Source organism: [Chlorobium] sp. 445, assembly GCA_002763895.1.
Lineage (GTDB): Bacteria > Bacteroidota > Chlorobiia > Chlorobiales > Thermochlorobacteraceae > Thermochlorobacter.
In genome coordinates, this window is sequence record NSLH01000023.1 from 1 (window position 1) to 42,637 (window position 42,637).

At 47.2% G+C, this 42,637-nt stretch carries 35 protein-coding genes and 3 pseudogenes; 20 read left to right on the forward strand and 18 right to left on the reverse strand.

Annotated elements, in window-relative coordinates; genetic code table 11:
- The 6 genes from CMR00_09385 to CMR00_09410 form a co-directional block, all read right to left on the reverse strand.
- Positions 1 to 1,053 (reverse strand): efflux transporter periplasmic adaptor subunit (locus tag CMR00_09385; GenBank protein PIO47582.1); only part of this gene is annotated, 1,053 nt, incomplete at its 3' end.
- A gap of 72 nt (positions 1,054 to 1,125) precedes the next feature.
- The gene (locus tag CMR00_09390) at positions 1,126 to 1,827 is read right to left on the reverse strand and encodes a hypothetical protein (protein PIO47583.1); all 702 of its coding nucleotides are present in this window, start codon (positions 1,825 to 1,827) and stop codon (positions 1,126 to 1,128) included.
- Between the two features lie 330 nt (positions 1,828 to 2,157).
- On the reverse strand, positions 2,158 to 3,117 hold the full coding sequence (locus CMR00_09395; protein PIO47584.1) for a cation transporter: 960 nt from the start codon (positions 3,115 to 3,117) through the stop codon (positions 2,158 to 2,160).
- A 62-nt stretch (positions 3,118 to 3,179) separates the two neighbouring features.
- Positions 3,180 to 4,145 (reverse strand): L-asparaginase 1, encoded by a 966-nt coding sequence (locus tag CMR00_09400; protein PIO47614.1) that lies wholly within the window; start codon positions 4,143 to 4,145, stop codon positions 3,180 to 3,182.
- 90 nt (positions 4,146 to 4,235) lie between these two features.
- Positions 4,236 to 5,438 carry an amidohydrolase gene (locus CMR00_09405; GenBank protein PIO47585.1) on the reverse strand — a complete coding sequence of 401 codons (1,203 nt, stop codon included), beginning with the start codon at positions 5,436 to 5,438 and terminating at the stop codon, positions 4,236 to 4,238.
- A complete protein-coding gene (locus CMR00_09410) occupies positions 5,435 to 6,769 on the reverse strand; it encodes an amidohydrolase (protein PIO47586.1) in 1,335 nt (444 codons plus the stop codon). The genes CMR00_09405 and CMR00_09410 overlap by 4 nt, the downstream gene beginning before the upstream one ends.
- A 187-nt stretch (positions 6,770 to 6,956) precedes the next feature.
- Between CMR00_09410 and iscX the strand changes: the two genes are divergently transcribed.
- A complete protein-coding gene (gene iscX / locus CMR00_09415; protein ID PIO47587.1) occupies positions 6,957 to 7,166 on the forward strand; it encodes a Fe-S assembly protein IscX in 210 nt (69 codons plus the stop codon).
- A 45-nt stretch (positions 7,167 to 7,211) separates the two neighbouring features.
- Here iscX and CMR00_09420 read toward each other — a convergent pair whose 3' ends face one another.
- Genes CMR00_09420 through CMR00_09430 form a run of 3 tightly spaced genes read right to left on the reverse strand, consistent with a single transcriptional unit; the run spans position 7,212 to position 8,234 of the window.
- Entirely contained in the window at positions 7,212 to 7,406 is a 195-nt protein-coding gene (locus CMR00_09420; protein ID PIO47588.1) for a hypothetical protein, read from the reverse strand.
- Positions 7,382 to 7,675, reverse strand: a complete 294-nt coding sequence (locus CMR00_09425) for a hypothetical protein (protein ID PIO47589.1) — start codon at positions 7,673 to 7,675, stop codon at positions 7,382 to 7,384. The genes CMR00_09420 and CMR00_09425 overlap by 25 nt, the downstream gene beginning before the upstream one ends.
- A gap of 49 nt (positions 7,676 to 7,724) precedes the next feature.
- The gene (locus CMR00_09430; protein PIO47590.1) at positions 7,725 to 8,234 is read right to left on the reverse strand and encodes a hypothetical protein; all 510 of its coding nucleotides are present in this window, start codon (positions 8,232 to 8,234) and stop codon (positions 7,725 to 7,727) included.
- Positions 8,235 to 8,297: 63 nt separating this feature from the next.
- Here CMR00_09430 and CMR00_09435 point away from each other — a divergent pair, with 63 nt between their 5' ends.
- The 11 genes from CMR00_09435 to pstA all read left to right on the forward strand — a co-directional run bounded on the left by CMR00_09435 (position 8,298) and on the right by pstA (position 17,137).
- Positions 8,298 to 8,780, forward strand: a complete 483-nt coding sequence (locus CMR00_09435; GenBank protein PIO47591.1) for a bacterioferritin — start codon at positions 8,298 to 8,300, stop codon at positions 8,778 to 8,780.
- Between the two features lie 167 nt (positions 8,781 to 8,947).
- A complete protein-coding gene (locus CMR00_09440; protein ID PIO47592.1) occupies positions 8,948 to 10,114 on the forward strand; it encodes a hypothetical protein in 1,167 nt (388 codons plus the stop codon).
- An 11-nt stretch (positions 10,115 to 10,125) separates the two neighbouring features.
- Positions 10,126 to 11,061 (forward strand): hypothetical protein, encoded by a 936-nt coding sequence (locus CMR00_09445; GenBank protein ID PIO47593.1) that lies wholly within the window; start codon positions 10,126 to 10,128, stop codon positions 11,059 to 11,061.
- A gap of 20 nt (positions 11,062 to 11,081) precedes the next feature.
- Entirely contained in the window at positions 11,082 to 11,429 is a 348-nt protein-coding gene (locus CMR00_09450; protein ID PIO47594.1) for a hypothetical protein, read from the forward strand.
- Positions 11,430 to 11,503: 74 nt separating this feature from the next.
- Entirely contained in the window at positions 11,504 to 12,007 is a 504-nt protein-coding gene (locus tag CMR00_09455) for a hypothetical protein (GenBank protein ID PIO47595.1), read from the forward strand.
- A 191-nt stretch (positions 12,008 to 12,198) separates the two neighbouring features.
- Positions 12,199 to 12,849, forward strand: coding sequence for an ATP-dependent protease (locus CMR00_09460; GenBank protein PIO47596.1), 651 nt, complete (start codon positions 12,199 to 12,201; stop codon positions 12,847 to 12,849).
- A 21-nt stretch (positions 12,850 to 12,870) separates the two neighbouring features.
- Positions 12,871 to 13,776: a nicotinate-nucleotide diphosphorylase (carboxylating) gene (gene nadC, locus CMR00_09465; protein PIO47615.1), complete on the forward strand. Its 906-nt coding sequence runs from the start codon at positions 12,871 to 12,873 to the stop codon at positions 13,774 to 13,776.
- Positions 13,776 to 14,294 carry a hypothetical protein gene (locus CMR00_09470; GenBank protein ID PIO47597.1) on the forward strand — a complete coding sequence of 173 codons (519 nt, stop codon included), beginning with the start codon at positions 13,776 to 13,778 and terminating at the stop codon, positions 14,292 to 14,294. Before nadC ends, CMR00_09470 begins: the two co-directional genes overlap by 1 nt.
- Before the next feature lie 86 nt (positions 14,295 to 14,380).
- Positions 14,381 to 15,247: a phosphate-binding protein gene (locus tag CMR00_09475; GenBank protein ID PIO47598.1), complete on the forward strand. Its 867-nt coding sequence runs from the start codon at positions 14,381 to 14,383 to the stop codon at positions 15,245 to 15,247.
- Complete coding sequence (pstC, locus tag CMR00_09480) at positions 15,247 to 16,179, forward strand: phosphate ABC transporter permease subunit PstC (protein PIO47599.1); 933 nt, start codon at positions 15,247 to 15,249, stop codon at positions 16,177 to 16,179. The genes CMR00_09475 and pstC overlap by 1 nt, the downstream gene beginning before the upstream one ends.
- 58 nt (positions 16,180 to 16,237) lie before the next feature.
- Entirely contained in the window at positions 16,238 to 17,137 is a 900-nt protein-coding gene (gene pstA / locus CMR00_09485; GenBank protein ID PIO47600.1) for a phosphate ABC transporter, permease protein PstA, read from the forward strand.
- 87 nt (positions 17,138 to 17,224) lie between these two features.
- Here pstA and CMR00_09490 read toward each other — a convergent pair whose 3' ends face one another.
- Positions 17,225 to 18,934: a hypothetical protein gene (locus CMR00_09490; protein ID PIO47601.1), complete on the reverse strand. Its 1,710-nt coding sequence runs from the start codon at positions 18,932 to 18,934 to the stop codon at positions 17,225 to 17,227.
- A gap of 241 nt (positions 18,935 to 19,175) precedes the next feature.
- On the opposite strand from CMR00_09490, the gene CMR00_09495 reads away from it, so the two are divergent.
- The 5 genes from CMR00_09495 to CMR00_09515 all read left to right on the forward strand — a co-directional run bounded on the left by CMR00_09495 (position 19,176) and on the right by CMR00_09515 (position 23,870).
- Positions 19,176 to 20,246 carry a ferredoxin--NADP(+) reductase gene (locus CMR00_09495; GenBank protein PIO47602.1) on the forward strand — a complete coding sequence of 357 codons (1,071 nt, stop codon included), beginning with the start codon at positions 19,176 to 19,178 and terminating at the stop codon, positions 20,244 to 20,246.
- A 40-nt stretch (positions 20,247 to 20,286) separates the two neighbouring features.
- Positions 20,287 to 21,345, forward strand: coding sequence for a hypothetical protein (locus CMR00_09500; GenBank protein PIO47603.1), 1,059 nt, complete (start codon positions 20,287 to 20,289; stop codon positions 21,343 to 21,345).
- Between the two features lie 7 nt (positions 21,346 to 21,352).
- Positions 21,353 to 22,237 (forward strand): exopolyphosphatase, encoded by an 885-nt coding sequence (locus CMR00_09505; protein ID PIO47604.1) that lies wholly within the window; start codon positions 21,353 to 21,355, stop codon positions 22,235 to 22,237.
- 21 nt (positions 22,238 to 22,258) lie between these two features.
- Positions 22,259 to 22,936: a methyltransferase type 12 gene (locus CMR00_09510; GenBank protein ID PIO47605.1), complete on the forward strand. Its 678-nt coding sequence runs from the start codon at positions 22,259 to 22,261 to the stop codon at positions 22,934 to 22,936.
- 85 nt (positions 22,937 to 23,021) lie between these two features.
- The gene (locus CMR00_09515) at positions 23,022 to 23,870 is read left to right on the forward strand and encodes a hypothetical protein (protein ID PIO47606.1); all 849 of its coding nucleotides are present in this window, start codon (positions 23,022 to 23,024) and stop codon (positions 23,868 to 23,870) included.
- A 2-nt stretch (positions 23,871 to 23,872) separates the two neighbouring features.
- On the opposite strand, the pseudogene pyk reads toward CMR00_09515, so the two are convergent.
- From pyk to CMR00_09545, 6 genes and pseudogenes are all read right to left on the reverse strand, one after another.
- Positions 23,873 to 25,308 (reverse strand): annotated as a pseudogene (pyk, locus tag CMR00_09520) (pyruvate kinase).
- Between the two features lie 81 nt (positions 25,309 to 25,389).
- On the reverse strand, positions 25,390 to 27,534 hold the full coding sequence (locus CMR00_09525; protein PIO47607.1) for a peptidase S46: 2,145 nt from the start codon (positions 27,532 to 27,534) through the stop codon (positions 25,390 to 25,392).
- A gap of 93 nt (positions 27,535 to 27,627) precedes the next feature.
- A complete protein-coding gene (locus tag CMR00_09530; GenBank protein ID PIO47608.1) occupies positions 27,628 to 29,004 on the reverse strand; it encodes a hypothetical protein in 1,377 nt (458 codons plus the stop codon).
- On the reverse strand, positions 29,004 to 29,858 hold the full coding sequence (locus tag CMR00_09535; GenBank protein ID PIO47616.1) for a pantoate--beta-alanine ligase: 855 nt from the start codon (positions 29,856 to 29,858) through the stop codon (positions 29,004 to 29,006). Before CMR00_09535 ends, CMR00_09530 begins: the two co-directional genes overlap by 1 nt.
- Positions 29,859 to 29,873: 15 nt before the next feature.
- A pseudogene (rsmI, locus tag CMR00_09540) lies at positions 29,874 to 30,586 on the reverse strand (16S rRNA (cytidine(1402)-2'-O)-methyltransferase).
- A gap of 98 nt (positions 30,587 to 30,684) precedes the next feature.
- Positions 30,685 to 33,153 (reverse strand): DNA gyrase subunit A, encoded by a 2,469-nt coding sequence (locus CMR00_09545; protein ID PIO47609.1) that lies wholly within the window; start codon positions 33,151 to 33,153, stop codon positions 30,685 to 30,687.
- A 105-nt stretch (positions 33,154 to 33,258) separates the two neighbouring features.
- Here CMR00_09545 and CMR00_09550 point away from each other — a divergent pair, with 105 nt between their 5' ends.
- Together CMR00_09550 and CMR00_09555 are read left to right on the forward strand one after the other, a co-directional pair.
- Positions 33,259 to 34,764, forward strand: a complete 1,506-nt coding sequence (locus CMR00_09550; GenBank protein ID PIO47610.1) for a hypothetical protein — start codon at positions 33,259 to 33,261, stop codon at positions 34,762 to 34,764.
- A gap of 9 nt (positions 34,765 to 34,773) precedes the next feature.
- Entirely contained in the window at positions 34,774 to 35,682 is a 909-nt protein-coding gene (locus CMR00_09555; GenBank protein ID PIO47611.1) for a shikimate dehydrogenase, read from the forward strand.
- Between the two features lie 12 nt (positions 35,683 to 35,694).
- On the opposite strand, the pseudogene CMR00_09560 reads toward CMR00_09555, so the two are convergent.
- A pseudogene (locus tag CMR00_09560) lies at positions 35,695 to 37,182 on the reverse strand (tRNA nucleotidyltransferase).
- Positions 37,183 to 37,398: 216 nt separating this feature from the next.
- Between CMR00_09560 and CMR00_09565 the strand changes: the two are divergent.
- A complete protein-coding gene (locus CMR00_09565; protein PIO47612.1) occupies positions 37,399 to 40,227 on the forward strand; it encodes an excinuclease ABC subunit A in 2,829 nt (942 codons plus the stop codon).
- Between the two features lie 83 nt (positions 40,228 to 40,310).
- On the opposite strand, the gene CMR00_09570 is transcribed toward CMR00_09565, so the two are convergent.
- On the reverse strand, positions 40,311 to 42,637 hold a 2,327-nt coding region (locus CMR00_09570; GenBank protein ID PIO47613.1), incomplete at its 5' end, for a hypothetical protein.

Here is a 42,637-nt window from a genome sequence, read left to right on the forward strand (position 1 = left end):
GTTAATCATATTGATTGCGTAGCCATCACGCAAGTTGTTCTGACCGCTCACAATGACACGCTCACCTTCTTTCAAGCCATCTATGACTTCCAGCATTTTTCCTGCTTCCCTGCCAACCGTGATAGCTCTGAGTTTTGCTACACCATTTTCTGCCACGAATACTTCTGGCGCCCTGACGCTCCCAATCAGCGCTTCGCGTGGAATCGTTAGTGCTTCACGCTCACCCAGCAAGGTAAAATTCACGCGCCCAAACATTCCGGCTTTGAGCGGATGCTCTTTGCTGTTGCTAAGCATAATTTCAACAGGATAGGTATGCGCTTCATCGCCTTTTGCGCTAATTGTGGCAATCGTACCTTTGAATTTTATGCCAGGATAAACATCGGTGGTTACCTCAACTTCATCGCCCACCTTGAGCTTGAAGACATCTTGCTCTGCCACATTAACTTTGACTTTGAGCTTAGCAATATCAACGACATTTGCTACCGTCATGCCTGCGCTGACCATAGCGCCGATATCGACCTTGCGTTCCGTTACAATTCCTGAGATTGGTGTCGTGATACGTGTATCGCGCAACTGACGACGCGCCACAATGTATTGCGCTTCAGCAGATTTGAAATTGAGCCGCGCCGACTCGACTTGCGCATCAGAAATACCGCCTTCCTTGAGCAGGGCTTCGTAGCGCTCAAGGTCCTTTTTGGCTTTCTCGTAGGCTATTTCAGCAGATTTGAAATTGGCAAGTTTGAGTTCATCGTCGACTTGTGCAATCAAAGCACCAGCTGGCTTGTAATCACCAACTTTTGCCCCAACTGCCACAACCCGTCCCGAAGTCTCGGAGACAATTGCCACGTCATTATTTGCCGTAATTGTTCCAATCAGCGAGAGCGTCTCACTCAGTTTGGTTTTACTTACGCTGATTGTGGAGACAGATACGGCTTTTTCAGTTTCCAGACTTTTCGCGGCTTTTGCATCCGATTTGGCCTTGTTGTTTAGCAAGATTGCTATGATGCCAGCTAGCACCGCAAGAACAATTACAGTGTTTCTCAGAATTTTCATTTTGCTTGCTCGTTAGTTTGATTTTCGTTGATAGTTAAACTCATTCATAAACTCTTTGCGTGCATATCTAAGTCATGTTAGCAAGGCTACTTTTTTGGCTCTCGCTCTCGATGACAGCCGTTTTGGGCTTTCTACTTGCTTGGCTTTGATATACTCCAGAAACACACGCGCGATGTTCATCACGAACACTTTGCGATCTACCCCATCAAACATTGCTGTATGATTGCAACGCTCCGACGACATCATAATTGCGCCCGCAATGGACGACCAGACCATCAACACGATTTCTCTCGGATTGATATCCTTGCGAAAAATGCCTTGCGCTATACCTTCTTTGATTAAATCTTCGGCTTGCTTAAAGCGCCGCCACTTTGCGTTTTGCAGTTGGGCTAAGCGCTCTGGCTCCACTTTACCATGCAGTGCCCCTGCATGAATAGCCATAAAAATTCTCATGTAGTCTTGATGTTTCTGTGAAAAGTTGTAGTAGGCTTCGGTATGTGCAAGTAGTTTTTCCTCAATCGTCTTTGCAGTGCGCATTGCATCATCAATCATCTCATCAATAGCAGCTAAGCCTTCTTCCGCCAGCGATACATACAGCTCTTCCTTGCTTTTGAAGTAAAGGTACAGCGTGCCTTTGGCAAGCTCGGACTCGGCAGCCACCATATCCATCGATGCTTGCTCAAAGCCATGCTTAAAAAAAACTTCTTTGGCTGCCTTGAGAATCGCCTGACGGCGCTCCGCTTTTTCACGCTCTTTGCGTTCGAGAATACTCATTGAGAAATGTTAGTTTTATAGAATGTTGTTATACTGCCAAATAGTTGCTTTGCCCACTGCTTTGACGCCAAGTCAATAAATGACCGAAAGTCATTTACGAAGATGGTAACGAAAGTTTCAGACTTTAAAGTTTCAGATGTAAAATTTTTTTGTAGAGCAAGGTGAGATATTGTGAGCGCATGCGCTGGCAGTTCGGACTAAAGAGAAAAGGACCTGATGGAAGTAACCTTCACTTAAGGTTTCGTTGTTGACTTTCGGCGAGGTGATTGCCTTGCTTTTGCAGCTTTGCTTAGATGGCTGCCTGTGCCCAGCACGCTCGTCTCATTGAGTTCAGTGATTGTGATTACAAGTTCTGAGCTCTCTTTTCTCTGCAGTTTCAGCTAGTGAGGCGTGCTTAATTTCTGCTTTGACTTTGTAGGTTTCTAACTGAATTGTGACATGCTCAATGCCAAAACGCTCCTTGAGCATCCTGTTGATGCAGAGAATCAGTTGCTCGCTGCAGTCATATTCATCGACGACGACATGGCAACTGAGCGCATTTACCCCTGATGTAATTGCCCAGACGTGCAAATCATGCAAATCACATACATGCGTCATTTGGCGCAGTGCTTGCTCAAGCTCCTGAATGTTCAAATCCTTTGGCACAGATTCCAGCAGCACATCCACGGCTTCTGTGATCACACCCCACGAGCTTCTTACAATGAGCGCCGCAATTGCCATGCTGATAAGAGAGTCTACAAAGAGCCAGTTTGTAAAGTAAATAATGCTGGCGCCGATTACGACCCCAACGGAACCCAGTAAATCGCCAATCACGTGCAGATATGCGGCTCGCACATTAACACTCGTTTTACTTGTTTTGTGCAGCAGCAAGGCAGACACCACATTTGCTAGCAGCCCTATTGTACCAAATCCGAACATTTCCTCAATGTAGATGTGTTTGGGTTCATTTAGCCGCATAAGTGCTTCATAACAGATGAGCAGCGACAGCGCACACAGTACAACCCCATTTGCCAGAGCCGCTAAAATTTCTACACGATAGTACCCGTAAGTACGCTCTGCAGTTGCTGGTTTTTTTGCAAACCAGACTGCTACCCACCCCAAGCCCAACGCCATCACATCGGTTGCCATATGTCCTGCATCAGCAAGCAACGCCAGACTGCCGCTGATGAGCCCGCCAATTAACTCCACCAGGAAAATTGCCGTCGTAATGAGGCTAGCCAGTGCCAAGCTCTGCTGCGCTGACTTACCAAGTTCTAACCGTTCGAGGTAGATAGAATGATTGTGTTCCACGGCAGTTACTTTTGTTTGCGCTTGTGTGTCTTCTCTCTCGTTACTTTCTTACTCTTCGCTTCCTATCTTGTGAGCTCGCCACGCAAGTTTTGCTCAATTTGGCGCCTGATGCGCTGTAAGGTCAGCGATGAATTGCCCAAAAGATAAAAAAGTTTTGCCAGCGTTGCTTCTGTCGTCATATCGTATCCAGAGAGCACTCCTGCCTCTTTGAGCCGATAGCCTCCAACATAACTTTGCATGTCGACTCGCCCCTCAAGACACTGCGAGACATTGACGATATAGACGCCACGTTGTGTGGCTTCCCGAAAGACTTCAATCAAATCTGGATTGTCTGGAGCATTGCCCACGCCAAAGGTTTTTAGCACGAGCCCCTCAATCGGAGCACGCAAGAAGTTTTGCACCACTTCTGGCGAGATACCCGGAAAGAGTGTCATCACGCCAATGCGCACCTGCTCTAACGACTTAACTTTGAACTTATTTTTTGGCTTAGGCAAAATGTTTTTCCAGTTGAGCCTAATGCTAACACCAGCAGTTGCCAGCGGTGGGTAGTTTGGTGATTCAAACGCACTAAACCCGCTGGCGCTTACCTTCACTGCGCGATTACCTCGCAAGAGCTTACCATTGAAATACAAACCTACTTCTGGAATCTGAAAGTTTGCTGCAAGGAACAACGCACCGATAAGATTTTCGCGTCCATCAGAACGCAGCTCCATAAGTGGTAATTGTGCTCCTGTCAAAATGACGCTTTTGCTGAGGTTTTCGAGCATAAAGGAGAGTGCAGATGCTGTGTAAGCCATCGTGTCTGTACCATGCAGAATAATGAATCCATCATAATCGTCGTAATGCGCCTCAATATCTCGTGCAATTGCTACCCACTGGTGCGGTGTCATATTAGCTGAATCTAAGAGCGGCTCATATTCATGGATTGTTACTTCAGGCAGTTCTGGTCGTGCAAACAGCGAGAGCGCTCGAAGTTGCTCTTCTAAGAAACCTTTTTCAGGTGCATAGCCCTTCTGCGTTTGTTTCATGCCAATTGTGCCACCTGTGTAGGCGACATAGATGCGCTTTCTTGACTTATGTCGCACTTGCTTCGTTCGTATTCTGCAGTTTGTGAAGGCTCAATTGCACTGTTCTTTGACGATTTTGCCATTGATTATCACCGTGCACACATGCGAGGTATATTCAAATGGATCGCCGTCGTAGAGCACAAGGTCAGCATCCTTGCCTTTTTCAAGTGAGCCCACGCGCTTTGCAATCCCTAAAATTTCTGCGGCATCAATTGTGATTGTACGCAAAGCCTCTTCAAAACTTAGTCCATTTGCGGCAGCTACTGCTGCTTCGAAGAGCACGACACGCGTCTTTGGAACATAGGCTTCATAGCCGGACTGCAGCGCAACTTTAATTCCAGCTTTGCGCAATTTTGCGGCTGTCTCAAATGAGGCGTTTTCACCATCGCCGACATTGCGCATCATGGGTGGATGCACAATCACTGGTACACCTGCTTTTTTGATGTCATCAATGACAAGGTAGGCTTCTGCAGCACCATCGAGCACAAGTTTGAAGCCAAACTCTTTTTGCAAGCGCAGTGCTGCAAGAATGTCCGTCGCTCGATGCGCCGTAAAGAGCGCCGGCAGCTTGCCCGATAGCACATCGTTTAGAACTTCAAGGCGCAAATCGCGCGCAGGTCGTTTGCTTGGGTCTTTGGCTTGCATGCGCTTGGCATAATCCTGTGCTTTGAGAAATTCTTCACGCAACATGGCTACACCTTTAGCTCGCGTACCCGGCTTTTTGTAATTCTGACTAACCGATGAGCCGAGTGTAAAGGCAACCATAGCAGGCGTTTGCACAATAGCTTCGGATACCGTGTTCGCATCCGTTTTAACAATCATGGTCTGTCCACTTGAGAGTGCACCCGGTCCATGTCCTGTATGCACGGTTGTTACGCCAAAGTCGCGCAGCCACTTCACAAGCCGCTCTTCAGCGTTGTAAGCATCCTCAGCACGCAGCTCTGGCTGAATGGCTTCAGAGAGTTCGAGTTGGTCTTGGTCGTGATTGTAGTTCAAAATACCTGCCAGACCGACGACCGAATGTGCGTCAATGAGTCCGGGCGTAACCACTTTGGCTCTGAGCATGCGATAGCCACTTGGAATCGGGAGATTGACGCCCACAGCTTCGATTTTGCCATTTTTAATGAGCACCACACCATTTTTCAGCGGCGCTCCTGCCATAGTGTAGACAGCTTCGCCTTGCACGGCAATCTGCGCTGTGGCTTCTGCAAGCAGTGCCAGCCAAAGTCCGAGAGTGAAAATCCTTGTTTTCATCTTTCTCCTCCCATTTCCGATTGACCGTTATCGTCCAAGGCATCTGCACCGCGATAGACGCTATGCCCACCGACGGCATACTTGTAGTCGTCAGGATTTGAGCGGTCGTAGACTTTTTGTCCTTCCACCCAAGTCTGCAGCACGTGTGTATAGACACTGAAGGGGTCACCAGAGAGAATGATAAAATCAGCATCCTTACCTTTTTCAAGTGAGCCAATGCGATCTTGCAAATCCAGCATGCGTGCGCCTGCAAGGGTCAAGGCTTCTAAGGCTTTTTTGCGTGACATACCTGCGCGCACGGCTAAACCTGCTGAACGCAAAAAGAGTCGTGAATCGGTAATGCTATCATCGGTATGAAACGCGACATCTACACCGGCTTCTTCCAACACACGACCATTTTCAAAGCGAATATCGACCGCCTCTAACTTTCCGCCTGGGGAATCCAGCACAATGATTGAGCAAGGGGCTTTTGCAGCGGCAATTTCTTTGGCGACTTTCCAGGCTTCGCTGACATGATGCAAGACCACACGAAAACCAAATTCTTTGGCAAGACGCAACACTGTAAGAATATCATCATGCCGGTGCGTGTGATGATGCACGATGCGCTTGCCCTCCAGCACTTGCAGCAGACACTCCATATCAAGGTCGCGCTTCGGCAATTTTTCTTTGTCATTTCCAGCCGCTTTGATTTTCTCACGATAATCTTGGGCTTTGAGATAGATGATGCGCACGACGGATGCCGACTTGCCACGTGTGCCTGTAAAGGGCGCTGGACGTAGTGGATTAGTGCCATTTGCCATTTTGAGTCCACCTGCAATCTCATTCGTTGCATCTTTGACGAAGAGCATGTCTTCGATCGAGTTTGCGTCTTTGCGCAGTTTGAGATAGACAGTCTGTCCGCTCATCAAGTGTCCAGAGCCCGGCATGATGTTGACGGTTGTAATGCCCCCGACCAAGGCTTTTTTGAAGTTTGTTGCTCTTGGGTCAATCGCGTCTAAAATGCGCACACTGGGATGCAAGGTGCTCGAGGCATCGCCGCCATCACCACGCCCAATGTGCGAATGTGTATCGACTAAGCCGGGCATAATCACTTTGCCCTCAACATTGTGTTCCACAGCACCCGATGGCACTGGCACTTCACCGGATTTGCCGACCGCCACAATTTTCCCACCTTGCACCACTAACACCCCATTTTCAATCGGCTCACCGACAATTGGGTAAATCAATGCTCCACGAAAAACCTGCGCCGTCTCTTGCGCACGCAGAGGAACTGCGAAGAAAAGTATCAGACATAACACGAGGGAGAAGCGACAAGTTGTGTTGTTTATCATTGATGTCTGTCTGCTTTTTCTGCTGTTACAACCTGCGTAAAGATAAAACTTTATCAACTGCTCTGAAGCACAGTGTTCGTTTTGCAGGAGAAATTTTGTACTCCTCAAACATGTCGTTGTATAAAAAATCTTTCGCACGCGCTAACTTTGCAGCAACACATTACAATTAACTCAAACTTTTATCGTTATGAAACTGACTTGGAATGACGCTGAAGACATTGGCATTTTGCTTCAAGAAAAATATCCTGATATTGATCCGCTCACGGTACGTTTTACTGACTTGCATCGCTATGTCACCGAGTTACCTGATTTTGTCGACGATCCGAAAGCCTCCAATGAAGGCAAATTAGAAGCCATTCAAATGGCATGGTATGAAGAGTGGAAAAGCGCAAAGTAGCATGCGCTTGCCACCTTAAGAGCCTGACAGAGTAGAGCTTAATGTTTAAGCTGAACTTTTTTCCAGCAATGCCGTGGCTTTGCGGTAGATTTCATCAGCGAACTCTACAGGTGCTTGCGGGTTATTTTTTTCAACTAGCCCGAAGAGTTTTTCAGCAATAACCTTGTGATTGAGCAAGCGCAAACTTAGTTGCGGTCGATAGAGAAACTGCGCTGTTACTTCTGGTCCACCAAAGACCATAAAGAACGCCACGAGTTTGTTCTTGCTTTTTCGAGCAAATTGCTCTGATTGAGTGCGCCAATAAAATTAGGAGACATGGCAAGGTTGTAAATTGGTGTGCCAAGAATCACCACATCGAACTCCTCGAGGAAGCTGTAATCGGCACGAGGTGGTGTTTTTGCTTTTTCCACATAAAACCCGCGCTCGACGAGTGTTTGTCCGATGGTGTCAATAATACGGTCAGTTGAGCCGCCTGTGGTGAGGGCGTCATAAAGAATGATGGCTTTCATTTGTCGTGATTATTTAAGAGTTAATTGTCGACACAAACCTGCGAAAATATCATTCTACGATTTCGACAGGTGTATGGATGCTTACTAACGTTTTCAGTTCTTCCAGATCTTTGTTTTTCATCCGAATGCAGCCTTCAGTTGCACATGTGCCAATAGAACTCTCGTCATGCGTACCGTGAATACCGATGCCTTTCCATTCCTTGCCCGACTTTGTGCGCTCTTTACTTGTATGCAATCTTAGAAACCACGGTCCATAGGCACCAGCAATTTCACCTTTACCATCTTTGAAATCATGTGTCCAATTGCGCGCATCTTGAATTTGCGAGATATAGAATTTACCTTCTGGTGTGCGCATATCGCCAACGGCTTGCTTATCGCCTGCGTTTTTTCCGACGGCAATTGGGTACGAGGCTTCAAGTGTCCTGCCATTGTAGAGGTAGAGCCTAAACTCACTTTTTTTGATGAGAATATGCCGTGTTCGCTTTTCTTGCAATGTATCGACGAGTAGATTCGGTCTAAATTCGCTGAATAGCAAAAGCGCAAGAAAAATCAGCAGCATTGTTAGTTTCTTTCAGATTTTCTCAAAATAATTTTCTCTAACGCTTTAACCAACAACAGTCCTATGTCGTCTATCACCGTTCTTGAAGAAAAAATTGATAAGAAAGCTGTTGCGGCAGTGCTCAACAAAATTTTGGAAACCGAACTTGCTGGTGTAGTGCGCTATACGCATTACTCGCTAATGATCTACGGTTACAACCGCATTCCGATTGTCTCATGGCTGCGCGATCAAGCCAATGAATCATTGGCACACGCACAACAAGCCGGTGAGCTCATCACGGGTTTGGGTGAGCATCCTTCGCTTGCAATTGGACCACTTTTGGAGACAGAAAACCATGACATTGGCGATATTTTACGCGAGTCGTTGGAGCACGAAATGGCTGGTCTTTCTGCTTATCGTGAACTGCTTGCGTTAGTAGAAGGCAAATCGGTCGTACTTGAAGAGTATGCGCGTCAGATGATTCACGATGAAGAGTTGCACATTATGGAGGTAAACAAAATGTTGCGCAAGCCGGGCGAAATTGCCGCCTTCCAAAATGGTAAATAAGCCAAATGGCGCCATATTTACCACATGGTAGAGCACTCACTGACATTTGATGGCGGGTTATTCCCGCCTTTTTAATTTGCCGTTTTTTTGTTTTGCCAATCCGACTTACGTTTAGCGTGTATAGCACTTTTGCGCTTAAAAAACTTCGTAACCAAACCTTTTGCTGTATGAGAGGCTCTCGTTCTTCTATGACCCAAATCATTGCACAAAAACCTGCTCTTTGGCTACTGCTGTTTGCATTTGCTGTATCGGCATGCGCAAAACCTGAGTATGGCGTAAAACTTTCTGCTTTGCCTGCTGGCGTGCAAATCCCTGAGAACTTGAAAGAAAAACTGCGCTATGATGCCGCTACACAAACACTCTTTGTTAAAGATCACTTAACTGCCACTGAAAAGGAAGAATTGCTCAAACTCTCGGAGGATAAAAGCTATCGCCGTGCGGTTCAAGGTCTTTACGAATACAATCAGCCTGAAGAAACAACTCAGGTCGGGGAAATGACCATCGGTGTAGAACCTGCTTTGATGCCGATTGCGCAAATTCTTGCCAAGGCTTTTAATGAAAAGCGTCCGAATGCAAAGATTTTGCTTGAGCCGATGTCCACCAATGAAGCCATGACAGAGCTTGCAAATGGTCGGCTACGTTTTGCGCTGACAATTCGCGATAGTTCGACGGCGGAAGGCAGTTTATTTCGTGCTAACAAAATTCCTGTGCTGCGTCGCATCTCTGCACTAGATGCTTTTTGTTTTATTGTCAATCCTCAAAATCCGACTACAGAGCTTGGCTTGCAGCAGCTCAAATTCTTACTCAGCGGCACAGCAAAGGATTGGTCGGAAGTTGATAAAAGTCGCAAACCTACGCCCGTGAGTGTTTTCATCAGTAATGATGGACGTGCTGACTATTTGCGTGATAGTGTTTTGGCAGGAAAATTCTCAGACAGTGTTGTCGTATGCACGTCCAAAGAGGACATGATTGAGGCTGTAAGACGCACGCCCGGCGCACTCGGCTATCTGACAATGCTCGATATCAAAGATGTTATTGGCGTCAAGCAAGAGGGCGAAAAGTTTGTGGTTGACTTAAAAGACACGACACGGTTTAAGGTGATGGCAATTAAAGGCGCAGAATTTGAGTCGCCAACCGCCTTACCTTTGCAAGGCTATGTTGCTAACGGTCAATATCCGTTGAGTTACAGGATATACTACTTTCAGCGCACACAAGGTCAGTTACCTGCAGGATTTTCTGGCTTTCTGCAATTTGGCACGTCCGGTGAAGGTCAAGAAGTCTTTTTCAAGAATGGGCTTGTGCCTTTCACTCAAATCATTGTTGTCAAGCAATAAGAATTTTCCTTATGTCGCCATACGTTCTGCGCTGGTTGCTTTTTTGTTTAGGCGTATTGCTCTTTCATCTCTTGTGTCAAGGCTGTTCTGGCTCTGACGGCAACAAGCGCGAGTCTACAACCGAAGGCGTACTTGAGTATGTCGTTGATGAATCACTTGCCCCTGCACTGCTACCTCAGCAGCAAGAGTTCATGCGCATCTGGAAGACGGCATCGCTTAGCAGTACCGCTCTTGAGACGCGTGTCGCTATACAACAGTTGCTTGAGCGCAAGGCACGGCTGATTATCATCAATCGTAACTTCAAGCCCGATGAACTCGAAGCTATCGAAAAAGTTGGTTTGAAGCTCGAAAAAAAGCCCTGTGGGGTCGATGGGGTATGTTTTCTTGTTCATCCTGAAAATCCTGTTCGAGCTTTGCGCCTTGAGCAGTTGCGCGATGTGCTCTCTGGCAAAATCACAAACTGGTCGGCGCTCGGTGGCAAAGATGCACCGATTCAACTTTTCATTACAACGCCTAACGATGGAATGCGCGACCTTTTGCAAGATTCCCTGCTCAAATCGGTTGAGTTTTCAAAGTCGGCTTACCCATGCACCTCGTTTGCCCAGATGCGTGCAGCGATGACACGCACCAAACATTTTTTGGCATACACAGGCACAGCGCATGCACGCCCTGCACTTGATACCAAACACATGGATACCACAGCATTCAAAGTGCTGGCGCTTGCCGCAGATTCGGCAAATGCAGAATTTGTCATGCCATATCAAGCCAATGTCTATGAAGGTAAGTATCCTTTCGCGCACTTTGTCTATGTCGTCTATCCTCTGGGCGAAAAACTGCCGCTGGGCTTTGCTTCTTTTCTCTTGCGCGAAGGTCAGCAAATCTTTGTTCGCAATGGCTACGCGCCGTATAAGTTACCGGTGAGAATTGTCAATTTCCGAGAAGATTAATCATCTCAATTTTGATGTCTATGTCAAACTATATCGCCCTGTTTATCACCGATCTTGTCTTTCAAAGTCAGGTTCGTGTTGCAATGCAAGGTGCGGCGCCTGAGCTTCGCTTTGTCTTTTCGCCGCAGATGCTCCCAGCTGATGAGCCGCCTGCGCTTGCCGTCTTTGATTTAAGCTCGGGCGATTTAGAAGCGCTTCGGCTCTTTCGCGAGAAATTCCCTGAGGTTGCGACGCTTGCCTTTTTACCACATGTAGAGACCACACTGCGCCAGCACGCTGTTGCATTAGGCTGCTTGCGTGTTGTCTCTCGCTTTGAATTTTCCAACAACATTCGCAAACTTCTCACCGAGCCCTATGCGAACGTTTAGCACATACTTTGGCTTACTATTTGCTGCTCATTCTGGATGCAGCATCTCAAAACCTAAACTTTGCTTTGTAACACATGTTTGAGCTCACTGAACTGTCAACACTGACGAAAACCGAGTTTTACAAAGCCCTCACGGGTCAGCTTTACGCACTTTTAGGCGATGAGGAGGATTTTATCGCCAACGCTGCCAACTTCTCTTCACTTCTCTTTCATACGATGCCCGACCTTAATTGGGTAGGCTTGTATCTCTACAAGCAAGGCGAGCTTGTCTTAGGACCGTTTCAAGGTAAGCCTGCTTGCACGCGCATTGCTGTGGGCAAAGGCGTTTGTGGTACAGCTGCGGAACGACGTAAGACCATCATCGTCGCTAATGTGCATGAATTTCCAGGTCATATTGCTTGCGACCAAGCCTCGAACTCTGAAATTGTTGTGCCCATGATAAAAGGAGGTCAACTTATCGGAGTCTTGGATTTGGATAGCCCAACGCTGGCACGCTTTGACCAAGAAGACAAAGCGGGTCTGGAAAACTTGGTTGAGGTCTTTCTTTCCAAAACTGAAGTGCATTTTTTGGTATGCTAACATGACCAGATACTGCGCTTGACAGCGTGGTCGTTTTGAGCGTACCTTGCAACATTCGTTGTGAATTCTTTCTGCAGTGCACTATTGCTATTCAACCCATCATCTTGTGCTTCGTGCTGGATACCGCACACCAATAGCGTTTGACATTACAAGCGTTCTTGGTTAGTTTTGTAATTCTTTTTCAACGATTGATGAAGACGAAAATGGCTGAGAAAAGTATTATACCGATATTTCCATTACCGCTTGTTGTTTGTCCCGAAGAGACTCTACCGCTTCACATTTTTGAGGAACGCTATAAAGCGATGATTGCTTACTGCCGCAGTGAAAATAAGCCTTTTGGAGTCTCGCTGGCTTACAACAACAAACTCTATCCGATTGGCTGTGCTGTAGAACTCGAGGAAATCGTTAACGAATATCCCGATGGTCGCTTGGATATTATCACGGTTGGCGTGATGCGCTACAAGATGCTTGAGATCTATAAGGATAAGCCTTATATGCGCGCCTCTGTAGAGTTTTTCGACGATGATGGTGAGCCAGCCGAACCGTCTTTGCGCCAGCGCGTGATCACGCTGCACCTTAAATTCATCGAACTCTTGCAAGGCGAGACCACTGTCGAGGATTACGATTTTAATGAGCGCGTCTCGTTTCGTGTAGCGCATTCAGCTGGATTTGATGTGTTGCAAAAGCAAAAGGTGCTTGAGATGACAAATGAAAACAAGCGCCTTGAATTGCTCATTGAACACTTTGAGAAAATCATTCCCGATATTGAGCGTACTGAAGAAATCAAGCGTCGTGTGCGCTCCAACGGACATTTCAAGAATCTGCGCTCGTTTGATTTGTAAGCCTTGCTTGTTTGCCTGCCAATGAAGCGCCGTACGCCAACTTCTTCCTTCGCTGAGTTTCATGCACACTGCGAAACAGAAGCAATTGAGCTAGCTATGCTGGAAGACCTCTACGAAGGCGATATTACGACTGAAGCTATCATTCCCAAGACACACCGCAGCAAGGGCGTGATTCGTGCTAAGTCCGATGGCGTGATTGCCGGCGTGCGTGTTATGGAGCGCATTTTTTCAATGTCCAAAAACAAAATGTCCGTCCATGTGCACAAGCGTGATGGTGAGCCTGTCAAGTCAGGTGATATCATTGCGGAAGTTATTGGCAGCACGCAAACACTGTTGCTTTGCGAGCGCACGGTGCTCAACTTTATGCAGCGTATGTCTGGCATTGCTACCAAAACAGCAGAATGGGTAAAACTTATCGCACACACAAAAGCCAAACTTTTAGACACACGCAAGACGGCGCCAGCACTGCGCTACTTCGACAAAGAAGCGGTGAAAATCGGCGGCGGGGTCAATCATCGCTTTGGACTCTATGATATGATTTTGATTAAAGATAATCATATTGATGCAGCGGGCAGTGTTTCGGAGGCGATTCGTCGCGCAAAGGAATATCGCATGCGCAAAGGTTTGGAGGTCAAAATTGAAGTTGAAGTGCGCTCGCAACAGGAAGTGCAGGAAGCCCTACGCTTTTCTCCTGACATGCTTTTGCTCGATAACTTTTCACTTGAAGCCTTGAGGCAAGCGGTAACTTTTGTGCGTGCCAAGTCCTCAAAGGTTTTGCTTGAAGCTTCTGGTGGCGTTAGCAAAGACACACTCTGCGAGATTGCCGAAACTGGTGTAGATTTTATTTCTGCCGGGGCGCTCACACACAGCGTTTCTGCAATGGATATTTCTATGAAAATTACGCCGCTCTCAAATGCGATTGAATAATGCATCGATGGCTTTTTGTGCTCAGCATAAGCGTTGTGCTCACGCTGAATTTTTCTTCGTGCAGCCAAGGGCTTGAGCCTGAATACCGCAGCACGGATCCGAATGCGCGCGGACGTTTTCGCGGTACAATTACATTCAGAAATTTTCCACCACCCGTGCCCGATAGCACTCGCCCTGATAGCTTGCGCGAACTTTTGCTGGTTGTCTATCGCACAGCGCCAAGCGTAGAGACGTTTCTTGATCTGAATACGCTTGCCGACACGATTTTTCTGCGACCGTTTTATGTGCCACACTTGCGCTATGAACGCGAGATTGCCGCTGGCACTTACGAGTATGTTGCTGTTGCACAACTTTTTCGTGGCTTTGCACTCAATCCTAACGATTGGCGTCCAGTCGGGGTTTATGGCGGTAGCCGTGAAAATCCTCGTGGGCGACCGCTCATTGTGCGTCCAAATGCACTGACTGATAGTGTCGATATCTTCGTTGATTTTTGGAATCCTTTGCCTTTCCCACGCTAGCGTACAGCGTTAAATTTTTGTTAAGACGATTTATTTTTGCTGTAGGTGCGCTAAGTTTACGCACTTTCTTAGCGATGCAAAACCTTATGAAGTCGCCGCTTTTTCTACTTAGTCTTCTTTTTTTTCTCTACAGCTGCACTAGTCGTGAGCAAGTCATTACAGTGCGCGGCTCTGACACGATGGTTGCCCTAGGGCAAAAGTGGGCAGAAGTTTATATGAATAAGTTCCCAGAGGAAACGGTTCAGGTCAATGGTGGCGGCAGTGGCACAGGCATTGCTGCGCTGATTAACCGCACTGCCGATATTTGTCAATCATCACGACCGATGAAAGCAAGTGAGCACAAGAAAATCCGCGAAAAATTTGGACGAGATGTCATTGAAATTCCCGTCGCAAAAGATGGTATTGTGATCTATGTGCACGAAAGCAACCCAGTCGCCAAGCTTTCTATTTCTCAAATTCGAAAAATTTACACAGGCAAAATTCAGAACTGGAAAGAACTCGGCTGGGAAGATAAACGCATGATTGTCTATGGACGAGAGAACAGTTCGGGCACCTATGAATTTTTCAAGAAGGCAGTGCTCGAAGGTGAAGACTTCGTTGACTATGTTCAAACTCTGCCCGGTACCGCTGCTATTGTTAATGCTGTCAGCAAAGATAAGTACGCTATCGGGTACGGCGGCAATGCGTACTCACAAGGCATTCGACTTGTACCAGTCAGTCGCACCGATAGTTCGGAAGCCGTAGAAGCCAATGAAGCCACCGTTACCAGCGGGGAATATCCGATTTCACGCGACTTGTATTTTTATCTTGCCAAAGAGCCAAGTAATGCACTTGCACGCTTCATTGAGTGGGTACTGAGCGACGAAGCACAAGAGATTGTTACGGCACAAGGTTATTTTCCTATAAAAACTTCAAAGACACATACAAAGCCAACCACTTCTCTTACTCACTGATGCCTATAATGCAACTTCAATCTACCACATCTGCTCGTGCTGAGCGTATTGATTTCCTAATGCGTGCTATCATCCTTGTCGTTGCAACCATTGCGCTTTCAATGATTTTTTTGATTTTCATTTTCACCTTCAAGGAAGCCAAAGATGTATTTTTTGATGCCGAGACACGCCATGAGGTTCTCCCGACACTTTTTAGTACGAACTGGCAACCTATCTCGGATAGCCCTAAGTATGGTATTATTCCGTTGCTGATTGGCACACTCAAAACCACATTGATTGCTATGGTTATTGCCGTGCCTATTGGTGTGCTGGCGGCGATTTACACGTCTTGCTTTTCACCGATTTGGTTCAAAGAACTTATCAAGCCTGTCGTAGAATTGCTTGCAGGGTTTCCTTCGGTAGTGATAGGTTTTTTTGCGCTCTTTGTGTTAGCAGGATTTTTGCAAAGCCTTACGGGTGCAGAGTCTCGCTTGAACGCCTTGGTGGCTGGTGTTGCCATGTCTCTGACTGCAATTCCTATTATTTTTACGATTTCGGAAGATGCCCTCTCAGCAGTGCCTAAATCTATTCAAGAAGCCAGTTACGGGCTTGGGGCCACGAAGTGGGAAACAGCTTTTTACATCACTTTTCCAACTGCTTATCCGGGTATTTTTGCTGCAACAATCTTGGGCTTTGGTCGCACAATCGGAGAAACCCTCATCGTGCTTATGGCAAGCGGCAATGCCGCAATTTCTTCTTGGTCGCTCATCGACTCTGCGCGCACACTCACAGCCACTATCGGTGCAGAAATGGCAGAAGTTGTCTTCGGTGACCCGCATTACAACGTCCTTTTTCTTATCGGTACCGCTCTTTTTCTTTTTGCATTGATTCTCAATAGCATCGCAGAGTTTTATATCAAAGAAAGATTGATGAAAAAATTTAGGGGTAGCTAGTACATCCATGTCCATTGTTTTTCTAAGGCAATCAAAGATGTAGCCAAACTTCTCGACGATGAACAAACAAATTTTAGGCGGTTTTTATACAGGTGCTACTGCATTTGCTGTAATACTGATTTTTCTCATTGTTGCCATTATTCTGTTTGACATCTTACGTGGCGGATTAGCCAAACTGAGTTGGGAGTTTCTGACGCAGCCGCCGCGTGAAGGTATGACAGAAGGAGGAATTTTCCCTGCCATTTATGGTACCGTCGTACTGGTGATTTTGATGTCTATTGTTGGTCTTCCATTCGGCATCATCACGGCTATTTATCTTTCTGAATACACGACGGCACAAAGTCGGTTTGCGCGTGCTGTACGCTTTGCCGTTAGCAATTTAGCCAGTGTGCCTTCTATCGTGTTTGGCTTGTTTGGGTTAGGATTTTTCGTGCAGTTTATTGGTGCAGGATTAGATGCTGCGTTTGCGCTAGAAGATGAGGTCATTTGGGGCAAACCTGCCTTGATTTGGGCTGCTGCAACCCTTGCTTTGCTTACACTGCCAGTTACGATTGTCTCCGTCGAGGAAGCCTTGCGCAATGTGCCGCGTGAATACCGCGAAGCCTCACATGCACTTGGCGCCACCAAGTGGCAAACGATCTGGCACACGGTTTTGCCTAATGCCGTCAGTGGTATTCTGACCGGCGCCATTCTTGCCGTTAGCCGCGGCGCTGGTGAAGTTGCGCCCTTGCTTTTTACCGGCGCAGCATTTTTTCTACCCAAACTCCCCAATTCGCTCGATGACCAGTTTATGCATTTAGGCTATCATCTCTATGTGCTTGCTACACAGTCGGTTAATGTCGAACTCACTTTGCCCCTTCAGTACAGCACTACACTGGTCTTGCTTGTTCTTACCTTCACATTGAATCTTACCGCCATCTTGATTCGATATCGGCTTCGTAGCCAGTTTTCTCTGTAAGCATATTGCAACTTTGTTCTGCAGGCTTCACTGCAGCAGGTCTCCTCGTCTATAAATTGCTTTGCCCTAACTGCACATTTTGCGATTCTAGAAACACACTTTGTTGCGCCCTGTGCGTTTTGCCTCGTAGAGTTTTTCATCTGCAGCGTGCAGCACCGCATCAAGGTCGTGATAACCTTTAGCTTCAACGACGCCGATGCTAATTGTGATAGCCAGATCGGGATGCATTTTTTGCCAGTCATAATTTTGCACACTTAGGCGAATTTTCTCGCAAGCAGCCACAGCTTTGGACAGAGGGGTTTCCGGCATTACGATTACAAATTCTTCACCGCCATATCGTGCAATGATATCATTGCTGCGCGATTCCGAGCGAAAAATTTTTGCCAGTTCCCGCAGCACCTCATCACCGACTTGATGCGAGAAACGGTCGTTGACTTGCTTGAAGAAATCAATATCCAACATAGCAACGCTGAGTGTTCGCTCATAGCGCCGTGAACGCTCGAGTTCTTGACTGAGTTCAATATCCAGATATCTTCGGTTAAGCAATTTGGTTAAGCCATCTTCACGCGCTTGGCGTTCTAAAACTTTTGCCTGCTCTTGAACTTGCAGCAGCAGTGCTGTCTTCTGGGCATTTGCTTCACGCAAAGATTCCATCAACTTTTGCAATTCCTGATTTGCCTTGACAAGTTCGATATTTTTTAACCGATAGATTTCCATCTCACGCTGTGCTTTTTCCGCATCGTATTGAATGGAGATGCTGCGAAGTTTTTGTGCCATTTCACGGCTGAGTACTTCTTCTTTGAGACTATGAAATTTTTTGAAGTGGAACAGGGCTTTTTCAAAATCTTGGATGCGTTCATAGGCTTGCGCCATAGCTTCATGGACTTTGTAGACACATTCCTTTAATTTTCTTTCTTCGGCAACCGACAACGCCGTTGAAAGATGCTGGAGCGCCTGTGCTATGTTATTTTTTTCTATGAATAGCGTGCCTAAACGTGTGAGTGCAATCACCACGCCGTGCTTATGTTGCACTTCTTTTGAAATCTCGAGGCTTTGAAAATAAAACTTTTCGGCTTCCACAAGATTATTTTGCTTCTGGTAGAGCGCGCCTATGTTAGCCAGCGTTACGCCTTCTCCGCGCTTATCTCCAACCCGGCGGCGCATCTCCAGCGCTTTTTGATAGTAGTCTAACGCACGCTGCATATCGCCAATGCGCTCATACGTCTCTCCAAGTTCATTGAGCGTATAAGCCTGGCCTTGCAAATTTCCCAGTTCTTCTTTGAGTGCAAGACTCTTAAACAAATATGCAAATGCTTTCGGGGCATCATTAAGCCGCGCTTGCACACGCCCTAAATCATTGTATGAGTAAGCTTCACCTAATTTATCGCCTGTCTCTTCTTTGAGTTTAAGGCTTCTGAGGTAGTAGTTAATGGCGTTCGGATAATCTCCCAAGCGGTAGTGCACGTTGCCAATCCAGTTCAGCACATGCCCTTGAGAGATTTTATCGTCAAGATTTTGGTAGGCAGAGAGCACGTAAAGTAATTCTCTGAGGGCATCTTCATAATCGGAGATCAAATACTTGCACACAGCATGATAATACAGGCTACGCACAGCGCCTTTTTCATAGCCCAGTTTTTTTGCCATAGCATGTGCGGCGTTGCTAAGGTCAATACTGCGTTGTGGGTTGATATCTTTGACTTCCCATGCATAGTCGTTAAGCAAATCCACTTTTTCTATACTTTCAGGTAAACTTTCAAGACGCTGCTCTATATTGCTCAATTTTTCTATCAGTTCCATTAGCCATGCTGTGTTATAGATTAGAGTATCTCCTCATTCCTTGCCTGTCCAATGTCACTGTCTCTGAGTTTTTACGGTTAGCTTGATTTTGTTCAAATTTTCATTTTGAGAAAATATGAATTATTTTCTCTTCTTACTACCGCTGCGTTCTTTGCGTTTTTGCTATGACAGGCTGAAACCTTCTAGCATTTAAGATTTGTTGAAAAACCGATTTTTGCATCATCAATTTTGCTGTTTTACTATGTTAAGTTCGACTCACGGACAAAGTGCCTTTCTCAGCGAAGCGACACTTGACCAGACCCCTGATATCGCTGATCTTACTATCATCGGTGCAGGTCCTACTGGACTTTTTGGCGCATTTTATGCTGGGTTGCGCTCAATGCGTGTGCGTATCTTGGAAAGTCTGGCTGAAATTGGCGGTCAGCTCACGGCACTTTATCCAAAGAAAAATATCTATGATGTCGCTGGCTATCCGAAAGTGCTTGCTGAAGATTTGGTCAAGAGTCTCTATGAGCAATGTGTGCAGTATCAGCCTGATATTATTACCTCAGCGCGTGTTGAGAAACTCGAGCGCGAACATGATTTGCTCAAACTTACGGTAGAAGATGGTCGTGTTTTTTGGTCAAAGACCGTTCTCATTGCTGCTGGTGTTGGAGCTTTTACACCGCGCAAATTAGAATCGCCCGAGATTGCACCGTGGGAAGGCAAGGGGCTCTACTACTTTGTCAAAGACCCAACCATCTTCTATGGCAAGAAAATTTTGGTCATTGGTGGTGGTGATTCAGCGATGGACTGGGCAATGGCGCTTGGCGATAAAACTGATATGTTGCTCATTCATCGCCGCGATAAATTTGTAGCACACGAAGATAGTGTCAAGAAAGTCAAAGAAATGGGTGTTCCGATTCGCACCTTCTGGGAACTCAAAGCGATTCACGGTGAAAACGATAAGATTCACAGTGTTACTATCTTCAATAACAAAACCAAAGAGGAAGAAACTCTTGAAGTTGAAGCTGTTTTGTGCAACTTAGGGTTTCATACTAACCTTGGCTCCATTAAGGATTGGGGCTTAGAGATTCATAACAATGGCATTGTTGTCAACGCTCATATGGAAACCAACATTAAGGGTGTTTATGCTGCGGGCGATATTGCTTGGCATCAAGCCAAACTCAAACTCATTGCTACTGGCTTTGGCGAAGCGGCTATTGCTGTTAATCATGCAAAAACCGTGATTGACCCGCATGCTTCGTTTTTCCCAGGACACAGCAGCAGCAAAGACGACAAAAAGGAAGAAAAGCAACCTCAATCTGCTTGATATGGAAATTTATTCTACCTGAACCAACTTATTTGAGACTATGACTGCAGCACTACAAACCCCGACCTTGAAAAATGGCTACTCTAAAGGCAGCGGGCAGCGATTAGCTGATATTCTGATTGTCGACGACCAGGAAATCATCTTAAAGTTACTTGAAGAAACCTTGCGCAGTGAGGGCTATAGTGTGCGCATGGCTACAAACGGCTACGAAGCCCTCAATGCGGTAAATGAAAAGAAGCCCGACCTTATCATCACCGATATGCTCATGCCAAAGATGAATGGGGTCGATATGGTTGCAAAATTGAAGGAATCTGCTGATACGCGGCTCATTCCTACGATTATGCTCACAGGTCTTTTTGACTTCGATAACAAAGTAAGAGCCCTGGAAATCGGCGTCGATGATTTTTTAGGCAAGCCCTTTAACCGTGTAGAATTGATTACCAAAGTTCGTGCGCTGCTCAAGACTAAAATGTATATTGATCAACTTGAGAACGCCGAAACGGTGATTTTCTCACTTGCCCTCGCTATCGAGGGCAGGGATCCTTATACCAACGGACACTGCCATCGTCTATCTGACTACGGTATGAAACTTGCCAAAAAAATTGGCTTAGGCGAATGGGACATTGACGCTGTGCGCAAAGGTGGCGTGATACACGATATTGGCAAAATCGCAGTGCCCGATTCTATTCTGCTCAAACCCGGCAAACTCACTCCCGAGGAATACGAGGTAATGAAGATTCACCCTGAAGCGGGTGAAAACATTTGCAAACCGCTTAAATCCTTGCATCATGTTTTGCCTATTGTGCGCAGTCATCAAGAACGCTGGGATGGCACAGGCTACCCTGATAAACTTTCAGGCACAAACATCCCACTTACGGCGCGCATCATCGCCTTGGTTGATTTCTATGACGCATTGATGACTGTCAGACCCTATAAACGCGCTCTTGATGTCAAACAGTGTTTAGAGATTATGAGCCAAGAAACTCAAGATCATAAGTGGGATCCCAACTTGATGCGTGTCTTTCAAGACATGATTGTCTCTGGAGAAATTGAGAAACCTTTTTCAGAAATTCAACCTATTGTCTACGAGCATCAATAATCTCAGCATGAGGTATAATGTTCTTACGCGCGCGGACCTCGATGGCTTAGTCTGCGCAGTTATCCTGAAGAATACCGAAGACATTGAAAAGATCCGTTTCTCTGAGCCTAAGTTTGTTCAAGACCGTGAAATTGAAGTCTATCCTAACGATATTCTTACCAATCTACCTTATCACCCCAACTGTGCAATGTGGTTTGACCATCATATTGCGAACATTCGCCCAAAGAATTTCAAAGGGTCATTCAAAAACGCGCCGTCTGCTGCACGCGTTGTCTATGATTACTATCTACCTAACTTCCCACACCTGACAAAATATGAAGACTTACTGCACGCTACCGACCGCATTGATGCTGCTGAACTCACCTACGATGAAGTCTTAACGCCTGAAGGGTATCTCTTGCTTTCTATGACGATTGATGGCAAGTTCCATGAAGATGAACCCTACTGGCTCCATGTGATTGACTTGCTCAAAGACAAGTCGCTTGATGAAATTATGAATGATCCCTTAGTCAAAGCCAAGTGTGAAAAATTTCGTGAAGAGGACCTCAACTTTCGTGATGCAATTCGCAAGCATTCGCGCATAGAAAAAAATGTGCTGGTTACAGACCTACGCGCTTACAGTCAGGATTTGCCTAATGGAAACCGTTACTATGTTTATGCTTTTCAAGCGGCAACCAATCTCTCCATGCGCATTACGCCCGACCGAGAGCGTCCGGGGATGGTCTCTATCGGCGTAGGGTATAACATTTTTAACCGCACTGCAAACATCAATGTCGGTGAGCTTATGAAAAAATATGGCGGTGGTGGTCACAAGAGCGTCGGTAGCACCAAAGTTAAAGCTGAAGATGCTGACCGTATCATTCAAGAATTGCTCACCTACCTGACGCGCTGATTCAATCGTCTTGCCTTTCATATGCAAAGCCGCTTAGACGAACTGCATCGCTTGCTCGCCTCGGTTTACAATCTTTCACTTGCTACATATTTCATCGGTGCGCATCGCTTTACATTTCTTAGTGTCGCCAACAGTTACGACTTGCTTGATTCACTGAGCGAAGCGTGCATCAAGGATGAGATTATGCCATACTGGGCAGAAATCTGGCCCGCTTCTTTCGTGCTGGCTGAATACATTTTGGAGGACCTTTGTCCTGCTGGTAAACGGTGTATAGAGTTAGGTGCAGGTTTAGGTGTCGTTAGTGTCGCCGCTGCAAAGGCTGGCGCAAGCGTACTAGCAACAGACTATGTCGAAGAAGCCTTACCTTTCATTGAATTCAATGCGCTGAGCAATGGCACGACACTCCAGACCGCGCAATTAGATTGGAATCATGTTTGGCTCAATGAACAGTTCGATCTTGTCTTTGCCGCTGATGTGCTCTATGAACGCCGCAATCTTCTGCCTATTGTTAGCGCAATTCATAAATTGCTCAAAGCAGATGGCAAAGCTATCCTTGCCACCCCACAGCGTGAAATTGCTAGCAGCTTTTTGGCGTTATCACGGGAGAATCATTTTAAGGTCTCGCACCTCACGAAACCGTTGATCATTTTAGGCAAAACGTTGCCTATTGACATCTATGTACTTGAGCGCGAGCACTAAACACTTTACTTTTTTATGCTTGCACCATGCTTGGACTGTTCAAGAAACGGCTTAAACCCACTTGGCAATTCACGAAACCTAATGGTTGGATTTGGCGTGCGCTTTTATCGGTGATGAATACCTAATTGGTGAATTTCGTCAGAGCGGCGAGCGCAAAGCCTCTTTTTTCTTACTCAATGCTCAGACGGGCGCACTGTTGTGGGATAATTTCGTGCTCACAGATAGCCATCAAAAACCTGTTGGCGACGGCTGGTGGGTTGGAATGGAAACTGTCTACGCAGGCTTGGTCTATTTTCATGGCTATTACAGTCCTAATGTGCCCGAACATCTGGGCATCTGGGCAATGGAGCCGAGCCAAAAAGCCATCAAATGGGTCCGCCCTGACTTAGGCTACCTTTGCATCAGCAGTGGTAAAATGGTAGCGCTGCGCAATGTGCTGGTCGAGGGTTATGCTGAACGCTCATTTCTTACACTCAATCCTCTGACTGGTGAAGAGATTGATAACTTTGGTCAAAATGCTGCAGCGGCAAATTTCCTGCGTAATTCTGCACCGAGCCTTTTAGCCGAGCAAGAGGTTGTGCTGTCTGAACAAATTGCAGAATCCTCTCCGCGCTTTGCAGAAATAGCAAAGTTAGCTAAAGATGCCACACAGGGCACTCGTGTGATTGGAGCTTTTGATGTGCTCGAGCATCATGGTCAGACGATTATCGGATATCATGAACAGACCAATCAAATGGTTACGAATCAGGCTGGCGCAAGGGTGCTTGGGCTGAACTACAAACTCTTCGTGCTCGATAGCAAACAAAATGTGATTTACAGTGATATCTTAGGTGAGCTTATGAGCGGGCTCTTGGTCGATGGCTTTTTTGTGCGTCGCAATCGGCTTTACTACGTCAAAGAACGCAACACACTTTGTGCGATAGACTTACCTTGACATTATCCGATACGGCTTACTTTAATTGTATCGGTCGTGCCGTGCCTTAAAATCGGAATGCCCATGGTATAGACAATCACATCACCCGGCTTGATAATCGATCTCTCAGCAAGTTTTGTTTCAATCATTCGGAAACTGTCGTCTGTTGAAGTAATTGTCTCTGTGAGAATAGTCTCTGCGCCCCACACAAGCCCCATCAACCTTTGCACTTTTTCATTATCTGTAATCACGATAATGGGCATAGAGGGCTTTTGCTTTGAGACTTTTATGGCGGTGCCGCCTGTGTGACTTAGCACGACAATTGCCTTTGCATGAATTTTACTTGCGACATCTACGGCTGATATCGCAATGGCTTCACTCAAATCCACGGCGTTAGCATGATTTTTGTTTGCGGCGCAAAGATCTCACGCTCTGCCATGAGCAAGTGATGAATGTCTTTTGACTCCACACTGTTGATGATCTCGCACATGGTCTTGACCGTCTCCACAGGATATTTGCCAGCAGCAGTCTCACCAGAGAGCATGACGGCATCTGTACCATCGAAGACTGCATTTGCAACATCACTGGCTTCGGCTCGTGTTGGGCGCGGATTTTCAGTCATTGACTCCAGCATCTGCGTGGCAATGATTACAGGTTTGTAAGCGGCATTACATTTTTGCACGATAATTTTTTGGAGCACAGGTACTACTGATGTTTTCATCTCGACACCCAAGTCACCACGAGCGACCATCACCGCATTAGTGGCTGCAATGATCTCATCAATGTTTTCAATAGCTTCAGGGCGCTCAATTTTGGCAACAATCCATGCATTTTTGCCACGCGAGCGAATAATGTCAGAGAGTTGTTGGATGTCTTTAGCCGTGCGCACAAATGAAAGTGCAATCATATCGACCTCGTTGTCTAAGCCAAAATGTGCATCCTCAATATCTTTTTCGGAGAGCGAAGGCACAGACATATTGACGCCTGGCAAGTTCAATCCTTTTTGCGATTTCAGTAATCCGCCTACCACCACTTCCGTAATGACTTCTCGGTCAGTTTTGTCTAAGACCTTAACTTCCAACAAGCCATCGTCCATCAAGATTCTATCACCGCGCTGCACGTCGTAGACAATTTCTTTGTAAGTTGTAGAGACTCGGTCATAAGTGCCGATAATATCGTCCGTTGTTATGATTAGCCGATCCCCTTGTTTGAGTAGGACGGTTTTTTCAAGTGTGCCAATGCGGATTTTCGGTCCTTGCAGATCTTGCAGAATTGCAATTGGTTTGCCTGTTCGGCGCGAAGCTTCTCTGACAAGGTCAATACGCGCTTTATGCTCGGCGTGGCTACCGTGCGAGAAATTTAACCGTGCCACATCCATGCCTGCATGAATGAGCTCGATGATTTTCTCAAGCGAATTCGTTGCCGGTCCCAGCGTGCAAATGATTTTTGTGCGTTTCATTGCTTGTCAAGTTTAGCATTACCGTAAAACAGTTGACAGACGAAGGTGCTGCAAAATCTTCCTACTTACAAGTTGTCAGGCTTACCTTTTGCGAGATGCCGGCTTTTTGGTGTCTGGTTTCGGCTCGACTTGCATCTTTGGTTTTTCGCCTGTGAGTTCTTCTATGAGCCGTTCTGCACGATAGATATATTTGAGCGCCGCAATAATGCCGCCAGCATGCACCGCCACTGCACGATTGCTCTCTTGCGTGTAGATAAACGAGCCGGGCAGACTCTCGATATTACCATCAAAGATCAGACCCACCGCTTCAAGATTTTTGTTGATGACAGCACTGCCGCTGTTGCCGCCAATGATATCATTCGTTGTAACAAAGTTGAGCGGCACAGGTAGCAAGTCCATCGGTGGTGTCTCCCATCTCTTCGGCAAATTCCAAGGATATTTTTTGTTATGCGAGTAGTAGCGATCGTAGAGTCCAAAAAATGTGGTTTTGGCGGGTGCTTCGGTGCCATTGTATTCATAGCCTTTGACCACCCCATCGTTGATGCGCAGCGAGAAAGTCGCATCTGGTGGTGTCGATTCGCCATACACATCAAAGAAGAGTTTTGCTAAGCGTGCACGCAAGCCATCGGCTTTAGCAGAGAGTTCAAAGTTTTTGCGGTTTGCATTGATAAAGCGAGGATAGGCAATCTTTATCAGTTGCAGCAAGGGGTCCTGTGTTGCGCTAATTTCTTGTGCACTTTTCATGACCAAGTCTTGCAAAAACTTCGGGTCATAGAGCTTAGAGGATGAGGCTAAGCGTTTTGCAGCATCTGGAATTGAACTGCCCTGCAATGCCGTTTTCACATACTCGTCGTTTTCGCCTAAGTAATCACGCGCTGTGGCAAGATGAACTTCAAGCAGCGCAGTCTCAAGCGTCATGTCTGCTGGCTCGGCTGAAAGCAACAGCATTTGTGTTTGTGCTACTTGTGCTGTATCGCCGAGCTCTTTGAGGCGTGCCAGTCGCATCAGCAGAAAAGCGGTTTGCAGTCCCTCGCCTTGCGGATTGAGCCCAAATCGTTCAGGAAAAAGTTTGCGCATCTCGGCGTATAATGCGCTCATATCATCCCAGAGTTTTTCTTCATTTTTCAGTGCAGGATTTGCGGCGACTTTGGCACGAAACTCTCGCTCGAAGGCTCTTTTGCGCGCAAACAGATACGGGTCTTGCAACCCACGCAACTGTCCTGAAAAGGCTTTGATGCTATTTTCGTAGCTAAAAATGACATTGAGAATGCTATCGCTCTTTGCGGTTTTGTTATAGTCTTTGAGAATAGCTGAACGCGCCTTTAAAAATCGAAGTTGAGCAGGCAGAAGCACATCGCGGTTAAATTCCAATTGCGCCATTGTGCTCAGTCGCTCGGTGCTACCGGGATTGCCCACAACGAAAACTGGTTCATTTTCTTTAACCCCATCGGTATTGAATTTGTAGTAATCAGGGGTTTTGCAAGGGTTACCATTTTCGTCATAAGCGCGCAGAAATGCTACATCGAGCGCATAACGCGGGTAGGTAAAATTATCAGGATCGCCGCCGAAGTAACCGAGCTGCAGTTCTGGCAGAAATACCAGTCGAACATCGGAGTAGCGCTTGAAGCCATAGAGCGAATACTTTCCACCGCTATAAAAGGTAATGGCTTGAATGTTGAGGTCGCGCCACTCTGGTTTTTCAGCGTATTCTTGTTTGAGTTGCTCCAAGATTTTTTCGCGCAGGGCTATGCGCTCATTGTCATCCTTTGCTTTTGCCAATTCCGCTTGCACGCGTGCAGTGACATCCTCGATTTTTTCGAGCTGATCGACAAACAGACCGGGCACAGGGCGCTCTTCTGCGCGCGAAGCAGCATAAAATCCATTCTCGTTGAAATTCTCCCCTTTCCTCTCAACCTGCGTGCCGATTTCTCGCGCCACGTGATGATTGGTCATAATTAAGCCATTTGGCGACACAAATGACCCTGTACCGCCGACTTCGGTAAAACGCAGGGCAGCGCGGCGAGCACGCGTAAACCAGGCTTCATCTGGACGAAATCCGTATTCTTTCTCAAAAAAATCAGCGGGTGGCTTGTCAAATGTCCACATTTTACCATTATCAAACTTCCCCGCTTTGACTGTATCCGGATTGAATGAAAGTTGTGCAAAGGTTTGCGAGAGCGCGGTAAGAAAAAATAGCAAAGAAAGAACGGTTTTATAGCGCCACATATTGTAAGACGATTTTTTGTTTGCTGGAGACCGCATGTAATATCTTGTTTTTCGCTGCAAGAAAAAAATTACCGTATCGTTATGCTTCTTGCTTTATCGATTTGGCATTGCAATGAGCGTGCGCCAATTGACATTGCGCACTTCACCCGGCGCAGTTGAATGCACAAGTTCATAGTTGCCAACATTGCTTCTGTCGATAAAGACAAACATCATCTCAATTTGCTCCGATGCATTCAGATAGGTCCAAATTTCGTAGGGGCGCGACTGCTGATTGCCTGCAACACTTTCTACATTCGTCGGTCTGCCGTATTTGAGAAAGATGCGTCCTTTATCAGTTTCATAACCCCGGCGAGAGCGTGTGGAATAGAGTTTATCAGCTTCGGAGACTTTGTTCATATACTCACGGCGTGCGCTTATGCCGCCACGCACGCGCCAAAAGCGTTGAAAAAATTGCTGGCGTTCAGCCAGTGTTCTGAGTGTGTCATAGGCTTTAGCTTCGTCGGGCGTGATAAGTGCCGCAATTTGTGAGCGCATTTCTTGAGCATCCTTTTCCGTCATCCACACAAAGCTCTCGTCAGCTGCCGACATGCGAGGCATATTTGTCTTCACATTAGGATTGAAGACAAAGATTTTTTTGCTTTGCGCAAGTATGGGGCTCATTGCTGAGTCGACCAATTGCAGATGAAATTCGTAGCCCCCACTTGCTAGGTCTGCGATATAGACGCGCTCCAAGCACACTGCAGATTCGTGACTTGGCACGCAAGGTACCATCCGTTCTGTATGCTCTAAGATTTGTGCGTTACGTGTCAGAAAAGAGCGCTGAAAAAATTTGGCATCTTTTGGCAGTGCATTCAGATTGTAGAATTCCGCATAGAGTATTGCGGTATCAAACCCAGAGCCATACAAAGCTGTTGGATTCGGTACAATTTCATAGCCATTTCTGTAAAACATTGAGGATTTTGCAACACTGCGGTAAGCCAGTGCTCCTAAGCGTATATCGCTCATTGCAACTTGCGCCACGCCAAAGGCTTTGACCTCAAGCTCACGCTCGGTCTCGGCTTGAAAGTCTTTCTTGCCCAAACTTTTTAGCGTTATCACAATGCGGTAGTTCTCAGGTGGCAGCATCAGTCGCGCCAGTACGATTAACTGTCCTTTTTCACGGGCGGCGGCGCTATCTGTCGAACTCGTCTTTACAGCGGTTTTCTGCATCAATTTTTCACCACGATAAGCCGCAACGTTGAGTTCGAGTTGTGTGCGAAATGTATTGGTCTCAATTTCATCGTAAGGCAGACGCACTTTGGGGAACGACAAGGCAAATTCTACAGCGGTCTGCATAGCGTCAGCACGAAACTGCGCAATGTCTATTGCACTGAAGAGTTCAGACTCACGCCGATTCTGCGCAAGTCCCAGCGTTAGGTGCACGCACAGGAACGCACTTGTGAGAACCACACGCCACCACGGTTTCATCATCAAAGCCAGATATGCAGGTTATCAAGCAAGCGTACGTTGCCAAAGCGCGCTGCAATCAACAGGTAATAGTCTTGTCCGTCACGCAGATGCTCTACCCTTTGAAAGTTTTCTGCATTTACAATTGCGACATACTCCACTTTGGCAAGTGACGCATGTGCCATAATGAATTCAGTTACCATGTGCTCAATTGCATGAGTGTTGCGCTCACCTTGTGCAATTTTTGTTTGTGCAAATTCGAGCGATTTATAGAGTGCTGTTGCTTGTTGGCGTTCTTCTGCAGAGAGATAGACATTGCGCGAACTCATCGCTAGTCCATCTGGCTCTCGGACGATAGGGGCAGCGAGGATTTCAACATCGAAGTTGAGATCGCGCACAAGATTTCTGACAAGTGAAAGCTGCTGTGCATCTTTTTCTCCGAAGACTGCAAAGTGTGGTTTTGTAATGTTGAAGAGTTTGGCGATAACGGTTGCTACCCCGCGAAAGTGTGTTGGACGAATCTCTCCCTCGAGTCCTTGTGATGTACGCTCGAGCGCCACGTAGCTCTCGAAGCGCTCGCCATAGAGTTCTTCCATTGTTGGGTGAAAAAGCACATCCACGCCTGCTTGAGTTGCAAGTTCAACATCGCGCTCAAAAGGACGCGGATAGCGTGAGAAATCTTCATGCGGTGCAAACTGCAAAGGATTGACAAAGATGCTCATGACAACTCTATCGGCTTTTGCTTTGGCAATCTTGACAAGGCTCAGATGACCGGCATGCAGCGCGCCCATGGTTGGCACAAATCCAATTTTGTAGCCCGCAAGACGCAGGTTTTCTGCAAGGCGCTGCATCTCTTTGGGTTTCTCAATCAGCTGCACAGACATTTTCTTCGTTTATTCAATTTCTTCACTCTGTTCAGCACTATTTGACAGTGGTGAAAGAACCACGACAAATTCGCCTAAAATTTTTTTTCCTGAAAATCGCTGGCGCAATTCACTAAGCGAACCGACGACAATTTCCTCGTGCACTTTCGTCAGTTCTCGTGCAATCATGGCTTGTGCATTGCCAAAGTAAGTTTGCAGTTCTTCGAGCAATTTCAACAGTCGGTGTGGTGATTCATAAAACACAATTGCACTTTGCGCATGTGCGGCAAGAAATTTCAAGCGACTTTGTCTGCCTTTTTGTGCGGCAAAAATCCCTCAAAGCAAAAACGATTAACGGGCAAGGGGCAAACTGAAATTGCTGTGGTTAGTGCCGAGACACCTGCCACTGGCACCACCTTCAACTGTCGCTCAAATGCTGCACGCACCAGATAAAAGCCCGGGTCTGAAATTGCAGGCGTACCGGCATCGCTTACCAGAGCCACATTTTGTCCTTGCTCTAAGCGTGCCAGAATTTTTTCCGTTACCGCCCGCTCATTGAAAGCATGGTAACTAATCAGTTCTTTTTTGGGCAAATTAAAGTGCTGCAAGAGCTTGAGTGTCTGTCGCGTGTCTTCGCAAGCCAGCACTGGTGTTTGGCGCAGTACCTCAATGGCACGCAAGGTCATATCGCTCAGATTTCCTATCGGTGTAGCGACAATGTAGAGCGTCGCAGGTGCAGTCATCTTACATTGAGAATGCTCACAGGTGCGGTTTAGATTTCTTGCTTTCTTTCGAACCCTTAGCGCTTTTGAAGTATCTTCGCTTGCTTCTTTAAGCCACACTAAGCTGTCCCGTTTGATGATGTGCCGCTTTTCTCTTCGGTGTCGTCGTCTTTCGGCACCCTTGCCACGGCACTCACACAATCACCTTCTTCCAAACGAATGAGCCGCACGCCTGAAGTGTTACGCCCCATTACGCGAATGTCTGCCACATGCTGGCGATTAATGATACCATTTTTTGTTATCAGAATCAGGTCGTCGCTATCTGCAACTTCAACCATAGCTACGAGTTTGCCGACTTTTTCACTGGCTTTGAGCGTGATGACACCTGCCGCGCCGCGCTTTGTCATTCGGTATTCTTCAAGCTCGCTGCGTTTACCATAGCCCAAATCTGTTACTGTCAGCAGTGTGATATCACTGCGGCGTGTGGTAACCAGTGAAACCACCGATTCTTCTTTATCCAGTTCTGCTCCTTTCACACCGATTGAATTTCGTCCCATTGCACGCACATCGGATTCATGGAAGCGTACAGCGTAGCCACTGTTCTTTGCTAAAATAATTTGATGATTACCATCCGTGAGTTTTGCCCCGATTAGCTCATCACCTTTTTCAATGTTGATGGCAATAATGCCTGTGCGGCGCGGGTTAGAAAACTCGCTCAGTGCGGTCTTTTTGATCAGTCCGTTCTTTGTTGCCATCACCACGAACAGCGACTCGCTAAACTCCTTGACGTTGATATACGCCATAACTTTTTCGCCCGACTCAAACTCAATGAGATTGTTCAGAGAGCGACCGCGTGCCGTGCGTGCTGCTTCAGGAATGTCATAGACTTTTTGCCAGTAACACTTTCCAAAGTTGGTAAAGAAAAGAATGTAGTGATGTGTTGAGGCAATGAACATGTGCTCGACAAAGTCGTCATCTTTGGCTGCTGCGCCTGTAACGCCTTTTCCGCCTCGTCCCTGTCTGCGATAAGTATCAACTGCTGTGCGTTTGATGTATCCATTGTGTGTCATCGTGATAATGACGTCTTCTTCCTTAATCATGCTCTCCATTGAGAAGTCATCGCTGACTTGGTAGATAATTTCTGTTCTGCGCTCATCGCCATACTCTTTTTTGATTTGCTTGAGTTCATCTTTGATGAGTTTCATCTGCAGTTTTTCACTGCTCAGGATAGCGTTGAGCTGCTCAATTGTCTTGATGACTTCTTTGTATTCGTCTTCAATTTTTTGGCGCTCCAGACCTGTGAGGCGTTGCAAGCGCATATCCAAGATAGCTTTAGCTTGAATCTCGGAGAGTTTGAATTTTTTCATCAAGCCGTCTTTGGCTTCTTCACCATCTTTGGCTTTGCGAATGAGCGTGATGATTTCATCGAGATTATCGAGTGCGATTTTCAACCCTTCGAGAATGTGCGCGCGCCGTTCTGCTTCGGCTAAGTCGAATTTGGTGCGGCGAATGACGACCGTATGGCGATGGGCAATGTAGTGCTGCATCATTTCTTTGAGCGTCAGCACTTTTGGACGTCCATCGACCAGCGCCAGCATAATTACGCCGAAGGTCTCTTGCATCTGGGTATGCTTGAAGAGCTGGTTCAGCACCACTTTGGTGACCGTATCGCGTTTGAGTTCGATCACGAGCCGCATACCCTCACGGTCTGATTCATCGCGAATTGCTGAGATGCCTTCTATCTTTTTGTCATTGACAAGTTCCGCAATGCGCTCTTGCAGTTTCGCTTTGTTGACTTGATACGGCAGCTCGGTTACGACAATTGCTTCACGACCGTTTTTATTTTCCTCGATTTTGACTCTTGCACGAATTGTGATTTTGCCGCGTCCTGTCAGATAGGCTTCCTTTACACCATCGTAGCCGTAGATGATGCCACCAGTTGGAAAGTCTGGCGCTTTGATGTACTTCATCAACTCTTCAATCGAGCTGTCAGGATTGTCAATGAGTGCAATAAGTCCATCAATAGTTTCAGACAGATTATGCGGCGGAATGTTGGTTGCCATACCGACCGCAATACCTGAGGAGCCGTTGATGAGCAGGTTTGGAATTGCGCACGGCAGTACGGTTGGCTCTTCGAGTGAATCATCGAAGTTTGGCGCAAAATCGACGGTGTTTTTGTCAATATCGCGCAGCAGTTCGCCAGCGATGCGCGTCATGCGCACCTCAGTGTAACGCATCGCTGCTGGGGCATCGCCATCGATTGAGCCAAAATTGCCTTGTCCATCGACCAGCGGATAGCGCAGCGAGAAATCTTGAACCATGCGTACAATGGTGTCATAGACCGCGCTGTCGCCGTGCGGGTGATATTTTCCTAAGACTTCGCCGACGACACGTGCCGCTTTTTTGTAAGCGCGTCCTGCTTGCAAGCCCAGTTCGCTCATGCCAAAGAGCACGCGCCGATGCACTGGCTTCAAGCCATCGCGCACATCGGGCAATGCACGGCTGACAATCACCGACATAGAATAGTCGATGTAAGAATCTCGCATTTCGTCCTCGATATTTATCGGAACAATTTTTTCTCGCTGCATACCAAAGCGTTGAAATTGAGTTAACTTATAGAAACAGATTTGAAATATACTTGATTTATCGCAACCTCTGAAAGCAGTAACTCATGCGTGCGCCGAGCGTTTTAAATGCAAAAGCAGTTGTGTATATTTCTCAAGTACGCTTGCGTAGCGTGTTTTGTGCTTCAACTCCAATCGAACCGTTATATGGACGAAAGAGACTTTCTTGATAGCAATTCCGACTATCCAAACCCTCATGAAAGGCATGAATTCACAAAACGCATTAAACGCCTTATTGACCAAGATGAACTGCATACGATTTATGACCCCGATGAATTAGAAGAGATTGTGGGCGCCCTCATTGAAGAAGGGGATTATCGCCGTGCCCTACGGGCGGCAACACACCTCATTGCACTTGCTCCTTACAATGGCGATGCGTGGTTTAGCCAAGGACTTGCGCTGGCTAACCTCTCAGACTATGCTGGTGCAGCTGCCGCATTTGAAAAGGCTGTTGCGATGAACCCCTGCGATGTTGATGCACTTATGCACTTAGGTATTACGCTCGACAATCTTGGCAACTCGCTGAAAGCCTTGGAAGTCTATGATCGTGCCAGCGCACTCTCACCGCTTGACGATGAAATTCATTTCTGCCGCGCTATTTCGCTCGAGCGCTTAGAACGATACACCGAAGCTGAAGCCGAACTGCAGCACTGCCTTGAGCTCAATCCTCTACATCCTGAAGCATGGTATGAACTTGGATACTGCAAAGATATGCTCGGCAAGCTCGAAGAAAGTCTTATGTGCTACAATAAGCATATCGACATTGAACCTTACAATGCCAATGCGTGGTACAATCAAGGCGTAGTGCTGAGCAAGTTAGAGCGTTATCAAGAGTCAATTCAGAGCTACGACATGGCTATTGCAATTCGTACGGATTTTGCATCGGCATGGTATAATCGTGGCAATGTGCTTGCTGCTATCGGAAATCTACATGAAGCCATCGAAAGCTATCAGCAAACCTTACGCATTGAACACGATGATATTGCCAGTCTTTTCAATATCGCTACAGCTTATGAGGAACTTGGGAACTACGCAGACGCTATTTTCTATCTCGAAAAGTGTATAGCTATAGAGCCTAATTACGCTGACGCTTGGTATGGCTTAGCGTGTTGCTACGATATGATGGATGACCTTGTAACTGCCTTGAAATGCATCAATCAGGCAATTGCGCTTGATGCTGAGTGTGCTGATTATTGGCATGCACGTGCTGAAATTGAGTATGGATTAGGCAATGCAGAGAATGCCTTGGAATTCTACCGCAAGTCGCTCTCCCTTGATGACAAAAATGTTTATGCCTGGTACGATTACGCTTCTACGCTATTGGAAATGGAACATCATCAGGAAGCGGTGCTTGCCCTTGAGAAAGTCGTTGAACTTGAGCCCTCACTGGCAGAACTGGCGGATGTGCACTTTGAACTTGCCTGTGCCTACAAAGCCATCGGTGATACGGAAAATACCGTGCGTTCACTGCGTCGTGCATTTGCGCTCGATAGTGCCAAGCGCGACCTCTTCAAGAAAGTCTTCCCTGAACTCTACAAGCATCGCGCCATTCGTGAAGCCTTAGGTTTCAAGTAGTTATTTGCAGTGAGTAACCGATTTGACCTTTATGCAGCACGCAAAAAAATTTTGGGACTTATCGGCTATCAAATTGGTTACTCACTTTCAGCGCTCATGCACAACATTGCAGCTGAACATCTTGGGTTGCCCTACACTTACACACTGTTTGAAATTCATCCGCCTGAAAATTTGGTCGCTGCGCTTGAGGGGGTAAAAGTTTTAGGCATTGCAGGCTTCAACATCACAATTCCTTACAAAGAACGCATTCTGCCCTACCTTGATTTACTTAGCGCCGAAGCTTCCGAAACCCAAGCCGTGAATACTGTGCTCAATCAAGATGGACAACTCATCGGCTACAACACAGATATTTATGGGTTTGCCGAGCCACTTTTGCCGTTCAAAAGTCGTGTTGCTGGCACTGATGTTGTGGTGTTCGGGGCAGGCGGGGCAGCACGCGCGGTCGTACAAGCTCTGCGTCAATACTTCAAACCCTCATGCATTCACATCATTGCCCGTGACGAATTCAAGGCTAATGCACTCAAAGATCACTTCAAGCGGCGCAGCAAAAGCCTGAACATTTCTGCGCACCTTTTCGATGACGAAGACCTCGAGTCTGTTCTTTCCTCCGCACATCTGATTATCAATGCTACGCCTATCGGCACGGATTCGCCGAGCATGACTCCACGCCCTGCTATGCCCTTTCCTGCCGAATGGAAAATCTGGTCGCCGCACAAGATAGCCTACGACCTTGTCTATCGTCCCAAGCTAACTCCGTTCTTGCGTGCTGCACAGGAGAGTGGCACCACCATCATCCCCGGCTTTGAGATGCTGATAGCACAAGGCGCGAAATCCTTTGAGATTTGGACGGGAAAAGAAATGCCACGCGAAATTGTGCGTGGCGCGTTGCTTGAAGCCTTGGCGCAACCGTCGATTTAAGCCAAGTTCGCCTCACTTTGCCTGAGGCTGTGCCAAAATGTTTCGTTTCGCAGATGACTCAAAAAGTTCGGGATGGGCGCAGAGCTCCTCAAATTTTTGTTTCAGCAGTGCAATTGCCGCTTCACGCTCGTAAGGAATCACTCCATCCAAAATGGCATCCTCCATGGCTTTTTTGAGTAGCCCCACCATACGCTTCGGGAATGTTGAACATCTCCATAATCTCATGACCATTAACAGGTGGGCGCCACTTTGCCCACTTGTCTTTTTCGGTTACATCGGCAACTTTCTCTTCAACTTTGGCAAAGTTTGCCAGAATGCGCTGCACTTTTTTCGGATTTTTACTCGTTACATCGGCACGGCAAAGCACCATCAAATCATCTAAGTCTTCACCTGCTTCTACCATCAAGCGGCGAATGGCGGCATCTGTAATGCCCTCACGATGCAGTGGAATGGGACGCAAATGCAAGCGCACCATTTTTTGTACATACGGCAAAGGCTCCATCGGAAATTTCATGCGCTTAAAAATTTTAGGCAACATTGCTGCACCCAGTGCATCATGACCGTGAAAAGTCCAGCCGTGTCCTTTGACGAAGCGTTTGGTGCGTGGCTTGCCAATATCGTGCAGCAGCGCTGCCATGCGTAGCCAGAGTTTATCGGTCATTGCCGCACAATTATCGACCACTTTCAGCGTGTGGAAAAATGTGTCCTTATGCCCTAAGCCATCGACTTGCTCGACACCTGCCATGAGTGAGAGTTCAGGGAAGATTTCATCGAGCAATTTTGTGCGAAAGAGAATTTCAAGTCCGATCGAGGGCACAGGTGCCTTCATGATTTTGAGCAGTTCATCCGTGATGCGCTCTTGCGAGACAATTTTGATGCGCTGATGCATTTTTCCATTGCAGCAAGTGTTGCAGGATGCACTTGGAAGCCCAGTTGTGCTGCAAAGCGTGCGGCTCGCATCATGCGTAGGGGGTCATCGGAAAATGTCGATTCAGGCTCGAGCGGCGTGCGCAGGAGTTTCTTTTCCATATCCGCAAGCCCTTCGAAGCGGTCCATAATTTCGCCAAAAGATGCCCCGTTCAGTGAAATAGCAAGGGCGTTGATGGTAAAATCGCGCCGTAAGAGATCGTCTTCTAAGGTACCGATTTGCGTAATAGGCTTGCGCGAATCGGGATTGTAACTTTCTTTGCGTGCGCCGACAAACTCTAACTTGATTTCACCATGCCTCTCATCGTCAAAAGTAAATTGTGCTGTGCGAAATCGCTCAAACACAACAAGCCCTCGTCCGTTGAGTTTTGCTTTTGCCGCATTTGCAAAGGCAATCGGGTCGCCGACGAGCATAATGTCAATATCTTTGCATTCACGTCCTAAGAGCCGATCGCGTACATAGCCGCCCACGACATAGCACGGCAGTTGCATCTCGTCAGAGAGTTTGCCAAGTTCCACAAACAGTGGCTCAGCCAGCATCTCGGTCGTTAATGTTTTTTGCGCGCTTGTCATATCCAGTTTGTTTGAACTTTGAAGTTACAAATCACAGACGAAATCTTTAGCTAAATTCTTCATTAGCATCGCTTGCTGATTTGCTATCGTTCAAGCCGTTTTACTTGAGCTGCAACTTTCAATTTCGCATTTGCAATTTCAAAACATGGTGTCTTTGTCTGTAAAGCACAAGCCCGATTTGATGTATATTTAGGTTTAATTTTCAGCCAAGCCCCAATGTCAGAGTTGCAACATATTGTTGTGCGTGGCGCGAAGGTGCACAACTTGAAAAATATCGATGTTGATATCCCGCGCAAGAAACTGGTTGTTATCACAGGACTTTCTGGCTCTGGCAAATCCAGCTTAGCCTTTGACACCATCTGTGCTGAAGGACAGCGTCGGTTCATGGAAACGCTCTCGGCATACGCCCGCCAATTTGTCGGTGCTATCGAGCGCCCGGATGTCGATTTTATTGATGGTCTTTCGCCTGTGATTGCTATTGAGCAAAAAACCACGGCACGTAGCCCGCGCTCTACGGTTGGCACCATTACAGAAATCTATGACTTTATGCGCCTGCTCTGGGCACGAATTGGCGTGCGATACGACCCCAAAACCAATCAGCGTCTGGAAAAGCAAAGCGAAGAAGACATTCTTGCCAGCATTTTACGACTGCCTGAAAACACCAAAGTGCAAGTGCTTGCGCCGCTGGTTGTTGGACGCAAAGGTCATTACCGCGAACTCTTCAGCGATCTTTTGAAGCGCGGCTTTGTGCGCGTGCGTGTCGATGGTGAAACACGCGAGCTCAAAAAAGATATGAAACTCGATCGCTACAAAGTGCATAACATTGAACTCGTGGTCGATCGCTTCAGTATCTCGCCTGATATTGCGCCGCGCCTCAAAGAAGCTATTTTGCTTGCCCTCAAACTCTCCGAAAGTGGCTCTACTATGATTTGCGAAGTGCTTGGTGAAAAGAAATATGATCTTTTCTTCAACAAGAACTATGCTTACTCTGACGGACGCAGCGCCCTAGCGGAACTTGCACCTAACAACTTTAGTTTTAATTCGGTCTATGGCGCTTGCCCAACCTGCGAAGGGCTTGGTGAAATCATGCAACTCTCGCCCGACTTGCTCATTCCCAACCCTGAACTGAGCATTGCGGAAGGCGGTCTGGCACCACTTGGAAAAGAAGGTCGCAGCGAACAGTGGCGACTCCTCAAAGCACTTGCTAAACAGCACAACGTTTCTCTGAATGAACCGATTTCCACTTTGCCCAAAGCCTTTGTGAACATCTTGCTCCATGGCGCGCCTGATCCTGTACCGGTCTCCTATGGCTATGCTGGACGCGAGCATGTCTATCCCATACGCTTCAGCGGATTGATAGAGTATGTTAATTCTATCTATCGCACCACGCAGTCGATTTCGGTGCGCGAATGGGCAGAAAGCTTTATGCAAAAATCTCCTTGTCCAACTTGCAAAGGCGCCCGCCTGCGTGAAGAGAGTCTTTTCGTGAAAATTGCTGAGCACAACATCGCTCAAGTCTCCGACCTACCGATTCCTGAATGCAAAGCGTTTTTTGTAGAACTGCCCTCACATCTCTCTGGCAAAGACCTTGCCGTGGCAACCCCAATTCTTGCCGAGATTCTTAAACGCTTGGATTTTCTTTTGAACGTTGGGTTAGATTATCTCTCGCTTTCACGTTCGGCGGCAACACTTTCAGGTGGTGAAGCCCAGCGCATCCGACTTGCTGCACAACTTGGCTCGCAACTTACTGGCGTGCTCTACATTCTCGATGAACCCTCAATCGGTCTGCATCAGCGCGATAATGTCAAGCTCATTGACTCACTTTTGCAACTGCGCGACTTAGGCAATAGTGTGATTGTCGTCGAGCACGACAAAGAAACGATGGAGCGCGCCGACTACATCATCGATCTGGGTCCAGGCGCCGGCGAGCACGGTGGCAAGGTCGTGGCTGAAGGTCATGCTCAAAACCTTCATTCAGAATCACTTACAGCGCAATACTTGCACGGCAAGTTGAAAATCGAAATCCCCAAAACACGACGCGAAGGCAATGGTAAGTCTATCGTGCTCGAAGGCTGTACTGGACATAACCTTAAAAATGTTACGCTTCGCCTGCCCTTAGGCAAATTTATCGCGATTACTGGCGTGAGCGGCTCTGGCAAGTCGTCGCTGATTAATGAAACGCTCTACCCGATTCTGGCTCGACATTTTTATCGCTCAAAAGTGCTCACGCTGCCTTACAGAAACATTACAGGGCTCGAGCACCTTGATAAAGTTATCGACGTCGACCAATCCCCTATTGGCAGAACGCCACGTTCAAATCCCGCCACTTACACCGGCGTCTTTACGCTCATTCGTGATTTCTTTGCTTCGCTGCCTGAAGCACAAATTCGTGGCTATAAAGCTGGTCGTTTTAGTTTCAATGTCCGAGGCGGTCGCTGTGAAGCCTGCGAAGGCGATGGCGTCAAAAAAATTGAGATGAACTTTCTGCCCGATGTCTATGTCACCTGCGATGTCTGCAAAGGCAAACGCTATAACCGCGAAACACTTGAAGTGCGCTACCGTGGCAAGTCCATTGCCGACGTGCTCGATATGCCCATCGAAGAAGCCCGACACTTCTTTGACGATTTTCCGCGCATCAAGCGCATTTTGGAAACCCTCGAGAGCGTCGGACTCGGCTACTTGCGCCTTGGGCAATCTTCCACTACGCTCTCTGGCGGTGAAGCGCAGCGCATCAAACTGGCAACAGAACTTGCTAAAACGCAAACGGGCCAAACCCTCTACATCCTTGACGAGCCTACCACCGGCTTGCACTTTCACGACATTCAACTTCTGCTCAATGTGCTGCATCGGCTTGTCGACAAAGGTAATACGGTCGTTGTCATCGAGCACAACTTAGACGTCATCAAGCAAGCAGATTGGGTGATTGACCTTGGACCTGAAGGCGGAGAAAAAGGCGGTGAGATTATCGCTGAAGGCACGCCCGAACACATTACCACTGTTGAACGCTCAGCTACTGGTTACTTCCTGCGCCGTGAGTTAGATTAGCTCGTGCTGATGTATCGCTATCGCCGCAAATAAAAAAGGCGCCCCTCTCAGAGCGCCTCCTTTGTGCATGCCTTCTATGAGCGTTATTTCACCAGCATCATTTTCTTTGTCTGCACAAAAGTTTGCGAACTGCCTTGCGCTTTTAGGCGATAGAAATACATCCCACTTGCTAGCGTTGCGGCATTGAACATCGGTGCATAGTTACCACGCTCTTGCACCGCATCAACCAGTGTGGCTACCTTTTGCCCTAGCGTGTTGTAGACTTCCAGCGTTACTTTTGACCGCTCTTTGAGCTGGTAAGGAATGTTCGTTGTCGGATTGAAAGGATTAGGATAGTTTTGCTCTAAGGCAAAATCAGAAATAACCGTTGAAAAGCGAGTCTCCACGCGCACTTCTCGCAGGCGCTCAATCACGCCATTGAAACTGACTTCATCTAAGCGATACTCCACAATTGTGCCAACGGGTAAATCACTGACATCGGTGTAAGTATACTGTGCACCGTTGGTGCTGTTCTTGGAGACCAGTGCCGGATTGCGAGTGTAATCGTCGAGCTTTTGCCACTCGGTCTGACCTGCACTCAAAATTCGCCGATTGATGAGGAAGCCTGCAGACTCACGCTCCGATGCCGTTGCCCAATTCAGCACCACGCCCACGCGACTTGAGGTACCGGTGAAACTAATGAGTTCCACTGGCAGCGGCGCATCACTGACATTGATTGAGCCAAGTGTGTAGAAGCGCAAAGTGTTTGTTAAGGAGTTAGATTGCACACCCCGCACGCCGAGGAAGGAAGCCACATCGGTACCGCCATAGTCGGAGAATGCTCCTGCCAGCGGCGCCGGGCGTGCTGCAACACGCAACGGATAGGGCGAGAGCGAAGTGATACCATCATCGACAGGGTCCAGCACATAGCCTAAGATTACTTGATCTCCTGCTTGAGTGCCAGCTGCAGTCGCATCTGCATCTGTGAGTTCCCAATAGCGGAATGCACTGATTGACGCCAAGGGGCTGCCCGGTGTGGCACCAGCAGAAAGCGGTGAGCTATTGACAAGCTGCACACGCTGCAGTGTCGCTGCGTTAGTTCCTGTTGTAATTTGCAGCGGGCGATACACACTCCCATCACCCACAGGATAATTTTTCGGGTATCCAGCGCCAGTGCCGCCAAGCACCAGTGGACCGTTGACATATGTGCTTGGACCACCGCCACTTGTTGCTGCCGCAGTCATCAAGCTCGTGCCCGATGTATTGAGGATACCGTTGCTGAGAAAAAGTGTACTTCTTGCAGTCAGATTGCGCGACAGTGTTACGCCTGCGCTGTTATCGACCTCAAAATTTTCAATCGTGCTATTGCCAGAGCCTAGCACACTCTGCGCCGCACTACCGTTCATAATGACCCTGCCGTTGGTCATCCCTGGTGAGCCTGTACCAGCGTCAATGAGCGTAAAATTGCCTCTCACCTGCACTGAATTCACTGAACCTCCTAATGCTATACTACCTGTTCCAATGTTGAAGACAAGATTGTTGAAAATTGGTGATGCAAGCGAGCCATTGATAGTATTACTTGAGCCATTGTTTAGTGTGAGTGTACCGCCAGATACGTTGAAACTGCCACCGTTCATTGTGAGCGTACCGCCCGAGATGGTCACACTGCCGCCAATATTGCCTGCTTCAACGGTCGCATTGCCTGACACTGTTAGTCCACCGTTGTAGGTTGCATCGCCTGCGGTGTTGGTGTATGAACCTAATACACTGATTGGGTTGCCAGATAGAGATGTAAAAGCCGTGGCACTTTGCTTCGTCAAATTGCCATTAACGGTGATAGCGGTTTGCGCAGGTGTGTCATCCGAATTTGCTGTACCTGTTGCACCGTTAATCACCAGATTTTGATAGACATCAGCATAGACATTTCCGGTTTGATACTCTACCGTGCCAGCTAAAAAATCTGTTCTCTGACTTAGCCACTGCGCGCCGGCTGCAGTTGAGAAGTCTAGGGTACTTTGAATCACCAGCGTGCCTGTTGCATCATCCATAGTCAGCGTGCGTGCCTCTGCTGCAGTTGAAATTGTAACAGTTCTGCCATTGCGAATAATGACATCAGAATTTGCGGCAAGCGATGGCGGTGAAGTTCTCTGATTGCCACTTGCATCTTCCCAGGTTGCAGCGTCGTTCCAATCTCCACCACCAAATGTGCGGGAAATCCAGAGGTTACCTGAACTTCGCCCAAGTGTGAAAAGACCTGTAAAGAAATTGGTGTAAGGAAAATTTGGTGCTTGTGTTGCGCGTGTACCGTCGTCATCGACATCTGCCCCTGTTGGCAAGCCCCCAGCGTAGGTATCAGGGCCTGTGCCGCTGCGGAAGACCACACGGTTCAACGGTGATGGAATACCGCCGCCTGCGATATCGACGTCTAAGC

Coding starts and splice junctions, on each gene's coding strand:
- CMR00_09390 (PIO47583.1), bottom strand. CDS start 1,827: ATGAGTATTCTCGAACGCAAAGAGCGTGAAAAAGCGGAGCGCCGTCAG.
- CMR00_09400 (PIO47614.1), bottom strand. CDS start 4,145: ATGAAACAAACGCAGAAGGGCTATGCACCTGAAAAAGGTTTCTTAGAA.
- CMR00_09405 (PIO47585.1), bottom strand. CDS start 5,438: ATGAAAACAAGGATTTTCACTCTCGGACTTTGGCTGGCACTGCTTGCA.
- CMR00_09410 (PIO47586.1), bottom strand. CDS start 6,769: ATGATAAACAACACAACTTGTCGCTTCTCCCTCGTGTTATGTCTGATA.
- iscX (PIO47587.1), top strand. CDS start 6,957: ATGAAACTGACTTGGAATGACGCTGAAGACATTGGCATTTTGCTTCAA.
- CMR00_09420 (PIO47588.1), bottom strand. CDS start 7,406: ATGGTCTTTGGTGGACCAGAAGTAACAGCGCAGTTTCTCTATCGACCG.
- CMR00_09425 (PIO47589.1), bottom strand. CDS start 7,675: ATGAAAGCCATCATTCTTTATGACGCCCTCACCACAGGCGGCTCAACT.
- CMR00_09430 (PIO47590.1), bottom strand. CDS start 8,234: ATGCTGCTGATTTTTCTTGCGCTTTTGCTATTCAGCGAATTTAGACCG.
- CMR00_09435 (PIO47591.1), top strand. CDS start 8,298: ATGTCGTCTATCACCGTTCTTGAAGAAAAAATTGATAAGAAAGCTGTT.
- CMR00_09440 (PIO47592.1), top strand. CDS start 8,948: ATGAGAGGCTCTCGTTCTTCTATGACCCAAATCATTGCACAAAAACCT.
- CMR00_09445 (PIO47593.1), top strand. CDS start 10,126: ATGTCGCCATACGTTCTGCGCTGGTTGCTTTTTTGTTTAGGCGTATTG.
- CMR00_09450 (PIO47594.1), top strand. CDS start 11,082: ATGTCAAACTATATCGCCCTGTTTATCACCGATCTTGTCTTTCAAAGT.
- CMR00_09455 (PIO47595.1), top strand. CDS start 11,504: ATGTTTGAGCTCACTGAACTGTCAACACTGACGAAAACCGAGTTTTAC.
- CMR00_09460 (PIO47596.1), top strand. CDS start 12,199: ATGAAGACGAAAATGGCTGAGAAAAGTATTATACCGATATTTCCATTA.
- nadC (PIO47615.1), top strand. CDS start 12,871: ATGAAGCGCCGTACGCCAACTTCTTCCTTCGCTGAGTTTCATGCACAC.
- CMR00_09470 (PIO47597.1), top strand. CDS start 13,776: ATGCATCGATGGCTTTTTGTGCTCAGCATAAGCGTTGTGCTCACGCTG.
- CMR00_09475 (PIO47598.1), top strand. CDS start 14,381: ATGAAGTCGCCGCTTTTTCTACTTAGTCTTCTTTTTTTTCTCTACAGC.
- pstC (PIO47599.1), top strand. CDS start 15,247: ATGCCTATAATGCAACTTCAATCTACCACATCTGCTCGTGCTGAGCGT.
- pstA (PIO47600.1), top strand. CDS start 16,238: ATGAACAAACAAATTTTAGGCGGTTTTTATACAGGTGCTACTGCATTT.
- CMR00_09490 (PIO47601.1), bottom strand. CDS start 18,934: ATGGAACTGATAGAAAAATTGAGCAATATAGAGCAGCGTCTTGAAAGT.
- CMR00_09495 (PIO47602.1), top strand. CDS start 19,176: ATGTTAAGTTCGACTCACGGACAAAGTGCCTTTCTCAGCGAAGCGACA.
- CMR00_09500 (PIO47603.1), top strand. CDS start 20,287: ATGACTGCAGCACTACAAACCCCGACCTTGAAAAATGGCTACTCTAAA.
- CMR00_09505 (PIO47604.1), top strand. CDS start 21,353: ATGAGGTATAATGTTCTTACGCGCGCGGACCTCGATGGCTTAGTCTGC.
- CMR00_09510 (PIO47605.1), top strand. CDS start 22,259: ATGCAAAGCCGCTTAGACGAACTGCATCGCTTGCTCGCCTCGGTTTAC.
- CMR00_09525 (PIO47607.1), bottom strand. CDS start 27,534: ATGTGGCGCTATAAAACCGTTCTTTCTTTGCTATTTTTTCTTACCGCG.
- CMR00_09530 (PIO47608.1), bottom strand. CDS start 29,004: ATGATGAAACCGTGGTGGCGTGTGGTTCTCACAAGTGCGTTCCTGTGC.
- CMR00_09545 (PIO47609.1), bottom strand. CDS start 33,153: ATGCAGCGAGAAAAAATTGTTCCGATAAATATCGAGGACGAAATGCGA.
- CMR00_09550 (PIO47610.1), top strand. CDS start 33,259: ATGCAAAAGCAGTTGTGTATATTTCTCAAGTACGCTTGCGTAGCGTGT.
- CMR00_09565 (PIO47612.1), top strand. CDS start 37,399: ATGTCAGAGTTGCAACATATTGTTGTGCGTGGCGCGAAGGTGCACAAC.